Here is a 57671-nt window from a genome sequence, read left to right on the forward strand (position 1 = left end):
TTCGACCTAACATGTATTCCCGTCATATGTCCAAATATCGGTCGTATAAGGGCAAAGTCGGGGAAATAGCTCCCAACATCCTTAAACAGAAATTTAACGCGGTTCAGCCCCTCTCAGTGCTTCACACGGATGTCACTCAAGTACGATTGGCTAATCAAAAGTGGGCTTATATTTCAGCGATTATTGATGAAGCTAGTCGAAGCGTTTTGGCCGTTAAGATCAGTGCCCATCCGGATAAAAATCTTATCAAGGCGACGCTAAATTCTCTTAAGCCAAAGCTACCAGAGAATGTCTTTCCAATTCTCCATTCCGACCAGGGGTGGCAGTATCAAATGAAGAGTTACCGTCACAAGCTAAACAAGATGCATATTATTCAAAGTATGTCACGAAAAGGCAATTGTCATGATAATGCGCCAATTGAGAGCTGGTTCAACCTGTTAAAACGGGAATGTCTTTATCGTCATAATCTGAAGAACCTAACGTCTTTGAGAAGACTCGTTGCACAGTATGTTAAATGGTTCAACACGGAGCGCATCACTTTAATTCATGGTGGTTTAACCCCAGTCGAGTATTGTCAGAAGATGCTAGTTGCCTAGGTTAGAAAAGTGTCTAACATTTTGCTTGCACTTCAAAAACGCCGACTAACATCGTCGACACGGCCAGCTGCATCCCTGACCGCCTCCGGCTCCGGTTGTGCTCGTCCATTTCAAACGTTAAATTCCAACCGAGTGCTGCATTTAGCGTAAATCAATAATGTTTCTATAAGGCATTATCCACGTTATCTTAGAACAACCACGTCAGCTCATATCTGCCGGCCGGTAAGGCGATGGTTGAGCAACGTTGCCTAATTTTAGACCCAGTATCGTTGTGACAACAGTCATAATGAGTGTTTTGGAACTTTCAACTTTCAATCTTCAGCAGACAACAAAAAACTCACGGCCAGAACGACCGTGAGTTTTCAAAATCCATTTAAAGTTAAATTTATTGTTCTTCGTACCAAGTGTAGTGGAAGTTCCCATCGCGGTCGTTCCGTTCGTACGTGTGGGCACCGAAGTAGTCCCGTTGTGCTTGTAACAAGTTAGCAGGCAGAACTTCTGCGCGGAAGCTATCGTAGTAAGTGATAGCAGCAGACAAACTAGGAACGGGGATGCCGGCTTGAACAGCCATTGCAACCACGTCACGGATAGATTGTTGATACTTGCCAGCGATATCCTTGAAGTAGCTATCGAATAACAAGTTGGTCAACTTAGGATCCTTGTCGAAGGCATCAGTGATGTTTTGCAGGAATTGGGCACGGATAATGCAACCGCCACGCCAGATTTGTGCTAATTCACCGAACTGTAAGTCCCAGTCGTTGGCTTCGGAAGCGAAGCGAAGTTGTTCGAACCCTTGGGCGTAACTCATCAGTTTACCAAAGAAGAGGGCTTGACGAACTTCTTCAACGAACTTGTCCTTGTCAGCGATCTCGACATTGCCTTGCTTTTCAGCAGCTGGCAATACCTTAGAAGCTTTGACCCGTTCGTCCTTTAACATAGAAATGTAACGGGCGTAAACGGCTTCCGTAATTACAGATTGTGGAACTTGAACGTCGAGAGCATCTTCGGAACTCCACTTACCAGTCCCTTTGTTGTTCCCACGGTCCTTGATGGCATCAACGATTGGCAAGTTCTTGTCAGCGCCTAAGTCATCCTTCCGCGTCAAAATGTCAGCGGTGATTTCGACTAAGTAGCTGTCCAATTCACCCTTGTTCCATTCTTTAAAGATGTCAGCCATATCGTCAACTGAGATCCCGGCAACGTTACGCATGATGTTGTAGCTTTCGTCGATCAGCTCTTCATCACCATATTCGATACCGTTGTGGACCATCTTAACGTAGTGACCAGCACCGTTAGGGCCAATGTAAGTTACACATGACTTACCGTCTTGAGGTGCTTTAGCAGCAATCTTGGTCAAGATAGGTTCAACGAGATCGTAGGCTTCTTTTTGGCCACCTGGCATCAAAGAAGGACCTTGTAAGGCACCCAGTTCACCACCGGAAACCCCCATACCAATAAAGTTGATCCCGGACTTATCGAGTTCGGCGTTACGTGCCATCGTGTCGTGGAAGTTCGTGTTCCCACCATCGATCAGCACGTCACCCTTGTCGAGCAGAGGGAGCAGTTCGTGAATAACGGCATCGGTTGGCTTACCAGCCTTAACCATCAAAAGAATCCGTCGTGGCGTTTCCAATGACTTCACGAAGTCTTCAATCTTGTAACTAGGAATCAGTTTCTTTTCGCTGTGGTCTTTCATGACTTGTTCAGTCTTACTTGCGGACCGGTTGAAGATACCTACCGTGTAACCGCGACTTTCGATGTTCAGGGCTAAGTTCTTGCCCATAACAGCCATACCAACAACACCAATATTTGCTTTTTGATCTGCCATTAGTAACCTTCCTTTACGTTCAAAATTAGTAACGACGTTCCACTCATTAGTGTAGCATTGAACAATGTGAAAGAACAATCATTTGTCTTATTTTTTTGAAAATCGTTAAATTTTTTCACAGCGAGTGATCAAATTGCTTAATTACTGATCCCGTTGGTAGGATTTCATGTTGCGGGCAACCTTTGCCAATAACTCTTCCAGGAGTGCCTGTTCGCCAGCAGAAAGGTCCTGGGTACCAACGGCCAAGATTTGTTGTTCGTACTTCTCTAGAGCAGGATAGACGGCTTGCCCTTTTGCTGTTGCTTGCAGGGGGCGCCGCTTCTTATTGGCGGCGTCGGTTGACCGCGTTACATAGGCGTTAGCGATTAACTTGCGGACCGTACGTAAACAGGTCGAAGGATCGACGTGGAGCTGATCGGCCAATTCGGTTTGGGTAATGCCAGGGGTCTCGTTAATACGCATTAAGTAGATGAATTGGTTGTTCTGGAGGTCATCCGCCTGAAAAAGTTGGTTTCCCATAATGGCCGTGACCCGGGCGATTAGACCGATACTTCGAAATGAATTTGGCATATTTTCTCCTTTTATAGTTGCATTTGCAATTAAAATGAACGATACTAGATAACATATTATAACACAGAAAGAGGATAATAATATGATTGAATGGCGAGTTAGAACCTTTAATAGCCTAACCCCAGCTGAATTCTATGATGTTGCGTTTGAACGTATTCGAACCTTTGTCATTGCGCAGCAACGCATTTATCAGGAAATTGACAAGACGGATAAGGTGGCCAAACATATTCTGGGCTATCAGGATGGTCGATTGGTGGCTTATGCCCGGGTCTTTACTGAACAAGAACACGTCACGTTTGGTCGGGTACTAACGATTCCGGAGCTTCGCGGACAGGGATTAGGACGACAGCTGGTCGCTCAGATTGAGGCGGAGATTCACACTGAATTTGCCGGACTTCCAATCAGTATTGAAGCGCAGATCGATAAGCAGCAATTCTATGAAAAATTTGGTTACGAAGCGGCGGGGGATGTTTTTTTATTTAATAGTACGCCACACATTCAGATGAATAAGGCAGCATTATAGGAAGAACGCTGATATGACGGCGTTCTTTTTCTTTTGAGCGGTCTGTTTACCGGAATTCGGCTGATGGTTCTATCAGAATAAAATGACAGAAGGGTCAGCTTATAAATAATTTTGTCGCATTTTTTAAGCAAACTCCCTAATGCACAATTTAATTGCCTATACTGTTCCTCGTAAGCAACCCACACGAAAAAAGGTGGGTCACGAGTTGATTTCGGAGAAGGACAAACCACTAGGGGGAAAATAAAATGAACAAGCCAATGACAACGAAGACGCGTTACAAGATGTATAAAAAAGGTAAAAGCTGGATAATTGCTGGGATTGTAAGCGGTGCCATCGTTATGGCCGGCGGAAATGTTACGGCACAAGCTGATGAAATACCCGTTACCGCAGCGTCAATGACCACCGTCACAAGTGAACAACCTACATTTGGTGAATTGGAAACAACCAGTCCAACCTTAGCGACCGACACGGTGACTGACGAGGCCCCGGTTGACGACCAAACTTCTGAGGAGACACCCGTAACGACGCCGGCAACGGATCAAATGTCAGTTGCAGGCCAAGCAGAATACAATGCGTCGGACGTCACGATTGATGCGACAGAAGCGAATGACAACCCTACAGACGAAACTGATGTAACGGACACGGCAGACGTAACAGACACAGCAGACGCAACGGACACAACAGACGCAACGGACACGGCAGACGTAACAGACACAGCAGACGCAACGGACACAACAGACGCAACGGACACAGCAGACGCAACGGACACAGCAGACGCAACGGACACAGCAGACGCAACGGACACAGCAGACGTAACAGACACAGCAGACGCAACGGACACAGCAGACGCAACGGACACAACAGATACAACTGGTTCAGTCGTAGACACAACGAACACGACACCAGCGGAATCGGCGACGGTCACCCCGGTAGTCGACAGTACTGAAGCACCAGTTGCAAGTGCAACAGAGGTTCCAGAAAATATGATTCCAGAAACGCGACCGGCCGAAATCGATGAGGTTCCGTCGACTATGAGTCAAGTCAACGCTGATCATACATTGACCGCGGTGCCATTGGTCCAGGGTCAATTGGCACAGGTGCCAGCTAAGGCGGCGGTCAACATTGCGACTGTTATGAATAGTAATATTGATCAATGGATGCCAAATAAGACACTGCAACTCGCTGTCTTAGCGGCACTGCAGGGCCTGATTAGTACCAACAAGACCTGGGATAGCGTTGCTGATATTACCCAGGAAGATATCGCGCTCTTAACGGGGCTCGATGTCAGTGGTGGTAAAGGATATGACACGTATATTGACGGCAAGACGGCCTTTTCACTGGAAGGTCTTCAATATGCAACGAGTTTAACTTGGCTCAGCATGGGGAGCAGTCTCAACATGTCACCGGGGGCTTATTTCGGAGATATTGTAGATGTTTCGCCACTGGCTAATTTACAGAATTTAGAAACATTGGATCTGCAACGCAATAAAATCACGGACATTTCACCGCTGGCTAATTTAAAAAACTTGCGGGACTTATATTTGGCTTATAACCATATTCGAGATTTTTCACCGCTGAAAGGATTCAAAGGAGAATTGACGTATACGGGCCAATTTGTCATGTTAGATCCACTCATGATCAATGAGAAGGATCGTAAAGGTCACATGCAGGTTCAATGCGTGACGATTGACGGGGAGGTCGTGCAACTATCAACAGGAATGGCAGTTGGGGAACCGGTATTCTGGGATCCGAATAGTGATGGGCCTCAGTACCACATGTACTTTACTGGTGGCAATCCAACACCAGATGGCAATGGTGGCATTTATTTTGACAATATTCAAGACCAGTTGCCTGGAACGACGGAATCACCATTTCCTGGATTTTCCTCGGACAACGTTGCAGTTATGCAGGATCACTACTTCTTAACGGGTAAATATGGGTCCGACTTTATCGTTATCCAGCCGTATGTGATTTCTCATGCAGCAGCGGACGTCACGGTTCACTATCAAGACGAAAATGGCCAATCTTTAGCCGACGACGTGGTATTACCCGGTGGACTCGTGGGCGAAGACTATACAACCACGGCGCCAGAGGTTCCAGGGTACGCCTTGCAAGCCAAACCGGATAATGCGACTGGAAAATTTGGGGATGAAGCAATTACGGTTACCTACGTTTACGTGAAGGATGAGGTTCAACCACCAGTGACGCCACCGACGACACCAAGTGAACAGACGACGGTAACGGTCCATCACCAAACGGCGGACGGGAAACTGGTCGCTGCTGACCAAGTTCTCACTGGGGAGTCGGGTGAGAGTTACACGACACAGGCGGCTACGCCAGAGGGATATGTGTTGGTGAGCACACCAGATAATGCGACTGGAACATTTGGCGCCGACAACGTTGAAGTGACCTATGTCTACGAACTGATTGAGACCGGTGGCGGTGACAATAGTGGCAATGGTGGCGACAACGGTAACGCCGGTAATGGTGGCGATAACAATAACAATGGTAATGACGGGGATAACGGTAATGGTGGTGAAGCGCCGGGGACCGGTAACCCAGGCGATGGTAATACTGGTGGCGAAAAGCCGGGAACTGGTAACCCAGGCGATGGTAATACTGGTGGCGAAAAGCCGGGAACCGGTAACCCAGGCGATGGTAATACTGGTGGTGAAAAGCCAGGGACCGGTAACCCAGGCGATGGTAATACTGGTGGCGAAAAGCCAGGAACTGGTAACCCAGGCGATGGTAATACTAGTGGCGAAAAGCCAGGAACCGGTAACAACGGCGATGGTAATACTAGTGGCGAAAAGCCAGGAACCGGTAACAACGGCAATAATAGCAATGGTGGTACACCGGGAACGAGTACACCAGGTGGTGATAATGGTAATACAGGCAGTACACCTGGTATCAACACACCGGGTAATGGGAGTGGAAATACTACAGGCAGTACGTCAGGGACCGGCACATCAGAGACTGGTCAAGGAACCGAAACAATCATTGGTGAGGTTGGCAACGCGGGCGACCTGATTACTGGCAGTACCGGCACACCAGTAGTCACAAGTCAGCCAGTGAAGCCCAGTCAAGTTAGTACGGCGGCAGTGGCTACCACACCGGCAACGGTGACCCTAAAGCCGGTGAAGGAAAGTGGCATGGGGGATAAGGGTCAACCAATCTCGGCAGCAACGTTACCCCAAACGGATGAAAAGCAGTCATCTACGGTCTGGGGACTTGTATTACTGACCGCAATGTGGGGGTTGTTAGGTCTACTAGGAATTAAGCGAAAGAGTCGCTAGGAGTAAGCGTAATGCGGACAGTTTAGCTGCCAACCTTCAGAGAAGACAAAAAAGCGTCTGGGATTTTCTTTCCCAGACGCTTTACATATAGAGAATTAAATTAATTGTTTAAACGGTAGATCCATTCACGGTGGTCGCGTTGAATAAGTTCTTCAGCAGCGGCTGGTCCCATGGAATGTGGTGTGTAGTTAGGGAATTGTGGTTCTTGTAAGTCCCAAACACGACGGATTTGATCCACGAACTTCCAAGCATAGGAAACTTCTGGCCAGCTAGAGAAGTTGGTCCCGTCACCCTTCAAGACGTCATGCAACAGACGTTCGTAAGGTTCTGGCGTTTCCTTAGACTTTTCAGCATCAACCAGGTAGTCCAACTTGATGGGTTCCGTTGAGAAACCAGCGTCGTTGGTCTTAGCATTCAATTGCAGAGAGAACCCGGCGTGTGGTTCAACGAAGATGGTCAAAACGTTGGCAGCCAGTGGCGTGTTTTGAGATTGTGGGAAGGCAAAGATATCAACCAGTGGGCGCTTGAAGACCACGTCGACCCGGGTGAATTTGTCAGCCAACATCTTCCCAGTCCGGACGTAGAATGGGGTGCCTGACCAGCGGTAGTTGTCAAATAGTAACTTGCCGGCAACGAACGTTTCAGTCGTGGAATCTTCTGGAACGTTATCTTCGTGACGGTAGTCGGGTTGGTCGTTGATCGAACCATATTGGCCACGAACAAAGTTGGTTGCGGCGTCGGCGACGTTGTAAACACGTAAGCTCCGTAAAGCCTTGACCTTTTCAGCCCGGATATCAGTATCCGTAAAGGCAACAGGTTGTTCCATGGCTAACAGGGAAACAATTTGCATGATATGGTTTTGGACCATGTCACGTAAGGCGCCACTGTTATCGTAGTAGGAAGCCCGTTCTTCGACCCCTAATTTTTCGGAAAGGGTAACTTGAATGTTGTCAATGTACCGGTTGTTCCAAAGGGATTCAACCAGCGTGTTACCAAAACGTAAGGCTTCGATGTTTTGAATCATTTCCTTACCTAAGTAGTGGTCGATCCGGAAAATCTGTTCTTCATCGAAGGACTTGCTTAAGGCATCGTTTAACTGCTTGGCGGAGTCGTAGTCGCGGCCAAATGGCTTTTCAATGACTAAGCGGTTGAAGGCGTCCTTGTTCGTGGACATCAGACCTTGGCTCTTCAAATCTTGAGCGATGGTGCCGAAGAATTGTGGCGCCATGGAAAGGTAGAAAATTCGGTTACCTTCCAGCTTGTACTTCTTGTCTAACTTTTCAGCGGCTTCCTTTAAAACGGAGTAGTGCGCCGTGTTGGTTACATCGTGAGCTTGGTAGTAGAAATGAGATGAGAAGTCTGAGACTTCCTTTGAGTCGGCACGGTTACCGCTGTCGGCCAAAGACTTACGAACGGCTGCACGGAACTTGTCGTCGTCCATTGCCTGACGGGAAGTTCCAATTACTGCGAAATGGGACCGCAAGTTACCTTTTTGATAGAGGTTAAACAGACTTGGGTAGAGTTTCCGGTAAGCCAAGTCACCAGTACCACCGAAGAACAAGAATAAAGCTTTACGTTCAGTTGCCACGAGATCGTCACTCCTTAAAGTTTAAGTACCTTAGTTATATGCATGGTGTCTACAAAAATGAGAATCCAACGATGCAATTCCGGCTAGCCAGAGATGGGGGCAACCATTCTGGGTCCGCGAGCGTCTAGCAAGTATGTCTAGACCACTTCGAAAGTTATTATACGCTACTTCTTCATGAAACGCGACCTTTTTAAAGCAAGAATTTAAATTTAGGACAACCGGTTGCAATACCTACAGAACAACGTTTTCACTAAAATGCTGTTTTCATGAAAGCATTTATATTTTCGGCAGTCGTGATGGAAGCACCTTTCTTTTGTCTGAAAAACTGAAATCGCTATCACGGCTAGTCTAACAAAAAAAGAGGATAAAGTAACGTCAAAGGAACTGTCCTGATTGAATTTGGTAAAGGACGTGCTCGGCCACGTAAAAACCCCGACCGGTATAGGTCCGTGGTCGGGGTTAGTGGAAAGAGTGAAAATCAGAATGTTTTGTTTAAAGGTTACTGCACACGTCACTTTGGTCCAGATTCGTTGCGATGAGAAAAAGTCCTTGTTGATCAGGTTGTGGGATTAGTGACGCTTAAAACGGGCGAGACCCAGGCCGCCAAGTAAGGCGAGGCAAGCGGTACCCAGGGCGGCTAACCAACCGGATGCGCTTTCATTTGTTTGGGGTAAGCTACTTTGTTGTGCTTGTTGGGAGGCTAGCCGATGAGTCGCCGTTGGCATCAGGGCCGCTGAACCGCTCCCTTGAGTATTACCACCTTGAGAACCGGTTCCACCGGGATTAATGATATCAGCGCCACCACCGGGCGTGACAACTCCGGGCGTAACGACTCCGGGACCGGGTTCACCGGGAATCTCGGGATCAACGGGACCAGGCTCGCCCGGAATTTCAGGGTCAACGGGACCAGGACCTGGTTCAGGATTGGGGTCACCAGGATTTCCAGGACCAGGATCAACGATTACGGGTGTTTTCTTGAAAGTCAGCGTGAGCGTCTGGGGGTCTTGGCCATAAGTCCCAGTCAGCTCATCACTTTTATCGGCAACGAAAGTGTAGCCTTTTTGTGTCGTGAGGTCGCTCACGTCAAAGGCGTCACCGATCAGTTTGCCATCGCGGGTAACGGTGTCCAGTTCTTTCCCGTCGGTCGTCATCAGCTTAATGGTTAGTTGGGGATGTGCCAACCAGTTGACCTTCCGGAAGATACGGACATCGTATTGTAGTTCAACATTGTTATCGTAGAAAACGTTAACGTACTTATCTTTTGGCCCACCAGCATAAACGAAACCATAGGGGCCATAAGTGATCCAATCATTGGCGGGGTCATTTTCGTAGATAAATGGTGTGTCGATCTGTAACTGACCATCACCGAGGTAGGTAATCGGTGCGTATTTCCCGTCTTCATTAGCGTTATAGGAATAGGGTGCCGTAAATTCTAAGGGTTCACCGAGGAAGCCCAAGGACTCAGTGGCTTTGAATGTCGCGGGTTGACCAATGACCACATTGATTGGGTCGTCGTTATCGTAGGACTGGCCCAATGCGGTAATCCAGGCGTCCTTTTCTGTGATGCCACTAAGCGAACTGAAGTCGGTTAAACAGTTGTTAGTAATGGTCAAATGGTTAAAACCGTAGTCACCATGACCGTTATTCATGATGGCGGTCAGCCAAGGTGCCAGCAAGGCAAGCTGCCGGTTGGTCATGCCATTTTTATTCTTCAAGTAGAGGCTGCCGGAACCGGAGAGACCAATCGATTGCATCTGGCTAGAATCAATCTGGGTGATGGCCAGGAGCGCCTCATCTGACATCTTACCGAGGTAATTGGATGTGATAGCTAGTTCCTGAAAGCGAAGCTCGGCCAGGGGTGAAAAATCAATGTTAGCTGCAATGTTCTGATCATCTGCGATGGTAACTAAGAAGACGATGGATTTCTTCTGCGGCAAGTATTTTAATGCGTCGATACCGGCAAAAGTCGTCACGGATTCCCCATTGCTAACTGAAACACGTAGGGGAACTTGAGAATCAAAACCGTTGGTGCCATAACGGCGGATGACGCCATAAGTTAACGGCTCGTCGTCTTTGAGGGAGAAACCCTTCCGAACAGCCTTTTCCAAGGCGGGGTCGGCAATCGTTACTAATTCGGAGTCAGCCGGATCGGTCTGCGGTGCAACCGTTGCGGCGGTCTTAGCTAACCCAGTCGGCGCTGCCTTGGTCGTTTTCCAGGCAACAGTCGTGTCTTTTTCAGATGTTGTTGGCGCGGTTGGTGTCTTTTCTTTGGGGGCCTGAGTTGTTGCTGATGCTTCTATAGGTTTAATTGCTTCTGTAGGTTTAGTTGTTTCTGTTGGTGTTGCTGGTTTTTCGATTGGTGCAGGCGATTCCGTTGTGGCTTCTGATGTTGTGTTTTCTGATGTAGGTGCTTCCACTGAAGAATCAGTGGTAGGCGGCGTTTCCACCGGCTGGACCGTTGACTCAGAAGTTGCGTCGGTGGTCGTGTCCGTGTCAGAGGCATCGGCCTCTGCTGGCATCGTATCTGATGTCTGAGTTGGTGTGAGGGTCACACTGGACTGATCAGTTAATGCCACACTTTTCTGCTTTTGGGTGGTCGTGGTGGCTGCCGGCTGATCGTCGGCGTGGGCTAACGTTTCGCCGCCGGCTAGAAAACCACCAGCAATGATGGCTAACACTAGGGGCGCACGCATTAGATCGTGAGTCATTATAAACTCCTCCTTCAGTTGATAGGATAAATTTCTCTCTACGTACACATTATATTCGTTGAACTAACTTAAAGCTTAGTTTATGTCCCGAAAAGTGTGGATTAAGACGATTAGTTTAAAAGTGACTAGTAGTTGCTGGTTTCCGGACGGTTTTAGGGACGCCGGTGCTGATGAGTTAAGCAGGGGGAACCGAAAAACGGGTATGGTAAATTTTAACTCGTAAAATGAGAAAACAATGATAAAATTAAAAAGACAACCGAAAAGAGGAAAAATGATGACACAAGATTGGAAGGCAACACCCATTACGACCGTGATGACGGGAACAGAATTAGCGGCTGATTTACGTGAACTCGGATTGACCGCCACGGATTCCTGTCTGGTCCATACGAGATTGAGCGCTTTTGGATTCATTCCGGGTGGGGAACAAACGGTGGTGCGGACACTGCAGACCGTGTTAAATCAGGGTAACATTGCGATGCCTGCGCAGAGTGCGGATTATTCGGACCCGCGTGGCTGGCTTTATCCACCCGTGCAAAAGGACCTGCAGGCCAAAGTGGTAGCTGGCTTGCCCGGGTATGACCCGCAGACAACACCGATACACTATATTGGCCTGACCCCGGAGTATTTTCGCAATCAGCCCGGCGTTCACCGCAGCGGTCATCCAACCTGCTCGTTAACCGCGTGGGGTCGCGACGCCAAGTTGATTTGCGAGACAACGACGTATGACTTGCCGTTTGGGGTGAACAGTCCCTTACAAAAGCTGTATGACTTGGACGCCAAGGTAGTGTGCCTGGGAACGGATTTTGAGAGTTGTACGGCCATTCACTTAGCGGAGTCTCAACTTGCGCGCCCTCGTTTTCAGGAGAGTGCACCGGTGCTAGTTGATGGACAGACGAAATGGGTCGATTACACTGCCGTTGAGCTGGAGCCTTACGACGACTTTAATGAAATGGGCACTAAGTTCATGGCGGCCAATCAGGATAAGATTCATGAGGTAACGCTGGCGAATGGAACGGTTCTACGTAGCTTTTCCTTGCGGGGAATCGTTGATTTTGCGCTGGCCTATTACCGGCAAAAGGATGCAGAAAAAGGCGGAATCCTTTACGAGTTGGCTTAAGAATCATCAACAATAATAGTGAGGCCAAGAACTATAAAAGTTCTTGGCCTCACTATTATTGTGCATGAAAATTGATTTAGATTATTTTTTTAAGCTAGACTTAGTATTTAAATTAGTAATTAATTGTGATAAATCACTAGATTTCATAGATCCCAAGGAAACTAGGGAACTAAGCGGCATAGTAAGTGCACTTTGTAAAATGGGTTCACATTGCTGGTCAATTTTTTTCTGATCACTGGTAGAACTTTCTTGATATTGTTTTGAGGTTACATGTAACACTTCACGTAATGTCTCAAGAACCACTTTCTTTCCAAGTGGATTCTTAACGACTTTTCCAATAGCGGTGAAGCTAGTATAGTGAATTGGAATTGGAACAGTGCTGGTAACTTGAATGTTAACGGACAGTGGAAGATTATGACTTGTAGGGCCAATAGAAAGTGTGTAAGAGTTACTTTCAACATGCCAGTTATGAATCTGGTCGTTATAGTATGCGAAGGTTTCTTTATCTAAAGTGAATGAGACACGTTTACATTCACCTGGTTGCAGTAGCACTTTAGTAAAGTTCTTCAATTCGCGCTGTGGCCGGAGTACGGCTGATTCACCGGGTTCAACGTAAAGCTGGACGACCTCTTGGCCAGTGTAATTGCCTTCGTTCTTTACCAAACAACTAATGGTTGCTTGATCGGTATCCTTAATAGTTGTGCTGCTAGTTTGCAGATTCGAATACGTAAAGTTTGTATATGAGAGACCACTGCCAAAGGGAAAAGCAACGGAGAGTTTCTTTTTGTCATAATATCTATAACCCACAAAGATATTTTCTCGGTAGTGAACAGTGCCTTCTTCACCAGGGAAGTTAAGGAAAGATGGAGAATCTTCAAGATGATATGGATATGTTTCAGAAAGGCGACCGCTAGGATTGTTTTCACCAAAAAGTAGTTTTCCAGTGGCACTACCGACCCCCTCACCTGCTAATCCCATATTCAAAATAGCTGCTACGTTGTTCTGCCAAGGCATTTCGACTGCTGATCCGGTATGAAGAACAACAACAGTATTGGGCTGGGCTTCGGTGACGGCCATAATTAGGGCATCTTGATTTTCAGGCATAGCCATTGATTGTCGATCGGCTCCTTCAGATTCGAATGACTCTGGCAATCCCGCAAAAATTATTGCAACATCCGACTTTTTGGCGAGAGAAACTGCTTCTTCAATCAGGGCTGAATTTGGCGTTATTTTATCTTGGTCATATCCTTGAGCGTAGTTGATATTTAGGTGCTGACTACGTGCCCAATTGAGCGCGGTATCTACGTGGTAGGAATTGACGTGGCTACTACCACCGCCCTGATACCGCGGCTTTTCGGCAAACTCACCGATAAAGGCGAGTTGTTTATCACGGTTTAAGGGTAATAGGTTATTGTTGTTTTTCATTAAGACAGCACTGTTAACTGCCAATTTAACTGCTATTTGATGGTCTTGGTCTAGATTTGTTGTGGCGTCCCGCTGTTGATTATTAATAGATTGATTGACAAAAGTTAAAATATTTAAGACGGCTTTATCGAGTATCATTTCGTCCAGTTTCCCTGAGCGTACAGCCTCAATAATATTCTTGTCTTGTGCACCGGAGCCACCGGGCATTTCTAAGTCGACACCAGCTAGTAGTCCCTTTACACGATTCTTTACGGCCCCCCAATCGGTTACAACCAAACCGTTAAAACCCCATCTGTCTCTTAAAATATCAGTTAACAAGGATTTGTTTTCTGAACAAAATGTGCCATTGAGGGCATTATAAGCACACATAATGGCGCGGGGATGGGCTTGCTTAACAACCTTTTCAAATGCTGCAAGGTAAATTTCATGGAGAGGGCGTTCCTCAATAATCGAATTGCCGCTCATTCGGTAAGTTTCTTGATTATTTCCAGCAAAATGTTTGGTACATGCAGCAACACCTTTTCCTTGTAACGCAGTGACATAACTGCTGGCAAGTTCGCCGGTAAGGTAAGGATCCTCGCTATAATACTCAAAATTACGACCGCCTAAGGGATTACGCTTGATGTTCATCCCGGGGCCAAGGAGCATGGATACGTTTTGAGCCTGACACTCAGAACCAAGCGTTTGACCAACCAATGCTAATGATTCACGACTAAATGAGTTAGCTAAGGTTGATGTGCTGGGAAAGCAAACAGTCTGAACGCTATCATAGAGACCAAGGTTATCTTCCATTTTGTTTTGTTTTCGTAAGCCGACTGGCCCGTCACACATGAGGATGGCCGGAATTTTTTTGTCCGCAATCGGTTGAGTATGCCAGTAGCCTTGACCGGAGCACAGACTAGCTTTTTCTTCTAAAGTTAGTTTAGAAATTACATCTTTAATCTGCATGAATAGTCCTTCTTTTCATTAGAGTGATTTTCTGAGGGTTCCATACCGCTAGTGTACTATTAGAAGAAGAATTTATAATGGTCAAAATTAGCTATAGAGGTTACTAATTAACGTTAGTTTTGTTAGAAAAATCAAGTTAAAATTTATCCTTCAAACTGAATATCACCCTAAAGAGAACTTCAATACCTGATAAAATTAATGTGAATTGGAAAAAGGCTATACGATGGAGGGATAGTTATGATAGCAAAATCTTTTAATTTTGATTGGCAAATCGTAGCCAATGAGCAACCTGGCATCATGGAATCAAGTGGAAAGAATGGTCCAAAGGTGACTCTACCATATGATGCTTTAATTGGTGAAAACAGAATAGCTGAATCGCCTGCTAAGGATAAAAAAGGTTATTTTCCAAATAAACAGGTGACATTAGTTAAGAAATTTAAAGTCCCTGACAGTTGGCAAGAGTTATGTGCAACTTTGATGTTTGAAGGCATTTACGCTAATAGCAAGGTGTACATTAATAATCAGTATGCAGGTGGTGAAGCAGCCGGATATACTTCCTTTAGCGTTAATCTTGATCATTTTTTGAAATATGGGGAAGAAAACGAATTGAAGGTCGTTGCAAGAGCTATGAACGATTCGAGATGGTACTCAGGGGCTGGCATCTATCGGGATGTACGCTTATTCTTGGGGAAGCCAGTTCACATTCCGCTAAATAAATATCGGATAACGACAGTTAGTGCAGATGATGAAGAAGCAACAGTGCGGTTTGACATGTCTGTAAAAAATGTAGAACACATGACGCATAAGCTATCGGTGGAAACACATTTATTTGATGGCGAAGGAAATCAAGTGGTTCAGGTAAGTAGTCCATTAACAATTTTTGGTGGTAATGAAGAGAAGCTACGTCAAAGGTTGATGGTTGATAGTCCTGAGCTTTGGAGTCCTAATTCGCCTAAACTCTATCAATTGATTTGTTACTTAAAAGAAAACGGTGAGGTAATCGATCAAGTTGAAACGCCCGTGGGGATTCGGATGCTAGAAATTAGTCACAGTAAGGGCCTGCAAATAAATCACCGGACGGTTAAATTACGGGGCGCTTGCATTCACCATGATAATGGTTTAATTGGTGCGGCAGATATTGGTGGTGCCGAAGAACGCAGAATTATTAAGCTGAAATCTGCTGGATTTAATGCGATTCGCTGTGCACATAATCAGGCTAGTCAGGCTTTGCTATCGGCTTGTGATCGACATGGCTTGTTAGTGATGGATGAATTGTCTGATATGTGGGATGAACCGAAAAATTCGGATGATGGCGCCACAAACTTTTCAATGAACTGGAAACGAATGACGCAATCATTAGTTGAATCAGCATACAATCATCCATCTGTAATTATTTATTCAATTGGGAATGAAATTACGACATTAAATAATCCACATGGTGCTAAGCGAGCTCGTCAAATTGGTAATTACTTACGTATGTTAGACGATACCCGTTATTTAACTAATGCAACTAATCTATTGATTACTCTGAATGATTATTTGGCATCACAAGCAAAAGAGAATGATGGAAAATCAATGGATATTAATGAACTTATGACTAATATGGATAAAGTTGTTAGCGAAGTTGTAAGTTCGGAGGTAACATCGGTATCGACGGAAGAAGCTTTTGATGCGGTCGATATTGCCGGATATAATTATGCGACGTCGCGTTATGAGCTTGATGAGAATCGGTTTCCACAACGAATTATTTGTGGAACTGAAACTTACCCGCGCCAAATCGATGATAATTGGGCGCTTATGCAGAAACATCCTTACTTAATCGGTGACTTTACATGGACCGGTTGGGATTATCTAGGTGAAGCCGGCCTTGGACAATTAAGATATGAGGGTGATCAGGTGGGGGCTTTTTATGGTGAGTATCCGTGGAAGGCAGCCTATTGTGGAGACTTTGATTTGTTGGGTAATCGGCGACCAGTGTCTTACTATCGAGAGATTGTTTTTGGCTTGCGTCAGAAACCGTATATTGCAGTACGTTTTCCCTGGATCAAAAAGAAAATTAGCACACAAATGTGGGGATTTATTGATGGCATAAGTAGTTGGACGTGGCATGGGTATGAAGATCAAACAATAACTGTCGAGGTATACGCGACTGGCGAAGAAGTCAGTCTTAGCTTAAATGACAAACTGTTAGACCGCCAACCAGTTAAACAGCATCGCGCAATTTTTGAAGTTCCATATGCGGTAGGAAATCTCACGGCGACTAGCTATCGTCAAGGAGAAGTTACTGGGGAAACGACACTAACAACGGCTGATGAACAAGTTCAAGTGCAGGCTCAGGCAGAGCGTCAAGCGATTGTTGCGAATGACAGTGACTTGGCCTATGTTAACTTAGAGTTAGTTGATCGAAATAAAGTTGTTAATGGTCAAGCTAATTGCGAGGTAAAAGTAACAGTTGATGGTCCCGGTGAATTGGTTGGATTAGGAAATGCTGATCCTAAGGGCGAAGAAAACTTTACAGATAGTACCTGTACTTTCTTCAATGGTAGGGCATTGGCAATAGTTAGGCCGACTGGCGCGGGTGAAATAATTGTTACAGTTCATGCTAAAGGACAAGAGAGTCAAATTATACAAATCAAATCTGCTGAAGCCTAGTAAGTAATTATAAAATATAGGAAGACAGGATCGGATTTGAGATAAAACTAAAAATAAGGATCAACGTAGAACCACCTCTTTTGGTTGTTCTGCGTTGATCCCTATTTGGTTCAATCTCTTATTTTAATTGTCGCAGCTGCTGGTCAAGATCATCTAAGATTTGTTCATTGATACCAGCAACAGCTCCATACTGGAGCATGAATGAGCGTAGCGGTTGGTCGTTTAAAGCTTCTGGAACTTGACGAATGCTAGGCATGATCTTCGTGATTTTTGCAGCAGCTGTTGAATCAGCCATAAGCTCACCGATTGTGCTGTTGGTACTAAGCTGGGAAAGTAAAGCTTGGTTAGTTTCATAAGTTAAGTCATATGTTCCGGCAGTCAACCAGCATGTATGATCATGATAATCGGCAAAGATTTTATTCGTTGATTTGATAATTGTATCGGGAAGAATAAAGGGAATTTGGATGTTGGCTTGACAGTTGAAGGGAACTGTTAATTGCAGCCGAACGTGCCAATTGTCTAAGATTTTCCAGCTAATGTGCCACTTTCCACTTGCAGAGTGATAAGTGGCGTTCGCGTGGCGTAATTTAGAATTAAGATGAGGTTGAAAACTGACGGTTTGAAAGCCGACGGAATTAGGTGACTGGTTTAGACCGGCTGCGTACCGCCAGATCCACTCAACAATAGAGCCATAGGAATAATGATTCAAACTAGACATGGAAGCAGTGATCTCACCGTTAGGATGAATGCTATCCCAACGCTCCCAGATGGTTGTGGCCCCCATCTTAACGGCATAGAGCCAACTGGGAAACTGTTCATTAAATAACAATTTATAGCTCAAACTAGAAAGGCCAATTTGCGTTAAGGTATCACCGAGAATAGATGTTCCTGTAAATCCAGTTTGAAGTAGGTCGTTATTCTGTGAGAATAAGATGCGCAATTGTTTAATAGTTTGCGGCCGATTCTTTGTGAGATTGTATTTGAGTGCTAGTAAGAGTCCTGTTTGGGTTTGAATGCAGCAACGTCCATTAGGCGAGAAAAATTCGTCTAGTATTCGCTGGTGAATTTTATTGGCTAAGTCTTCATAGTGTTTTTGACTAGGCAGTCCTAAAAGTTTGGCAGTTTTAGCAACGATTAGGGCACTTCCATAGTAATATATGTCGGCAATATATCCAGAATCGGTACCTCCAAAGACACTATTATCATCCTGATTAGGATTATCAAGGGCTAGCCAATCGCCCCAGTGAAAATGGCGTTCCCAAGCGTGGGAGTCGCCGTCGACACGCTGAATATAATCCACCCAATCGTGCATGAGAGGATAGTATCGTTGGAGTAAGGTGGAGTCGCCGTAGTATTGATAAAGTGTCCAAGGCAGAATACAAGCAGCATCTCCCCACACTGAAGAGGTATTATTATCGTGTTCTACATCAGGGATGACACTTGGAATCATTCCATGGTTTCTATTTTGCTCATAGCGCATATCTGCTAGATATTTCATGTAAAAACTGGCTGTATCACGGAAATAGGTGGCCGTAGGAGCAAAGACCTGAGCGTCACCGGTCCAACCCAGGCGTTCATCTCTTTGGGGACAATCGGTGGGTATATCCATAAAATTACTGCGCATTCCCCAATCAGTATTGTGAATAAGTTGATTGACTTTTTGATTGCCGGTTTCTAATTCACCAGAAATAGCCATATCGGAATACATAGCAAGTCCAACAAAGTCTGATTTTGAAATATTAGTGATTCCAGTTACTTTAACAAAGCGATAACCATAGTAAGTAAAGTGAGGTATTATTACATGATTCCGTCCGTCTGAGGTGTAAGCATATTCTTGTTTGGCGGTTCGTAAATTTTCACGGTAGAAGTTTCCTTTTTGCAAGGTTTCTCCGAATTGCAATTGAATATGAGTACCCCGAGGAATGTGAATGTTTAATCGGAAAATACCGGCAAAGTTCTGTCCCATGTCGAGGACCAGTTCTCCTTTTGGTGTAGATAGAATTGATTTAACGGGTACTTCTTCATGAATTGTAAGGGGGATACTTTGGCGTGCATGCAAGGACGCATGGGGGTGTGTACTGAGTTTAACCTCTAAAGTATCCTGATTTAAAGTGTCATCGCGTTTCTCACCATCATAAATACCAGAGCTAGTTATAGTACTTTGTTTAGCGGTCCAGGAGGTATCGGAGTTGATAACGCATTGACTACCATCCGTGAACTCAAGGTGAAGTTCGGCAATTAGATCCCAAGGATGATCATGAACTGGTTTGTTTAGTCCATAGCGGCCTTTGTACCAGCCATTGCCAAGAGTAATTTCAAGCTTATTTTCTTTCTGAATTGAATTGGTAACATCATAAGTCTGGTATTGCAGCCAATTTTCATAGCTATTACATCCGGGTGTTAGGTATTCATTACCTACTTTTTTGGAGTTGAGTTGGGCGACGTAAAGGCCTAATCCGCAAATGTAAAGACGGGCTTTTTGAACTGGTTTGGTGATATTAAATTTTTTTTCAAACATAGGATGCCGAGTGTCTTGTGCATCGCACGTGAGCCATTTTCCGGACCACATTTCGTTTTCTTTGGCGGTTTCAAACCAGTTTACGTCGCTTTCTAACACACTCTTAGAATCGGTTTTAGCAAAGACCTGCCAATAATATCGAGTTCTAATAGATAGCTTTAAAGGAATAGAGAAGCCTAACGGTGAAATGTCTTGGCGCCAGTGAGAATCAAAGACCTGATGGGACAAAGTCTTGTCTTTAGCAATAATTATACGAGCGGATGTTTGTACTTTTCCTGTAACCTGTTGATCGAATTGGTAGGAAAAGGTTAGTGTGTCCAAATGATACCCCAAGGGGTTAGAAAGGTGATTTATTTGGCAATTTATAATATGCATAGGACTCTTCCTTTCAACTAAATATATTGTCGGAGGTAGCATAGCATTAAAGAGGTTTACCCAGGCATTATAAATTAGCGAATGAAGATACTAATTGGCCAATATGAATAACACGAATTAATACCTATATTAGCCAATTAAGATACGAAAGCGCTTTCTTAACTCTGATATACTCGAACTATTAAGGAGGATGTCATGATGAGACAATATGAGATGTTTGAATTGAACTATGAGGCATCGGCGCCTGTGAAATCAGAGGTAGACGTGAATTTAACTGCGACATTCAAAATTAATGGTCATGAAACGAAAGTCTATGGTTTTTACGCCGGGAATCGACAGTATAAAATTCGTTTTTATCCGCGGAATATAGGGGAGTATTCATATACTGTTCAAGGAATTATTAAAGATTCTGGGGAAATTGACTGTAAACCAGCAGACGTAAGTAGTCACGGAATGGTTCGAGCTAAGGGAACCCACTTTCAAACCGATGATCAGAAGTGGTTTTATCCATTTGGAACGACGGTGTATGCTCTGGCACATCAGAAAGAGGAACTCATTGATCAGACCTTTGAGTCTTTAAAGGACGCCCCGTTTAATAAGATTCGGACATGTGTTTTTCCTAAGCATTATCAGTACAATCATAATGACCCACAGTGGTTTCCGTTTAAGAAACATCAGAATAAATGGGCAGTAAATCATCCTAACTGGCCGTTCTGGAATCACCTGGACCAAATCGTCGAGCACTTAGGTAAATTAGACATACAATGCGACCTAATTTTGTTACATCCATATGATTGTTGGGGATTTTCTAATTTGAGTAAGGAACAAGTGCTGACATATTTTAACTATGTTATGCGGCGTTATGCGGCCTATCCTAATATCTGGTGGAGCTTAGCTAATGAATATGATTTATTAAAATATACAAAGGACGATTGGCTAAGTTTTGCTAATTATGTCAGTCAACATGATCCTTACCACCACCTATTAAGTAATCATCAGATGGTAATTGCTTGGGATTTTGATAATCAAGAAACCACTCATATTTGTGTTCAAATTAAAGATGTGGATTTCATTAGTCGTGATATTGTCCGCTATAAAAAGCCAATGATGGTCGATGAATGTTGTTATGAGGGTAATCTACCTGACGAATGGGGTAATTTATCAGCGTTTGAAATGGTTGATAGGTTCTGGAAAGTTTGTTTGCAAGGCGGATATTGTACACATGGAGAAACATTCTTAGATCCAAATGATATTATCTGGTGGGCAAAGGGTGGAAAATTAAAAGGCCACAGTATCTCACGAATTGCATTTTTGAAACGGATTATTGATCAATTACCGGGGCCACTAACTTTTGCAGGAGAAGATTTTGATGAACAAAGCTTTCACGAGTTGCAAAAAAAGATGAGTACGGGTAAAGATGCGGTGAGTCCGTTTGTTCAGTTTTTGTGTTCTCTGTCGTGGTTAGATGCCCAGAAGTTAATTAATACAAATCGTCAGTTTATTGGTCGATGCAAAGATGATCAAGTAATTGTTCAATATTACTCTCGTCACTGTACTGCGCAAGGTACAATTAAATTACCAGCGGATAAGAAATATGCTATTGACGTAATTGACGTTTGGAAAAAAACGAGACGTCATGTTATTGATAATGTAAGCGGTGATGTTACGGTAGCCTTACCAGGAAAAGAAGGTATGGCTATCATCGCTACGCAAGAGGCAATTGAAGGTTAGCATGAATTAATGAGGTGATTCAAGATGAAAGAGCAAGAGTTACTCAGGTCTTTAAAAATATTTAGTCGTCAGATTCATTGTGCAACCGGAATGTCTAGTTGGCTGATTAATTCTGAAGAAAACAATTGTTTCCATGTGGGCAAGTATCAGAAAGACTTTTTTAATTATCTTGACTACAACGGAACGATAAATTCATTGTTTAATGACACTGATATTCAACGACCAATTGTGATGAGTGATCGGCTTGATCTGACTTGGGTTGCTGAATGGATCGTCTTAGATGGAGAAGCAAGGTATTTATTTGTGATGGGACCCGTATTTCTTAATCAGGTCTCCTTAGGTGAATTGGATATACAATTGCAGTATATGCATCAGTCAATCGAAGATATTAGTTCTGCTAATGAATTGCTTAAGTCGATTCCAATTGTTAATCGAGAAGTGCTTAATCAATATGCACAGATGCTAAATTTTTTGTTCACTGAAGAGTCAATTCAACCGAGCTCCTTTTGCTATCATAATGTTATCAAGTTAAAAAAAGAAAAAGTACAAGAGCAGAATGGACATACAACTGAAGATGATGCCGAATTAAGGATGCGAGGGGAACAGTTAATTTTAGGTGCTATCCGTCAGGGAAATATGAATTATCGACAAATTCTAGATGAACAGTGCCGGTTTTCTAATGGATTGTTGGTTTCATCTGGAACACCGCTCAGGGATGGCAAGGACACGTTACTTATTTTTTGTAGCTTATGTGTGCGGGCGGCAATGGAAGGAGGAATGCCTGCGGCGGTTGCACAGCAACTACAAGTAAATTATTTAGATGAAATTGAAGCAGCAACTATGTTGAGTGTGTTGACAACTATTAGTCAAAGAATGTTACAGGATTTAGTGACACGAATGCAAAAATATCGACAAAAGTCTGATATCTCGGCTAGCGTTATTAAGTGTTGTGATTATATACAGGTTAATGTTCAAGGTGAGCTTTCAATTTCAGATTTGGCAGAACAGTTTGGATATACAAAATATTATTTTGCGAAAAAGTTTTATAGTGAAACACATATTCATTTGAGTGATTATATTAACCAAGCGAGAGTCCAGCACGCCCAGGTGTTGTTAACAACGTCTAGACAAAGTATTCAAGATATCAGTGAAAAGTTGAATTTTGGAACTCGAAATTATTTCAGTAAAATTTTCCATCAAATTGTTGGGGTAACTCCTGTTGAATATCGGGATAGACAAGGACATTTAAACAATCGTTCGATTGAGAATGTGTAGTAAGAGTAGCCGTGCATTGAATGTACGGCTACTTTTGCTTCGAAACTGTAGATTTTATAGAGAAACTATTTGTTCTTTAATTAGAACCTCAAAACATGAATTCATAACCTTTTGGCGAATGAAGATTCTGTAGAATGAATTTGTTAGATAAATGAGGTGTTAATTGATGAATGAAAAAATTGAACGATTATTAGCAGGACAAATTGAAAATCATGTTGCGCCTTTCTTCTGGCAACATGGTGAATCTGAAGGGACTTTGCGTCACTATATGCAGGTGATTCAGGATTCAGGGTGCCAATCGGTTTGCATTGAAAGTCGGCCACACCCTGATTTTTGTGGACCGGGCTGGTGGCATGATTTGGACATTATTCTTGATGAGGCTCGGGCGCGGAAGATGAAAATCTGGATCTTGGATGATAGTCGTTTTCCAACAGGATTTGCTAATGGGGCTGTGTCAAAAGCGGTGCCAAGCTTATGCAGGCAAAGTGTATTTGCCAATCGGGTTGATGGGGCAGCAAATACGATGAATATTCACGTCAATGTAAGCGATTACATACGGCCGCCGAAGATTCATCTAAGTAAGCTGGCAGCAATTGCTAAAAAGCTTTCTCCAGAGCCACGACATTTTAATAATGATAAGCTGATTAGTGTTGTTGCCGTTAATACGGTTACTAACGATATAAAGCAATTAAACACTGACAATGGCGTTTTGGATTGGAAACGACCGAGCCAGCAATGGCAAGTTTATGTAACAGGACTAACGAATGATGCTGGTGCGCATAGAAATTATATTAACATGATGAATCAACAATCGGTAAAACTATTGCTGGATAATGTGTATGAGAAACACTATCAGCATTATCAGACTGACTTTGGTAAAACAATTGTTGGTTTCTTCTCAGATGAACCAGAGCTGGGGAATGGACAGTTATATGCTCAGAATAATCCACTGGGGACAGAGCAAGATTTACCATGGAGTGCGGAGTTAGAACAATTATTAACAATTAGAACGGGTGATAACTGGAAAAAGCTTTTGCCATTACTATGGACTAGTTTAGCTGACAAGCAAAAAGTTGCGGAGTTTAGAACGATTTATATGGATTGCGTAACAACTTTAGTACGAAAAGACTTTTCGAATCAGGTTGGAAATTGGTGTCATCAGCATGGTGTGAGATACATTGGTCACGTCATTGAGGACGAAGGACAACACACTAAGACAGGTCCCGGGCTAGGCCATTACTTCCGAGCAATGAATGGATTTGATATGGCTGGTATTGATGATATTGGTGGACAAGTTATGCCGGGAGGAGAAAGTGAGCCAAAAGTTGGTCCGATGGAGCGTGTGCGTGATGGTGAATTTTATCACTATGGGTTGGCGGCATTAGCGGCTTCAGAAGCAGCAATTAATCCGGAAAAACATGGCAATTCACTTTGCGAAATATTCGGTAACTATGGCTGGCAGGAAGGCGTTCACCTTGAAAAATATTTAGCAGATCACTTTTTAGTGAATGGCATAAACCACTTTGTTCCCCATGCTTTTGATCCTCATGAGTATCCGGATACGGATTGTCCACCGCATTTTTATGCGAATGGGCATAATCCGCAGTATCGACATTTTGGTCAGCTTATTCGGTATATGAATCGCAGTGCTAGTCTGATTAGTGGGGGGCATCCGGTTGTCAGTGTGGCCGTGCTCTACCATGCCGAAGCCGAATGGGCTGGTAAGAGTCAACCCTATCAAAAGATTATGCACGTATTAACAGACCGTCAGATTAATAGTCAGGTTATTCCAATCGATGTATTTACTGAACCAGAGAAGTATCGAACAGAGTTGGGACATCGATTAAAAGTCAATCAACAAGAATATCAAGCGTTAGTAGTCCCTTATGCAGAATACTTACCCGCAACGATCATTGAAGCAATTAATAAATTGCAGTCAGTTGGTTTTCCAGTCATTTTTGTTGATGGATTACCAGATGGTGTTAGCACCGGAAAGACACAGCTCAACCACGAATGCTTACAGGTGGTTTCACTTGACTCATTAGCGACTACATTAATTAATGAAGAAATCAACGAGTTATCTATTAGCCCGGCTGACAATCGATTAAGGATTCTACATTATCATGGTGACAATGAAATTTATATGTTTGTAAATGAAGGAAAAGCACCCTATGTGGGGAAAGTAGTAGTTCCGAATAATGGTAGCTGTTACGCCTATGATGCTTATAGCAATCAAGTGTTTCCTTTAAAAGCCAACAATAAAAGGGCTAATGAAACTGAAATTCAAATCAACATTACGCCGGGGAAGAGTCAGTTTATCATTTTTGATCAGATAGATACAACCGAACTCTCTAAGACGTTTAATACAAGTGGGGTAAGGGAAGTATTGCTTAATTGGCAGCGTAGCCAATGTCATGCAATTGATTATCCTGAATTCTATAAGCAAAAATCAGTTGTTTTACCAGACGATTTGGCCGTAGAACAGCCAAGCTTTTCCGGATATGCTGCCTATGATACAGAGATTGAAGCGCAAGCAAATGAGAAGATTAACTTAGTTATCACAAATGCCGCTGAAGGAGTTGAAGTCTTTGTTAATCATCAGAGTTTAGGTATTCAGTTAGTAGCGCCGTACGAGTATGACTTAACGTCAAAATTAGTTGATGGAGAAAATACATTGCGAATTGAAGTGGCGACTACTTTGGAACGGGAACGCTCACAAGATGATAACTTATTTGAAAAAGAATTGATGAACCATCAGCCGCTTTCAAAATCAGGAATTACTGGGAAGGTTATTCTATATCGCACAAAATAAAAGAAAGTGTGAAATATCATGGTTAAGAAGAATAAAAAAACAGAAAATCCGGGGCATGTAAGCCAGCGTGATATGTGGTTATGGCAGAGTCGAGATGTCTCACGATCAGTTGTTATTCTATTTGCGGGATTTATTATGTTGTACTGTACGGATACATTAAAGATGTCTGCAGCCATTGTAAGTGTCATTATGGTTGTCAGTAAGGTTTGTGATGGGGTAGCCAATGCCTTTGCTGGATGGATTGTTGATAATACACAGACTAAATGGGGCAAGGCCCGTCCATATGAAGTATTAATTATTGGTCTCTGGATTTCTAACTGGTTACTATTTTCGACACCGGCTTCGTTTAGTATGACAGCAAAAATTATTTGGGTATTTATCATGTACACATTGGTTAATGCGGTGTTCTATCCGATTCTTTATGCAAGTAATACGGTATATATTGCGCGAGCATTTAAAAAGGATCAGATTGCAACTATCCAATCAATTGGTGGAATCATTATTATGTTGGCGGCCGTTATTTTTAATATTGCATTTCCAATGATGATTAAAGTTGTGGCAAACGATGGTGCTGGTTGGAGTAAATTAGCTGCCATTTGGGCGGTACCAATGATGATTATTGGGGTTCTAAGAATGATTTTTATTCCGGAAAAATATGATATTGAAACTACAGCTAAGGAAAAGGAAAAATTGAATTGGAAAGAAGTCTGGGGGGTTCTTAAAAAGAATCGCTTTCTATGGATTTTGGGATTCTGTGGATTCCTGTTTAACTTCGTTACGAGCATGGGAGTACAAGCCTATTACTTTAAGTATATTGCGCATAACGTTGGGATGATGGGAATCGTTAGTGCAGCAAACATTATATCTTTACCGTTAGTATTTCTGTTTCCCCGCTGGATTAAAAAGTTTTCAACTTCAAAACTGATGGTGGTTGGATTCGTGATTTCAGCATTGGGCTATCTGGTGAACTTCGTAGCTGGTGCAAATGTTCTGCTCTTGATGATTGCTCAAGTATTGGTTGGAGCCGGGAATGTTCCATTTAGTATGCTACCTGTCCTGCTAGTTTTGGAATGTGCAGATTTCAATGAATATAAGGGCTTACGTCGGATGGAAGGAACTATGACTAGTTTTACTAATTTAACGAATATGATTGGAGCTGCGTTTGGTTCAGCTGGGTTGGGAGTATTTTTGTCAATGGCAGGCTATACGGGATCCACAGCAACTAACTCAAGTGCTTCGTTAATGGTAATCCGATTGTTATTCTCCTTGGTTCCAATGGTGTTATACCTCCTAGTCGCATTTAGTCTAATGGGCTACAACAAGCTGGATAAGCAAATGCCAACGATTCGTGAAGGGCTAAAGGCGCAAAAGGAAGAACTGGACGCTGCGAATGTGATGAAGTCTGAAGAGGAGTGAAAAAATGGTTAACCAAAAGTATCAAGATACATCGTTATCACCAGAAGAGCGGGCAGAAAATTTAATGTCGCAGATGAGTCTAGAAGAAAAATTGGGTCAAATTGAGTGCTTTAGTCGAGCACATTTAGTTGGAAAAGACCCTAAAAAACTATATCCTCAAGGATTTGGTCAGGTATCAAATCTATTGGCTACGGCTTTGCCAGATGAAGTAAGCGTTGCAGAAATGGTTAATACAGATCAAAAATTAGCGATGAGCTTAAGTGAACATCATATTCCAGCATTATTTCACATTGAGGCCTTATGTGGTGTCTTGATTGCTAAGGCAAAGAGTTTTCCGGCCGGAATTGGGCAGGCGTCAACTTGGAATCCCCAATTGCAGCATCAACTTGGCCTTCAAATTGGAGAACAAGCTCATGCGGTTGGTATGCGCCAAGTAGCCGCGCCGGTTTTAGATATCACACGGGACCCACGCTTTGGTCGATTAGGAGAGAGCTACGGTGAGGACCCTACCTTGGCATCAGCAATGGGAACAGCCTTCGTTAAAGGCCTACAGCATGATGGTGATCTGACAAAAGGAGTTTTAGCAACTAGTAAACATTTCCTTGGTTTTCAGCATGGTGAGGGTGGAATTCACTCCGCTCGAACACCGATTGTGCCGCGTGAACTGCGTGAAGTTTATGCGAAGCCATTCCAAGCGGCTATAACTGATGGTGGATTAGGTAGTGTTATGAACTCTTATGGCGAAATTGATGGTGACCCGGTCATCAGTTCGCGGAAGATTTTAACGGATCTGTTGCGAAAAGAAATGAAGTTTGATGGTTATGTGGTTTCAGATTACATGTCTATGGAGAGATTAAAAGATGTATTCCATACCGCATCTGACTATACCGTAGCCGGTGTTCAGTCGTTAGAAGCGGGAATGGATGCGGAGCTACCGGTTATCCACTGCTATGATCATAAGCTGATTGATTTAATCAAAAATGGTCAATTGAATCAAAAATACTTGGATCGGGCAGTTTTTGATACACTAGTTGTGAAATTTAAATTAGGCCTATTTGAACATCCTTTTGCATTACCAGTGGAGTCGCTTAAGAAGGTCTACCAATCGGCGACCACGACTAATAGTAGCCAAGCAGCGCAAGAGTCGTTAATCCTGTTAAAGAATGATGGCATTTTACCACTTAAACCGCAAAAGAAGACCATTGCTGTGATCGGCTGCCATGCTGATTCAGTACGAAGTTATTTTGGCGGCTATACTTATATGGCAATGAAGGAGTCGACAGTTGGCGTCAAAGTTACTATGGCAGGAATCGATGTAGATGATGATTCGCCGGTCAATTCCGATGCTACTAAGAGTAAGACGTATTCAGGAAGCATCGTCCATCGTCAAAACAGAGAAGTGGAAGCACTAACGCGGGACTGCTATCCACAGTCCAAGAGTTTAGTTGATGAATTGAAAGGCGATTGTCCGGATACTAAGATCACTTATGCCTATGGATATCCCTACGCGGGTAATGATCAATCGGGATTTGAGGAAGCATTGAACATTGCGCGACAAGCCGATACGGTTATTTTAACGTTGGGTGGTAAGTATGGCTGGAATATGGCGTCGACCACCGGAGAGGGTATTGACGCAATGAGCATTAATCTGCCAGAATGCCAAGAAGAATTCTTGACCAAGGTAGCAGAACTCAATAAGCCAATGATTGGAATTCATTTTGATGGCCGACCAATCTCTAGTGATGCCGCGGATAAATATTTGAATGCCATTATCGAGGCATGGGCGCCAGGAGAATTTGGTGGACCAGCTATTGTTGATACATTACTTGGCAAAAAGAATCCGTCCGGGAAACTACCTGTGACGGTAGCGAGAACATCGGGTCAGCTTCCCGTTTACTATAATCATGACAACGGTAGTGGGATTGATGCTGGCCCAAGTATGGCCTTCAATTCTTATGTAGATGGGACCCGAACACCACGATATCCATTTGGTTTTGGACTCTCCTACACGAACTTCAACCTGGGTAACTTACAAGTTGTGGGACAAGAAGTTAGTCCAGATCAGTCGATTGAATTACAAGCTGATGTGACTAACACAGGTTCGGTTCCTGGGGATGAAGTTGTTCAGCTTTATTACAGAGACCAGGTGGCCAGTGTTGTTCGACCAGTCAAACAGCTAGCTGGTTTTCAAAAAGTTTCGTTAGCGGCGGGGGAGAAAACTACGGTAAAGTTTGTGATTCAACCAAGCCTAATGAGTTTTTTGGACTCTGATATGAACTGGAAAATCGAGGCGGGTAAATTTGAATTGATGTTGGGGACATCATCAACTGACCTGCCATTAAGCACTACTGTTACAGTATCTAAGGATAAATTAATTGATGGGACAAAACGTCAATTTGTTGCGACTAGTGAAGCTGACTAGCAAGAATAGAGGAGAACATCGAAATTAATAAGTTTTAGGGAGGTAGCGATGAATAGAACATTAAGTCAAGCTGGGCTGGTAACCTTCTTAGGAAGGGCTGCTTCGGTTCTGTCAATCTGTATGTATGTTGCGTATGTACCACAGATAATTGATAATTTGAATGGACAACAAGGGAATCCCCTACAACCGTTGGTAACAGGCGTAAATTGTATTTTGTGGGTCTCGTACTCTTTTTTAAAGAAAGATAGAGACTGGCCAATTATTATCGCGAACACGCCAGGAATTTTTCTGGGTATTGCTACATTTCTGACAGCACTTTAAACCGTAGCTGATAAATCAAAAAAGGTTTGGAATTATTTTCCAAACCTTTTTGATTTAGGATAATGGCTTTAAACCAACTGCTCCTCAACATACTGCCGGTACAGCGGGTGCGTCGCAATCAAGCTCTGGTGCGTGCCAGAACCGGTGACGGCGCCTTTTTCGATGAAGAAGATGGTGTCAGCGTTCTTGACCGTAGCGAGGCGGTGGGCAACGATAATGATGGTCTTGGTCTGTTGTAGGCGTTCGATGGCATCTTCAATCGACTGTTCCGACGCACTGTCTAGGCTGGCCGTGGCCTCATCGAGAATGATGATCGGCGCTGGTCGTAGGAAGGCCCGGGCAATCATCAATCGCTGGATTTGACCACCAGACAAGTTTTGGGCCTGTTCGGCGAGTTCTGTGTCCAAACCGGCGGGCAAATCGTTGACGAAATCCAAGGCCGCGGCGGATGCCAGTGCCTGGTTGATCGTGTCATCGTCCGGGGTGGACGTCAGCCCGAAGACCAGGTTGTCACGAATCGTGCCAAATAGCATTGACGTTTCCTGTGAGACATAGGAGATGGACGCGCGCCACTGTGGCAAGGGAATGTCTTGCACGTTGCGGCCGGCGTAGGTGATGGTCCCGCTGTCCAAATGGTAAAAGCGCTCAATCAGGCTAAGAATCGTGGATTTTCCACCACCACTGGGGCCAACGAACGCGGTCGTTTTCCGCGGTGCAATCGTCAGAGATAAGTCGTTGATGGTCGGGTCATTGCCAGTCTGGTAGCTAAAGTTCACGTGGTCGAAGGTGATGGCCGATGAGGTCGCGGGCACGTCGGCACTGAGCGTAGTGGTTGCTTCACCGGATTCATCGAGCAGTTCGGTCAGCGTTTGGGCCGCACCGTTAGCAGCTCTGAATTCGGTTAGCGTCGTGCCCACGTTAGCAATCGGGGTGAGAATTTGGAAAACGTAGATGAGAAATGAGGTCAAGGTACCAATCGTGATGGCTCCACGCGAGACCATAGCCCCACCGGCGATAAAGACGAAGAAGATCGTCCCCATGAGAATGGTGAATTCAATAGGGTCAATCAAGGCGTTGAGCAACGTAATGCGAAGATTAGTCCGATATAACTGGTGAATCCGTTGCGTCAGGATTTTGATCATTGCGGGTTCGGCGTCAGAGGTTTTAATAAGTCGAATCTCGGCGATACTTTGTTGTAAGTCGGCATTGTATTTACCGAGTTGATTTTGGGTTTTATGGTATAGGCTAACCTGTTTCTTAGAAATAGGCGCAATGACCGCGCCCATCAAGCCTAAGGCCCCAATAATAATTGCCGTTAGGAGGGGACTGATGGTAAATAGAATGATCACCGATCCAACCGTTAGAAGCAGGCCGGAAACCAGCGTGCTAACGTTGCCACTGATCAGGTCATTGATTTTTTCTGTGTCACTGCTCACGTGGCTAGCGACTTCGGCGGACCGGTGACTGTCGAAAAAGGGAATCGGTAGCGTGACGATGTGCGCCGAAACGTTACTTCGGAGCTGACTAACGATGCGTTGACCAGCCACGCCCAAGACATAGCCGCCACCCATGTCAAAGACGGTGGAGCCAATCAGCATGGCGACGATCAAAATAACGCTATGCGCCGAAAAATGTGTCTTAAAACTATCGACAAACGTCCGGACTTCCAGCGGGAGGATTAGTGAGAAGGCTACCCCACAAATCGTGAGTAAGATACCACCGAAAAATAAGAATTTAGGGAAATCAATTTGATCAAATAGGGTCATGACGTTACTGCGTCGTTTTGCCTGAGTCATCAGCATCGCGCTCCTTATGTGTTGCTAATAAGTGTAGCACTTTGCAAAAAAATCTGTCATTAAATTTTAATGTTTGTACGTTGAATATTAAAATCCTCACATCAATTCACTCTTAGAACTAGTTGACCCAATTACTAATTGAAGATTAAGACTAGTTTAAGGGTGGTTAAAAAACCCTAAACTCTTGTTCGATTATGTAACGATTTTGTAAAAAATCTGTTATACTACAAGTCAGTTTAAAAAATATGCCGGTGGGTCACTGCCGGTAGACTAAGGGGTCAGAATATAATGAAGAAATTTATGGTTGCTTTGACTGGGTTAGTCACGTTGGCCACTGTCGGCGCAACGGTCCCAGCTACTGCAGTTACGCCCACGACGGCACACGCGGCAACGAAGTCAACTTACGTTAGTCCAAGCCTGAAGGTTAACGCCATTTACACGACGTCAACGACGATTTCAGGGACTGCCACGAAGGGGTCTAAGATTACGGTCAAGGCCACGAAGAATGCTAAGAAGAACTTGGCCAGTGGCACGGCTTCCAAGACGACTGGGAAATATACCATTAAGTTGTCCAATAAGCTAAAGAAGGACGCTAACGTCTACGTTTACGCAACGAATGCGAAGACTAAGGCTTACTTCTACCGGATCATCCGTGTACAAGCTGCTTCAACGAAGGCCGCAACGACCACGAAGACGACCGCAGCTAAGACAACAACTACGACCACGAAGACGACCGCAACCAAGACTTCTACTAAGAAGAGCACGGCTGCTAGCTTCTCCGTTAAGACACCAACTGGGACTTGGGCTTCTAACACGGCCAACAAGTATTCCCAAAAGTTTGTCTTCAGTCAAAAGACTGGTTTTAACCAAACGCTCTATAAGAATGGTAAGAAGGTTAAGACTTTAGTTTCTTACGCCAAGTACAGCGTAGATGCTAAGACCCCTACTTTCTGGAAGATTACTTACACGCCTAAGGGTTCTAAGACGTCCGAAACCTTCTACATGCGTTTTACTTCCGCAAAGAAGTTCAAGATTGTTAACAGCAAGAACCAAGTGATCTCAACTAAGGCCGGCGTTGCGCCAGCTACTAAGTGGACTTTCACGAAGGCTTAAGCATAAAAATTTAAATAAACCGTGATGGCGACTATTGGTCGTTGAAACGGAAAATGGCTCGTGAAATCTGGATGGATTTCGCGGGCTATTTTTGTCGTGAAATGATTCTGATAAAAAGGCAAATTAGCTCGGAAGGAATGAACTGGGATGAGGTTCAAGCAAAATGATTGACTACTACGGTAATATCGCATACGATATTACCGTAGTAGAAGGGAACTATGATGGCTAACGAAATAATTGAATTTATTTATACCGATGAGTTTAAGAAGCAATGGCGAGCGTTGAACCTGACTAAGAAGCAACTGGATGACTTTGAAATGGGGATAGTTAATTATCATCGGAACTTGCCGGATAATAATTATGGGAAGAGGTTTCCTGGCAGCATCATCAAAGGTACAGGTGGTGCATATAAGTATAGGTATTCTGATCCTGATAGTAGTCAAGGCAAAAGTGGCAGTTATCGAACTATTTATTTTGTGGCCCAAGCTAGTCAACTTTGGTTTTTGGAAATCTAGAAGAAAAATCAAAAGGAATCCCTCTCGAATCAAGAAAAATCTGACTTGCGAGAATTTTCTAGACAGTTAGGTATGAAAGGAAGGAAAGAAAGTAAAAATGACTGATAAAACAACTGCATTACAAAGAAGCATTCGTCAAGCCACTGCTGCATTAAATGGTGATTCATCAATGGTCACCGTGCATGAAGTGTCGATAAAGCCGGCACCGCAGTACAATGCAGCTGAGATTAAAGCGATTCGTTCAGAAGTTAATGTGACACAACGAGTCTTAGCAAACGTTCTTTCCGTTTCCCCACGGACGGTTGAAGCTTGGGAGAGTGGCAAGTCGCGACCGAGTCGTAGTGCCAGTCGGCTGTTGCAGCTTATTCAGAAACAGCCGCAGATTCTTGACTTAATTATGAGTTAGTTTGATTTGACCTTCCAAAAGATTACTTCCGCAAAGAAGTTCAAGATCGTTAACAGCAAGAACCAAGTGATCTCAACGAAGGCCGGCGTTGCGCCAGCTACTAAGTGGACTTTCACGAAGGCTTAAGCATAAAAATTTAAATAAACCGTGATGGCGACTATTGGTCGTTGAAACGGGAAATTGCTCGTGAAATCTGGATGGATTTCGCGGGCTATTTTTGTCAGGACAATTAAACTAATTTAAGTGAGGAGCGTGCCAGCTGGATGAGCGCGTCTATCGAGGCAGTTGTTCTGGTGTGGTTCCGGCTACTCAGAAGTTAAGCCAACCAACTTTAATTACACTCAGAATTTGCGGCGATTAAGTTGTGCTTAAACCGGATGGGTTGTATTCTGCCAGTGGAACGGTCATTTGACGGCGGTTCCACACACTAAAATTAAAAATGAAAGCAGGAAATGCGATATGCGTGACGTTAGTTTTGCCAGCCATTTGGCGATGGTTGCGGCCTCAGAAATGAAGGGAAGATCCAGATATAGGCAACAAATGAATCGGGGTTTATTTGATTATGGAAAATGTTTTAGAGGTCCAGCATCTTAGCAAGACCTTTGTAACGCACAAGGACAGTTTTCACGCGGTCACTGACGTTTCTTTTAGCATTCAGCCGGGTGAAGTCGTCTCCTTGTTAGGACCTAACGGCGCGGGCAAAACGACCATCGTGTCCATGGTGGGCGGATATCTCCTGCCAACTAGCGGGACCGTTTTGATCAATGGCGTCGACCGCTACAAGACGCATGAAAAGCCCAAGGTTGGCGTGGTGTTGGGCGGTGACTTGGGATTCTACGGTCGTGCGAGTGCGCAAGCCAACCTGTTGTTTTTCGCGGACCTGGCACGGATTCCACGGCGCGAGCAACGCCAGGAAGTTCAGCGCGTCTTACAGGTCGTGGACTTGGCAAATGTGGCGGAGAAGAAGGTGCAGTTCTTCTCTAAGGGGATGCGCCAACGCTTACACATTGCCCGGGCACTCTTGGGGAACCCACCGTTATTATTATTGGATGAACCAACGAGTGGGTTAGATGTTGAGATTGCCAATGAGATTCACCAGACAATTCGGCAGTTGGCGGACGCCGGCGTGGCGGTACTCCTGACCAGTCACACCATGAGCGAGATTGAAATGCTGGCCGACCGGGTGCTCCTGTTTGGGGCCGGAAAAATCTTTACGACGGGAACGGTTGCCGAAATTGTTGCCCAATCAAAGGTTCATCATATTGACCGAGCGGCAACTTTAGAGGAATCTTACCTGGCACTGGCCCCCATGCTAAGGAGGCCCTAACCATGCGGTTTCTTCGCTTGTTTTGGTTTCATTTGAAGCTCTACGCGTCCAACCAATACTTCTTCTGGTTAACACTCTCGAGTACGGCGTCAATTTTTCTCTTACAGTACGTCATGGCCTACGCGACGCACAATTTGAGTGATCCCAACCTGTGGGTCCGTAGTGGTGTCTTTGGTCTGTGGTCCTCGGCGACCACGGCGGCGGGGGCCATCGGTTTTCAACGGTATCAGGGGACGCTCCGTTATATCACGAACACCCGTATTGATAATCGCCTCTCGCTGGCCGCACTCCTATTACCGGCGGCTAGCTTTGGCTTACTGGCCTTTCCCGTGGCTTACGGTCTGGCCGTGATTTTAAGAACGGGTCACAGCAACCTTTCCTGGCATTTGGTGGTGATCATGGGATTGCTGTGGTTAGCGGCGGCACTGATGGATCAGTTGATTGCCTCATTTTTCGTGTTAACGGTCAATGCAATCGTTTACGAGGAGTTGGTCACGATTCCACTGCTCTTATTGTCAGGACTGTTTGGGTCGTCACCAGTAGTGCGGCCGCTGTTAAATGTGGGCGAGTGGGTCATCCCGATTGCGGTGCCCGTGAATCGGTTATTAAATGAGCAGGTCACCGTCAACTGGGTAGGTTTCCTGTGCAGCTTGGTGTTGTGGACGATATTGACCCTGGTATTGTCTGGCCGAATTTTACGGATTGCCAAGCGCACTGGCAGCGTGGGGGTGATGTAAGATGTGGCTACAATTTACGTCATTACCTTATTTGCAAAATTGGCGAACGGCATTTGTCAATTTCATGCTGATTCCCTTTATTAACCTGGCCTTGCTGGTGCTGATCGATTCGCAGTATACGAACGCCTTCAACTGGTCGGTGGCCGTGGCCGCCATTGTGATTGCCAGCGGCGGACTAGCAATGGAAAACATGACGGGGCTGTTCGTCATGGATCGTGACTTGGGAATTGATCGCGAATTGGTGGTTCAACGACCGTTTTCATTCGCCTATTGGGGTGGCAAGGTTGCGGCTGCGGCCGTCACTAGTCTACTCTCAATCAGCGTGAACCTTTTGGTCTTACTCGCGTTTGGTGCTCCGGTTCAGCTATTACTGCGGGCAATCGCAATGACACCACTGATGATTTTTTCGGGCGTGGTGTTGGGCTTTTTCTGTGGCGTGGCAGCCTGGAAGAATAGTAATCCCTATTTTTACTTGAATCTGATTGGGGCGCTAACGACCATTGTGTCGGGCGCACTGGTCGTCATCACCAAGTATCCGGTATGGTTGCGGTTGTTTAGTCGACTATTTCCGTTCTCACAGACGATTGGCTTTGTCATCACGGGAAAATCGCCATGGTATTTAGACTTGGAAATCGATATCTTGTGGGGCATCGCGGGTGGCCTGATCTACCTGATTCAACTGCGCGCAACGTTAAAGAATGCGGTGCATGTGTGGTAGGAAAGTGGGCTTAAGGTAGTTGCACTGCGGCTGCCAAGGATTCCGCCTGGTGTGGGGACGCTCCGGACTGAGAAGCGGTCCTCTGACTTGATTTGAAGCCGTGAAGAACACGCGTCTCCAAAGGCGGTCGTGGTGTACGCTGGCTGAGGCATCAACTAACATGCTGCCAGAAGACATCAACGTAAGCCGCGAGGGCGTCAGATATGAGCTCAGGCGTATCTTCTTCCATCAGCTTGGTCCGCACCTTTTTCTAGCCCATATCTGACGGTCGGTAAGGCAATGCAAAAAACAAGGAGTCTGGGAAAAAACCCCAGACTCCTTTGCTATCTCCAAATTAACGTTGCCGAAACGTGGGACAAGTTAGTTCAATTTGAGAAACGATTTAGTTCGTCGCCAACTGTTGGGCAACTGGCTTGGGACTCTTAGCAATGCTGGGATGGTATCCAATCAGACGCATCGCATTGAAGATGACGATCAGGATGGAAGCCTCGTGGACGAACATCCCGCTGGCCATGTAGATGTAACCGTAGACCAGGCCAATCAGTAGGAAGATAACGACGCCAATGGCAATCGTGATGTTTTCCTTGGTGTTGGCAGAGGTCTTCTTGGCAAGGCCGACCGCGTGATTCAAGGCGGTAAAGCTGGATTGCATCAGGACCACGTCGGCCGTTTCGATGGCGACGTCGGTCCCACCACCCATGGCGATACCAACGCTGGCAGTGGCTAGGGAAGGACTATCGTTAATGCCATCGCCAACGAAGGCGACTTTGCGACCCATGTCTTGGAACTTTTTAACGAAGGTAACCTTGTCGGCTGGCAGTAAGTCAGCGTGAACTTCATCGATGCCCAGCGATTCCGCAACCGCTTGGGCAGTGGCCTGGTTATCACCAGTTAACATAACGAGGTGCTTGATACCTTGGCGTTTCAAGGCAGCTAAGGCGCCCGGAACTTCTGGCCGAACCGTATCTGCAACACCTAGGATGAAGGCTAAGGCACCTTGGTACCCAACGAGGACGGTGGATTGACCTTCGTCTTGCATGTGATGCAGGTCAGTGAGCTGTTCGGCGGTCAAATTGATGCCGTTATCTTGCAGCAAAGCCGCGTTGCCGACGTAGAGGTCGTGATCGGCCCATTTGCCGACCATGCCGCGGCCCTTGATGGTTTCCGTCTCAATGGTAGCGGCGTCGTCCTTGATGTGGGCGGCAAGATTGGTAGTGATGGCTTGTGCTAAGGGATGATCGGAAGTCTTTTCAATTTGAGCAACACCGGCCAATAAACTTTGGTCATCGGTGTAAGTCTGCATGTCAGCGACGGTCATTTTACCCGTGGTCAACGTCCCGGTCTTGTCGAAGACGATGGTGTCGACCTTGGCGAGACTTTCGACCACGTCGCCACCCTTGATCAGGATGCCGTTCTTGGCGCCGTTACCGATACCGGCAACGTTAGAGACGGGAGCACCAATAACCAGGGCTCCAGGGCAACCAAGAACCAGGACGGTGATGGCCAAACGGAGGTCGCGGGAGAAAACGAAGACTAGAATGGCGATGATTAGGACGGCTGGCGTGTAGTATTGGGCAAATTTATCAATAAATTTTTCGGCGGGGGACTTGGTATCTTGGGCTTCTTCGACCAGTTCGATAATCTTAGAGAAGGTCGTTTCGTCCCCGACTTGGGTGGCTTCAATCTGTAAGGTGCCACTTTCGACCATGGCACCGGAGAAAACACCGTCGCCGTCAGCCTTGTTGACGGGACGCGATTCACCGGTAATGGAGGCTTCGTTGACGTAACCAGTACCGTCGATGACTTTACCGTCGACAGGAACTTGACCACCGGCCTTGACTAAGACCACGTTGCCTTCTTCCAGATCGTCCACGTCGACTTCTTCGGTCGTACCATCGTCCCCGACGAGGAGGGCGGTTGTTGGGGCCATTTCGGTTAGGGATTGGATAGCGCCCCGCGTCTTAGCGAGCGTCTTTTGTTCAAGGTAAGAACCGAAGAGAAAGAGGAAGGTCACAATGGCAGATTCTTCAAATTCCCCGATAGCAAACGCCCCGATAACGGCGATACCAACTAACAATTCGATACTGAAAACTTTCGCTTTGAGCGCGCTGATGGCCCGAAGAATGATGGGGGCAGCGGCGATGACGGAAGCGATGATCCAGGCCACGTCGGTAACATAAGAAATGTGGGTGAACCAGGTGTTAAGGAAGCCGACGATGATGAGACCGGCTGACCAGAAGGTGATTGGATTTGTATGTGCGTAGATATAACGTTGAAGTGCCATATGATGTACGTTCCTTTCTATACTGTTCTTTGGCTATGAGTTCTTGTGTCCTTGTTTATGTTCCCATTATGCCTTGGGCCAGCAGAAATTAACTTGATGCGAATCAAGTTGGCGAAATTAACGTTATTTTTTTACAAGTTAGTGCAGAGAGTCGGCAACCACGGCCGGTTAAAGACGGCTGCTGGTGAGAACGACATGCTATGGCGATATCGCCACAGTTTGCTTGGCTACAACACTAATCTATGAATAAGACCTATCTATCAATGATCAAAGCTCCTTAGACTCGTAGGTTACCAGCCGAATTTTCGGAGTAGTGGTCTATGATGACTGAGGATGAAAATTAGACTGTATTTATATTCGAATTAAAGTTCTTTTTGATTCATATCTGAGTATATTTGTAGTAGTATAATGATACTTGGAGGTGGAAGGTTATGGAAGCTAAGGAGCATGCTAAGAAGAAAGTTCAAATTAATATCGACAGAGAATTAGCTGATGAAGCTGAAACGGTTTTTGAAGATATCGGGCTAAATCAAACAAGTGCATTGACTGCTTTTTATAAAAAGGTTGTAGCAGAGGGAGGAATGCCGTTTGATTTAAAGCAAACACCAGAGCAACGCGCAAATCGTCGACTACGCGGAGCTTTGAAAGGTATTCCTGTCCAAAAGTTAGAGAATCGCAAACAAGTGGAAGCGTGGTTTGAAGATGAATCCCAGGACTATTAAATCGCGAGACAGTATTAGTGTTTATATTAGTTTTATTGTTGGTCGTGAGGGTAAGCGACGGCCAATTTTGGTACTCTCCGTTCACGGAGAAGAGCTCTATTTTTATCAGCTAACGAGTCAGTACAAAAGTAAATCAAAAAAAATCAAAAGTCAGTATTACCCCTTGAAAAATTGGCAGGAAGTCGGTTTAAAAAAAAAAACCTATGTTGATATCGGACTTATTAGAAGTGTGAATAGGTTGGATTTGGATAAAATTACCCGGATTGGCCATTTAACGGTGACTGATCAAGATGGATTGGCCGACTTTATTTTGAGATTTAAAATGAATATGTAGACTAACAGGACGTACCAAAATTTACAAGGCTGCTGAAAAAGTTTGCAGTTTTAGAAAGAAAGCCTAAATAGTCAGGAGCATGGGTCCTTACCGATGTTGCTGACTACTTGAGCAGCCAGTGGGAATTTATTGAAATGACCATTTCGCTTTTCAGCAATCTCGAATTTACAGGTGGGCCTTTTAGGATGCTACTGTGCAAGACTTGGTAATCTATTTGTTTGATTATTTTCTACATAGAAGCGACATATTATATGCCCTGGCGTGACGTTGTTTAAAGAGCTTAATTGCCTTTTTCTTGCGTACTTGGCTTCAGTGAAATTTAGCATAATCCGTTGGCGCATGAGAACTAACAGGTATATTTTATCGAGATTTCTTTGAAGTTTGACCAAAACGGCAATAAACCGTGTTTTTTTTAAAATATTGGAAGCTTTGTCACCCGTCGTTCATTGTATGAATGGTCAATTCATGCTATTCTAGCCTCAATCAGAGAGGGAGAATATAAGATGAAAAAACCACTTAAACTTTTATTGACACTAGCCTTGGTTACTGTCGGGGCAGTCGCATTACCAGTCACGGCGCAAGCCAAAACGACGTATCAGATCACTTCTAAGTTTGTTGACGACGTGCCTTATACGACGAATATGAAGACAGTGAAGTCCGGCGGCTATATCTGGAATGCGCGCCACACGAAGAAGCTGCACAATTTGAAAAATTATCCGTACACGCGATGGAACGTGACCAATATTGTCACGAAAAAGCAGAATGGGAAGGCCGTTAGCTATTATTACGAGCTGACCAGTAAGACCAATCCTAAGGTGAAGGGTATTGCCTGGAGCAAGTACTTCACGAAGATCATTGCCCAGAACCCGGCGTCGTTTAGTTCCGATGCGGCTTATCTGAAATACATTCAAACGGATCCGTCGCAACGCCTGACACGGGCGATTCTGAAGCTGTACCCGAATGTCACGGTGAGTGCAAAATTGTCGGCGTATGCGAATACGGGGGCTTATAGCTATATTCAGAAGCCGGTGGGGTTTAAGAACGTAATCAACATCAGCTATATTCAAAATTCCCAGCCGGCAATTGGCCTCTGGAGTACCATGGGTCAACCCGTGGCACCGCGTATCAAGACGATGACGGCACAATTAGATGCAATGGGGTATACGGCGGCTAAACGGGCATCGTTTACCGGAAATATTGGGATCTTTATCGCAGATGAAGCGAATGATGGGGACAATTCCCAGGACGGTCTGCCAACGCGCGACGAGTCAGAGGGGCAAATGACCAGTTATGGGATGGTGCTGGCGACGCCGACGAAGTAGCTGGCAGATGAAACCTAACTGGTGAGACGTGTTCGGCGTTATTTCGTGCGACTTGAAACGCATGTATGATTGGAAGAAAATGAGCCAGTTCCGCTGAATCCCAGCGATAGATCGTAAAGATGGCTAGGTCTGGTACCGCTCCCGGGTTAAACATCTCTGTCGGAGAAACCTCGTGTTCGTAGGCAGTGTGGAGGTCAAATCGGGCGGAAATTTGACCCAGGGCGTCTGCCATTTGAAGAATAATGCCGGCGCCCCGAACGTCGACGGACAAATCAGTCGCAGTTGGGTTGTCGTCGTAGAAAGTGAGGACGGGTCGGCCATTAGCCTGAGGACTGAAGGAGAACAACTTGAAGATCAGATAATTCTGGAGTAGTTGGAAATCGAGCGTTGGCATGGGCAGCCGTCCTTTCGCTAAAGCGTTATTCTTAATACCATACCAAACGGATGTAAAAATCCCGTAAAGACAGCGTTAATTTTCACTGCCTTTACGGGATTTTTTAATTGCTGGTTAAACTGTTAAAGAACTTGCTTAATTAATATCTAAGCGTGGTAACTCTGGCTAGCCGCATCGTAAGTCAACGTGACGGACTTGGCTGGCAGGTCGACTGTAATCGTCTGGTAGACCGGCTTGAAGCCACTATGAGTCAAGGTGACAGTAGCGTCACCATCTTTCACAGTGACCAAGTAGCGGTTGAACTCACCATCTTCGTAGTTGAAGTCACTGCCATTGTCTTGGTAGTGTTCGTAGCTGGCGTTTTGACCAAATGCCTTGAAGGTCATGGTCGTGTCAGGCGTGTCGGCAACGTGGCTGACTTCCTGTCCCCATGGTAATAAGGTATCCTTCTTGATAAACAGTGGCAATTTCGCCAATGGTGCGTCGACAAGGATGTCTTGGTTGCCAGGATATTCGCGGTTGTTCCAGAAGTCGATCCAGTTACCAGCTGGCAAGTAAACGGTCCGGTTGACCTTGGACTTTTGCACGATGGGGGCGACTAAGACGTTGTCACCAACCATGAATTCGTCGTCAAGATCCCGCACACGAGCGTCCTCTGGGTAGTTTAAAACCAAGGGCCGCATGATTGGCAGGCCGTTCATCGATTCTTGCGCGAACAGATCGTAGAGGTAAGGAATGAAGCGGTAACGCAACTTCAGATACTTCCGGTAAATGGACAACGTGGGTTCGCCGAAACTCCATGGCTCCTGATGACGCGTCCCCATAGCCGCGTGATTCCGTAGCAAGGGACTGAAGATAGCGGCTTCGATCCAACGGGTCAAGAGTTCAGCTGAGGTATCGGAAGCAAATCCGCCGATGTCGGTCCCAACGAAGCTAAAGCCACTCAGACCGAGGTTGCAAAGTTGTGGAATCATCATTTGAATGTGGGGCCACATGCTACGGTTATCCCCAGTCCAAACGGTCGAATACTTTTGGGTACCAGCGTAGGCTGCCCGGGTGATGACGTAGGGCCGTTTGCCTTGTTGCTCTTTCAGTCCCGTATAGGTTGCCTTAGCCATGTTGTGGCCGTAGACGTTGTGCATCTTCTTGTGCGTTGATGGGGTGTCTTGGTCGTTGAAGACCACGTCGTCTGGGATCTCACCCTCAAACGTGGCGGGTTCATTCATATCGATCCAGACACCACCGACGCCCATATCGGTCAAAAACTTGTTGTTATTGGCCCACCATTTGCGGACGTCGGGCCGACCGAAGTCAGGGAAGGCGGAGTCACCGGGCCAAACTTTGTTGATGTAGACCTTACCGGCTGGCGTTTTGACAAAGTAGTTATTCTTGATGCCTTCGGCGTACTTGTCGTAGTCGGGGTCCTGCTTAACACCGGGGTCGATGATCGGAATGACCTTGATGCCTTGGCCCTTTAAGCTGCTGACAAATTTCTTAGGATCGGCGTACTTAGCCTTGTCCCAGGTGAAGACACGGTAGCCGCGCATGTAATCGACGTCAAAGTGAATGGCGTCACAGGGAAGGTCGTTTTTCTTCATGGTGTCGGCAATCTCTTGGACTTCATCTTCGCTGGCACTGTAGCCCCAACGAGATTGTTGGTAACCCAACGTCCACTTTTGCGGCAACGGCGTGCGGCCGGTCAGGTAGGTGTAGTTGGTGACCACGTCCTTCAACGTTTGACCGCCAATGATGTAGTAGTCGAGGTTCCCGTCCACGGCGGAGTAGAAGTAATAGTGGTCGCTTTCCTTACCCATGTCGAAGTGGCTCTTGTAGGTGTTATCGAAGAACAGACCATAGGGATGACCGTTCTTCAAGCCCAGCATGACGGGGATGGACTTGTAAATGTTGGGTAGAATTTCCAACTGGGGAGACGGATTATCCACGTTCCAGTTGTCGTATTCGAAGCCCCGTTTGTCGAGGTAGCCGGTCTTGTCACCCAGGCCGTAGAGGTGTTCGTCGGCTGCTAGGGTCTTAACGACTTCATAGTAGCTGGAGTTGGCCTTGACGGTGGACTTAGTGACACTATGGCCTTCAGCTTCGACTAACCGTTCGTGAACCTTGTCGACCCCTTTGTCGAGGAGGGCCCGTTCGCCACGGAAATCAGTGACCAGAGCATTGCCGTTGGCGTCGTAAACGTCGATGTGGCGTTCTGCGTCAAGGTTAATGGTCAACGCACTAGTGGTTAATTCGTAGTGATCGCCGGCATCGGTCAGTTTGAAATCGGTCGCGGTCTGTTTGTTGCCTTCGATGGCGTAGGAATTTCCGTCGTTACCGCGGTATTCGAACACTCGGACGATGGCAGGCGTCAGGACGGTCAACTGGAGATCGTGGTCGGGATAGTGAAACGTAACGGTTTGATCTTTTTGTTGATAAGTTGGTAAAGCAGTCATAACAAGGTATCTCCTTTTTCTCTTACTCTTCTCTATTATAGAACTAGTTTGAAATTTTGTTTTTGGTGCCGGTAGTCGGTTCTGTCGTTTTATCGGTCGACAGGTATGGGCTGGTAAGCTGGGGGCGAAACTTGAAACCGCGCAAGTGCCGAGTCTTCAAGCCTGGCCTTCCGCTGAGCTAGAGCGCGACCGTTTTTAAGCAATACAACTAGGCAGCAGCCTTATCAGATAAGTCCTTTTGTGGCTTGTCGGCTTTGATCACACTGATGGCAACGACGGCGATCAACATGGAGATACCGGCAACTAACATCATGCCGGGCATGGACTTGCCGACCATCCGGAACACCAGGAAGCTGGCAACGGAAGCGATAATTTGTGGCAAGCAGATGGTCCCATTGAAGATTCCGATGTAAGAACCTTCATTTGACCCGTCCAGAGATGACGTGAAGATGTTGAAGGGTTCCACGTGAACCGTGAAGAAGCCGATACCGATCAGACAGAATGGCAGAATCAATAGGTATTGATTGTGGATGAAGAAGACCCAAATTAAGCCAACGGCGAAGCACGCAATTCCGAAGCGGTACCAGAATTTCCGCTTGAGTGGGTTGGTATGTGACAAGACCAAGAAGCCATAAAGTACGGCGGCCATGGACTGGATGAAGGTTAAGATCCCATACCAGTTACCGGCAGCTTGATAGCCAGCGGAAGCGGCATTAGCCGTGTGCCAAACGTTTTGAGCGATGGCTCCGGTCGTGTAGGTCCACATGTATTGAATCCCAATCCAAGCGAACATTTGAACAACGGCGACTTCCCATAAGGCTTTAGGTGCTTCCTTGATCAATTTCCAAAGTGGCTTGGTATTCTTGTGTGCTTGAGGGTCAATGTGGTGATAGAGCGCGTAAGTGTCGGGGTCGTATTCCTTGACCGTGTGAATGGTGTAGGCGGAAATACCTAACAGAATAGCCGCACCAATATAGAAGGCTAAGCGAACGGACAAAGGAACGACACCTTTTTTAGCGGTGTTGGCGACACCGAAGAAAGTCAGGATGAATGGTAACAAGGTAGCGAGGACACCACCAAGATTACTGAAGGCTTGTTGCCATGACCAGGCTTTATCCTTTTGCTTTTCGTTGACCATGTCCCCGATAATCATCCGGAAGGGTTGCATACAGATATTGCTGGACAGGTCCATGAAGAGAATGGCGATGGCCCCGAAGACCAAGGCCGCCATGGAGGCGTAACCGAAGCCAAATGAGCCGGCGTTAGGCAGCAAGATCATGACTAAAGCGGCAACGGGTGCACTGAATAACAGGTAAGGCATCCGGCGGCCAAAACGGTTCCAGGTCCGGTCGGAATATTTCCCAACTAACGGTTGAACGATCAAGCCGGCCAGTGGGGGAAGAATGAAGAACAGTCCCAGATTGGTTGGGTTAGCACCGATGGTCTGGAAGATTCGACTCATCTGTGAGGATTGCAGTGAGAAAGCCATGTTGACCCCACAGAAACCGAACGTAATGGCAAATAGTGTTTTCAATGGTAAATTAGGCAGGGAGTTCGCAAGTTGCTTGGTCTTAGATGGGGCGGCCGCAGTGACTTTGTGATTTCCCAGCGAGTTCGTTGCTGGTTGATTCATGATAAGGACATCTCCTTGAATTTAAATAATTGCGATTTCTTTCAACACCATCATACTAGCACGTTACGTAAACGTTTACAATGCCTATTTCAAAGGAGTGTAAACGTTTACGTTTTTAGTTAGGAAAATCGGGGCATTAAGGCTATAATGAGATTATATTGAAGTTAGGTGGGGGACGTATGAAACCAACCATTAAGGATATTGCCGCCGAATCGGGCGTATCAATTGCCACCGTTTCACGAGTGCTGAGCCATAAAACGGGAACGTATAGTGAAAAAACACAGGCTAAAATTTTAGCCGTGGCCAAGCGGCTGGGCTACCGAAAAAATTCAACCGCCGTGGAATTGGTTAAGAAAAAAGCGGCGGTTATTGCGCTGATCATCAACGCAACGCCAACCAACTTCTCCACACAGATCATCGACGGAATTCAGCGCCGCGCCAGTGAATTGGGGCAAGGCGTGATTATTTTGTATGCGGGCAATCGTAATGCTGAACTGCAGCACCAAGCAATCGTGACGGCGCTGGAGCGGGCGGTGTCGGGAATCTTACTGGCAGCGATTGAGCCGGATACGGAAGACTTGACGCTACTAAAGGAATCGCACGTACCGTTCTGCTTCGTCTCAGTTTATTTGGGTACCGATAAGGTCCTATCCGTCAGTTCGGATAACGAAAAGTTGGCGGCGACCACGACGGACTACCTACTCGATCGCGGCCACACGCACATTGGCCTCGCGGGGGTCGACACCTACCATACGGGGAGTCAGCGAATTATCGGCTACCGGCGGGCGTTGGCAGCGCACGGAATTCAGGAAACGACGATCAAATACGGCGATTACAGTTACGAATCAGGTCGTCAGTTGTTAGCAGAATTTCTGCCATTAAAAGTGACGGCCATCATTGCGGCCAGTGACATGGTTGCGGCCGGCCTACTGAATGCAGCGCAGGAGGCAGGTATCGCGGTACCAGAGCAGCTGTCGTTGATCAGCATCGATGGAACCGACATTTGTCGCATCACCACGCCAGCGCTAACCAGTCTGACACAAGACTTCTATCAGATTGGTGCGCAGAGTGTGGACCGGGTGATGGGCGAAAAGGCAGCGACGTTTGTGCCGGTTAAGCTGGTGGCGCGTGGCAGTGTCAAAAGACTGTGATAAAAGGCGATTAGCCGGTGAGTATTAAGGCTGTTAAGCGGAGCTAGTTGCCTTTTAGCACCACGTTTCGGCCATTTAAAATGAGAACTAAAACACAAAGGACCGCGACAATTCCGCCGCGGTCCCTTGTTGTGTAAAGATTGTAAAGGGTAAGTATAGATTCAGTTTTCTCGAACATCCGTTTGCTTTTGCATGCTAAACTAAGAAAACAGCAAAATAGAAATAAGTATCATTGCCGGGTCACTTGTCGTCAGGTGTCTTCCGATTGAAAATTAAAACGATGGCACTGACAAAGAAAACGCCAGCCAAAACGTAAAGCAGAAGCGTATACGCTGGTAGAAAATTGGCGGCCACGGTGGCTAGCAATAATGAAAAAACAAATAAACAGCCGACTCCGATTCGGCGAAGTTGTGTATTCATTGAAATCACCCCTAAATTTAGTATAGGGGATATGAAAAGGGAACGCCAGCACCTCGCAGTGCGCTGACGTTCCCTCAAAGTTAAAGATTAGTCCTCGTCATCATCGTCTTCTTCGTCCAGACCGTCGCGGGCATCGTTGCCCAAGACAGCTTGGAGTTCACGGATGATGTGATTGTTTGTGCCCCGCAGGCCAACCAAGAAGCTGGCTAAGGCTGGACGGTCTTCCTTTTCGGCGAGCTTGATGGCCCGGTCGATAAAGAGATTGTGCGTATCTGCATCACGAACCAACTCGCTGATTTGGTCTTCGGCGCTGAGGTACTTCTTGTCGCCGCCTTCTTGCAGCATAGTGTAGTCGTGGAATTCCTTAGTGGTTGTGGAGACCGTTTCGCCCTCGTCCAAGAGGTGTTCACCCAAGGCGTCGAATTGATCGCGGTAAGTGTCAATGTAGTCGCTGAGTAAGCTGCGCACGCTCAAGGCTAAGGGGCCTTTGACGGACCAGCAAACCTGGTGGAACTTCACGATGGAAATGTGTAGGTTGGCCAGAATGTGGTTGGTCATGGCACCGGCTGTTGGGACGTGGTGGTCGTGTTCAGTCTGGGCTTGTTCAGCAGCATAACGGTCTTCAATAGTAGCGGTAGTTGTAGTCATTGGATGAACTTCCTTTCAGGTCTTAAGCGGCTTAGAGGGCTTTAACTTTAGAACTCTTAACGGTGTAGCCGAGGTCAGTGACCGTGTCGGCTAAGCTTTCGGCAGTGACAGTTGCGTCATCGAATTCGGCTTTGATCTTGCTGGCGTTGAACAGAACCTTAACGTCCTTCACACCATCTTTTTTACTGAGCGCTCCCTCAATCTTGGTCATGCAAGATGGGCAGGTCAGATCGTCTAATTTCATGGTTACTTTACTCATAATTAAAACCTCCTCAGGTTTTGCGTTTGTCTTGATTACAAGACCTAGTATACGGGTCAGCTCTCGAAAAGAACTTGACTCAAATCAAGTCGGGTAAAATTTTTTACTTTTTATTGAAATAATTATGAGAAGTTGCCCATAAATGCCGTTTTAACAGCCTTTTTAATGACTTAACCGTTTCGGATTTTTCTAGAATATGCGACAATGAGGGGTGGAATCTAGAAAAAGTGAGGGACAGTAAATGTGGAAGACCAGAAAGGAAGTCAGTTTAGCGGGGATTCTCTCGGCAACGTTGCTACTTAACGCCGCTGCCGCGTGCATGTGGCCGCTAACGACTGTTTATATGCATAATCAGCTTCATCAAACGTTGGCGTTAGCCGGGGTGGCCCTGTTGGGGATGTCGCTCTGTATGATCCTGGGAAATTGGCTGGGGGGCGTCTTATTTGATAAATGGTCGCCGTTTATGTCGGGGGTCGTGGGAACACTCTGTTCCTTTATTCCGATGGTCTTGCTGATTTTCTTTCATGGTTGGCCGATATTTGGTATTATGCTACTCTTTATTGGGTTGGGTGACGGCATTGTCATGACCGTGGTGAACTCGTTTGCGGCGAATGTGACCCAGATCAGTAGTCGCCGGGTATTCAACTGGCTTTACATTGGCATGAATTTAGGGGTCGTCGTGGGAACACTGATGGTCGGTTACTTGATGGATCACGGTGTGCAACTGGTCTTCATTGCGGCCAGCATCTGCTACGCGGTACTGTTGATTATCTTCATCGCCGATTTCCGAATGGAGATTGTGCGGGAGACCACTCACCGCGAAAAAGGGCCGGCCAAGCCAGCTCAGTTAAACTTAATTTGGCTGATAGCGCTATTGGTATTTTGCATGTACCTCAGTTACTCGCTATGGGAAAGTGTGATTTCGGTCCACATGACCAACTTAGGCATTTCCTTTGAGCACTACAGCTTGCTCTGGACATTGAACGGGTTATTGATCGTGTTCGGCCAACCGTTGGCTAATCGTATCGGGACTTATTTTAAGATGAGTTCGCAGATTGCAGTGGGATCGCTGATTTTTATGCTATCTTTTTTGCTGTTGGTATTTGCCAAGAGTTACGCGATGTTTGTGGTGACGATGATTATTCTGACGGTCGGTGAAATGACCGGTTTCCCAGGCATTCCAGCGTGGATCGATTCGCTGGCGGGCGACAACGATAAGGGGAAATTCCAGGGAATTTATAATATGGCGATTTCCTTTGGCCGAGCGGTCGGACCGTTGTACGGTGGGCTGATTATTGAATACGGCAACTACCAGTCATTGTTCTGGTCGGTCACGGCATTTATGTTACTGGCACTGGCGGCGGTGATGATTCGGAATCGATTGAACTTGGCTAAATCAAATAAGTGATAAATGGGGAGCGGAACTGGTTGCCCTTTGGCGTACGTTTCGGCCATATAAACTTGAATAATAAATGAGCCTGGAAGTTTGTTCCAGGCCCTTTTTCGGTAGTTAGCTAAAGGTTGAAAACCAAAATGGTCACCTTAAGCTTATGAGTCCAAGAATTGTCGCCGCTAAGTTAGGGGCAATGGTCGTACGCCGACTGCCAGAAGTTGGGAAACGCCTCCAGTCAAAGGACGGTTTCCGGCTCACCCGAAGGCCGCAAAAGAGTAGGCGTTTCTCGGATCGCCCCACAATGTAAGCCGGAAAGAACGTCGACTAATACCGGCGACACGGCTATGGTCAAATACGGAAGGATTATTAATCCCGTTATAGCTGATTTCCCTGAATCGAATGCAAGTAGTTGTGAATCGGCACAACTGGCGTAACATTCGAAAGTACATAAGGGAGGTTTTCATCATGCTAATTGATTTTACGTTGACTAATTTTCGTTCGTTTAAGGATTCCGCGACACTTTCGCTGACGGCGACGGGTGGGACGTTACAGCGGCCGCAAAAGACACTCACCGTAGATAATCAATTAAGCCTGTTGAAATGTGCAGCTATTTTCGGTGCTGCAGGTGCCGGAAAGAGCACACTCTTAGCTGGGTTGGCAGTTCTTCAGCGGTTAGTGGTCACCCCAACTGAACAGATTGCCGACAACCTGCCCTTTGACCCATTTCGATTTGATGAGGGCTCTAAAAATGGGCAGACGGATTTCGTTGTTAACTTTACGCGGGGGAATCGTCGCTATCGGTACGTTCTCAGCTATGACGCAACTCACGTGATCAACGAATCCCTTGCGCAAACGATTGGCACAGACTATGAAGTTCTTTTTGTCCGTGAAAATGGTGAAATTACACAATTTCCAGCCGATCAAGCGGTCGCAGTGGCCAATACGCGGCCCAATATGCTCCTGTTGTACACGCTTCAGAACTGGAATTACGGACCAGCTATTGCTGCTTTTCGCTGGTTTAATGAAGATCTGTTGGTACTGGAAAAGCGACCGAACGCCAGCTTAGTGGTTGACGATTGGGTGATTAGCCAACTGATGCAGTATCTTCAGGCCGTGGACAGCGAAGTTGCAGGAATCGCGCAACACCAGGTGGCAGTCCAGTTTTTAGATGGTTCGGCATTTACTCGACCCGATTTATATCTCATTTATGAAAAATACAATGAGGAGGGGGAAGTCATCGGTACGGATGAACTGCCTCTCCAGCAGGCTTCCTTAGGCATTCAAGAATTGGTGACGTTGGGACTAACCATGATTGCAGTACAGCGGGCACCGTATCCGCAAACAGTATTGGCCGATGAATTCGCTCTTGCCGTACAGCCTATCGTGGTCGAAGCCCTACTGGAATTGTTGAACTCGACGGCTAATCGCAGCCAACTGATTCTGGTATCCAACCAGCCACTCTTAATTGAAGAAACATTGAGTTCCGACCAAATTTTTTTGGCCGAAAAGAATTATCGTGGTGAGAGTCAGTTACTGCCACTGACGACGGTTACGGAGATGCCATTGACCCGGCCGGTAGATGTGACGGGGTTACAAGTGGCCTTGGATCCCTATCTACTCCAAAATAAAAAGGCGTCGGTCAGCCCATTTCAGGGTTAATGCACGCCTAACTAGTCGACTAAAAATCCTTGATGTTGTAAAGCCGTTAGAATGGCGGCTCGTTGTTGCGGGTCACGGCTCATTTCGCTGATAATGTGGTGGGTAAATGTCTCATCGCGTTGATGACTGTTTCGTGCGTGATAGTAATCCGAGATGAGGTGGTCGTAAGCCACTAACGACGGATCATTGTTAGTCAATCGCTGGTAGCCATTGTTGAAATGCATGAGCGCTTGGGGTAATCGTGGCTTTTGTTCTGGCTGTTCAGCAGGATGGCCGATAGCGAGACCTAAGACGGGGAAGGTCAGTGGTGGTAGGCCCAACAGGTCGATTACTCGCTGCGCACCGTTGAGAATGCTCCCCATAATGGTGCTGCCAAGGCCCATGCTCTCGCCAGCCGTCACGATAGCTTCCGTCGCGATAGTGGCGTCAAAAATACCAGCCAGTAGCTTGTCGAGGCTGTGTAGGTTAGCTGTGGTCGTAGCGGTCACCGGTGTCAGTTGTTGATTACGATATTGGTCAGCGACCATGACAAAGTAATGGCCAGCCTGCACCAACCACTGATGACCGGTAATGTCAGCTAATATGGCCAATTTCGTCGGATCGGTCACACTGATAATACTGTACTGTTGAGAGAAGGTGCTAGTAGCGGCATGCTGAGCGGCGGTGACGAGCGTGTCGACCTCCGTTGCTGTCAGCAGTTGGTTGGTAAACTGACGAATACTACGGTGAGCCATGAGTGTGGTCAACGTGGAATTCATGCCTGCGCCACTTCCTTAGCGCGTGCGACTAGGGCATCATAAACGCGTGTCTCGTCACGGGGAACACCGCGTAATTCATAATTGGCGACGAAGGGGACGTTGAACTGTTGTGCATAGCGTTTCGCGGTTAGGCAGTATTGTTCGTTGAAATTACGGTTACCACTACCGACAACGCCGAGAAGCTGACGCGCGTTGTTATCATAAGCGATATATTCGCCCATAACGTTAGTCATCAGTTCCTTTACACCATTGTCGATGCCATTCCCACCGTCGAGGTAGGTCGGTACAAAGCAAAAGTAAGGCCGCGTTTCATCTGAAAAATCACTAGCTTCACTGATTTCCTTAGATTCAATCTCAGGAAGGTCGGCATCGACGGCATGCTGTTTGGCAGCGTAAGCGGTCAGATGTTCAACAAAGCTCCGAGTATTGCCCTCAATCGAAATAAATAATAGTCGTAAAGGTTGCATGTTTTTTCCTCCGTTTTCGCCAGATTCTTTAGTCCTAGTGTACACGGATTTTAGTGGGAATGCTCTTAAGATTTTAAGGATGGTTGGTGGAAGGTGGATTCGCGACTTGTCAATTTTTAAACGATATGCTATCCTGTAGCTACTTTAAGAAAGAACGAGGTATTCAGCCGATGCGTAACTAATTCAATCCACAAATGTTAGTCAGCTTCATCACCGTTAAGGGGTGGAGTGGGCCTGCAATTGGGATTGATGGGTTACGCCGACTGAGTTGCCAAAGCAACCAGTGGGCGCCATTTCCAAACGGAATGCGGCCACTTTTTTCATACTTAAAAATTGGTCGTTTAGACCCACAATCCCTGCTTACAAAAGGGGGACGACTTTTTGACACAATTAACTTTAACGAATTTAACGAAAACGATCGCGGGAGTCACATTATTTACTGTTGATCACTTAACGGCCCAAGCGGGGGACCATGTCGGTATCATTGGCGCCAATGGGACCGGGAAAACGACCTTGGCACGAATCATCAGCGGCCAAGATACGGACTTTAAAGGGCAACGCAACGTGACGGCGCCAGTGACCCTGGTGCCACAGATTGCGCCGACTGCAGGACGTTCCGGTGGACAGAGCATGTTAGACCGAATTCGTGCGGCGTTAGCACAACGACCGGAAATTTTGATTTTAGACGAACCGTCAGCCAATTTGGACGACGACCATCAGCGTTGGTTAACGGAACAACTGGGCCATTTCAATGGATTACTGATTGTGATTTCTCATGACCGGGACCTACTGACCAACGTGGCGACACAAATCTGGTCACTTGAAGAACACACCTACACCCAGTACAACGGCGGCTTTGCGAACTTTGAGGTCTATCGCGAGCAGCGCCGGCAGAACACGTTGTCACAGTATCAACATGAGCAGCGAGAACGCCGTGAGTTACAACAAGCGGTTCAGGCACGCCATGAAAAGGCTGCGCGAGTTCGTAAGGGCAGCAAGCGTATGAGCGCCATGGAACGTGCCAATAGCAAATCCGTGCGGGAACAGAATGCGGGTAAAATGGAGCGTGGTGCCCACGCACTGCAAGAACGGGCGGACCGACAGACAACGACGGTGAAACCACACGAAACGGCAGGGTTGAAGCTGGTGGCGACAGACTTACCACCGGTGACCGGAAAATATTTGGTCACGGTGGACGACCTGCATTTGACTCGTGGTAAGCACGACTTGCTGCACCACGTTAAGTTGCGGATCAAGCCGGGTGAGCGAGTTGCTTTAGCAGGGCCAAATGGGAGTGGTAAATCAACTTTGATCGACGCTATTTTAGCCCATGCGCCTCAGACTCGGTTGGCGCCGAGTGCGCGGGTTGGCTACTTCCATCAGGATATGACGGAATTGCCGCTGGATAAGACCGTGTGGCAGGTCATCCGGACCGCAACGGCATTGGACCAGAACCGGACGCGTCAAATTATGGGCGCGTTTGGTTTAACGGCTAAGTTTTACGACCGGCTAGTGGGTGACCTTAGCGGTGGTGAGCAGGTCAAACTCCAGTTACTGACAATTTTGGTCAGTGCCAGTAACTTACTGATTTTGGATGAACCGACGAACTACTTGGACTTGCCAGCTTTGCGGGCATTGGAGGACTTTCTTCAGGGCTACCCCGGCACGGTACTCTTTGTGGCGCATGATCAAACGTTTCGGCAACACGTGGCGACGCGGACACTGGAGCTTGCTGACCACCAATTAGCAGATCCAGAACAAACGCCAATTGGGACGCCAGTGACCGATCTGCCACGCTTACAGTTTGCGTACGATCAAGCGATGATGGCCCCAGAGTTAGATACGCAACGATTAAAGGAACTTCGTGAACAGATTGCGGCAATCAAATCGTCAAAATAGGGCATTGCGGGTGGATAGTTCACAAGAAAACGCTTACTTCTAAGTTTTTCTAAATTTACACTTACGAAAAGATTTTTTTTCTGGTAGAGTAATCCATTGTGTTTTGAAATGAAAGTGAGTGTGAAAACAAATGGATTCAGTACAAAGTAGCCAACCCGAAATGGCGAAAAAAGCGCGGGTACAAGTGGCCCATCCCATGCTTGCTATGATGGGAATGCTTATCGGGGGCTTTGTCGGCATGTTTTCCGAGACGTCCCTAAACATTGCTCTGCCCCAATTGATGGCGCAATTAAACGTGTCAACGGCTACGGTTCAGTGGTTGGTCACTGGGTATATGTTAATGGTGGGGATCGTTCTACCACTATCAAGTATTTTAACGAAATGGTTTACGACGCGACAGGTTATCTTGTTTGCGTTGGTTGATTTTACGGTCGGTGCGATTATTTCGGCTTCTGCGCCCGGTTTTGGCGTGTTGCTCTTCGGTCGAATGGTCCAAGGAATTGCGACCGGACTGATTTTGCCACTGATGTTTACGGTTGCCATGCAGATTTTCCCACCTTACAAGTTGGGGGCTGCGATGGGGATGGTCGGTTTGGTCATTATGTTCGCTCCAGCTGTGGGGCCAACCTTAGCCGGTATCGTCTTGGGCGTCGCTTCTTGGCGGTGGATTTTCTGGCTATTTGTGCCATTCTTGGTCATTGCCTTTGTATTTGCCGTTACGTCACTGAAGAATATTGCTAAAGTGACGCGGCCAAAGGTCGATTTCTTATCCATCATCCTGTCCACGATTGGGTTTGGCAGCTTGGTTCTCGGTGTTAGCATGGCTAGTGACCGAGGCTGGGGTTCTGCTATCGTGATTGGTGCTTTGATCGTTGGCATTCTGGTCTTAGCTTGGTACACCCACCGTCAATTGACGATGGAGAAACCAATCTTGAATCTACGCGCCTTTGCCATTCCGGGATTCCGGATTGGAGCCGTTTTGGTTATGATCAACTTCGGCATTATTCTGTCTGCTATGTACCTGTTACCCATGTACATTCAAAAGGGATTACTGGTACCGGTTGCTTTGACCGGGGTGATCATGTTCCCCGGTGGTGTGATGAACGCCGTGGTCTCCGCCGTTTCTGGTCGGTTGTATGACCAAGTGGGGGCCCAGATGCCTGCTCGGATTGGCTTTATTATTTCAATGGTTGGGGCCTTGATGTTGGCCTTAACGTCATCGGCGACGGCTATTTGGTACATTATTTTAGCTCACGTCATTTTGATGATTGGGGCACCGCTTGCGATGTCACCATCGCAAACACATGGGTTGAACGCACTGACTGGTCCAATAGCGGCTGATGGGAGTGCCATCATGAACACGTTGCAACAAATCGTGGGAGCCATTTCCACAGCGATTGCCACGAGTCTGTTGGGAATTGGTCAAGCAGTGTACATTGCGACCGGCGCGAACCATGCGGCTGGTGCGTTCGTTAACGGAACGCATTACGGTTTCTACTTCACGTTCGTCTTGGCATTAGCCGGGTTCTTACTGGCGCTGCGGTTACCAAAGGCTGAAAAATAAAATAAATGATGTCTGCACCTGAACTATGTAGGGTGTATGAAAGACGGTATCACCAGGATCTCAATGAGAACTGGTGATACCGTCTTTTTAGGCCATAAGTACTATTTCAAAATTGATAAAATCAAGTTGGGAGCATCAACGCGATTTCACGGTTGCCAACCTAATGACCAATGAATGATGCGGGCCGTTGCGTCCCATAGTCGTAAGTCGCATCGATCGTCATTCTTTTTGGTGTAAAGACGCCAACCCTGTGCCCCCGTTTTTCATAGGTCTTGAGAACGCGGTAACGGTGACCCTTGATAGTTTGGTGGCCAATCCACATTTGTGGTAGTTTGTCATAGTAGTGCTGGGCAGTGTTAAGCTGATAACTCGGTTGTGCATGTGGGTGATTGAAACGCTTGACGACGATCCGGTGATAGCCTTTAGATTTGAAAGTAAAAACTGCGGGTTTACCCCCAAAGCGTTTACCATTTTTTTCTAAGTGGTAGCTAATGCTGTGTGGTTTAATTTGAACGACCGTATAGATTTTCTCTGACGGATGGTACTGTGTCCAAGTTCCCCGTAGTGCTGTCGGAACTGCAGTGGCTGTTTGTTTGGCCAGGGCAGTCGAGCCACCGGTGATGACGAGTAGCATGGCAACGGCCCCTAATAGTAGATTGAGTTTAAGCTTCATAAATGGAATCACCCCTTTAGCACAATTATACAGTTAAATAGCAACTAAACAACCCTATAAAAAAAGTCGTCATTATACTATTTATAATTAGCGATAGTTACGGGTGAGGACCGGTCGATTTCAAATAAAATGCGTCAAATATTGAAGTATAGCTGAGCTTTTAGCTTGCCAATCAAGGAACCAAATCATCATCAGATCAGATTACTCAGCGTAAAAATTAACGGGATGGTGACTAGGCAAAGAATCGTTGATAGGCTCATCAGTGTGACAGCAGGACTTGTGTCGCCATGTGCTTGCAAAGTAAAGAGAACTACGTTGCCAGCAACCGGACAAGCGCCCATCAATACCGTGGTGTAGAGCGGGATACCCTGAACACCGAATAATCTTAGGATTAGGAGCATGATGATGGGAAAGAGTAAATTTCGGAGCAAAAGTGGTCCCCACAGCCTGTGGTCAAGCGTGTGACGATTTAATTTAACCGCGGCCAAGCTATTCCCGATGACAATCATGGACAACGGCGTGTTGATTGAGCTGACGTAGGTGATGGTCTGATTGAGCAGACTGGGGAGGTGAAGGCCACTGACGAAGATGAGCAGGCCAACCGCGATGGCCACGATGTTGGGATTCAAAAGAATCTGGTGCCAGTTAATGCGCCGGTCGCCGGTTTTATGCGGTGTGAACAGAGTAATGCCGTGAGTCCAGCAGAAAATGTTGAAGCCGGCTAGTGAAGCGACCGCAAAGAAAACACCGTTGCTGCCAAAAAGAGCACTGGCAAGGGGAACGCCCATGAACCCCGCGTTGGAGTAGACGGAGCCGAAGCGCATGATGCGTTGCAAATTAGTGTCGGCAACGTGCTTAAAAACAAGATGGGTTACGATGACCATAACGCCGTATGTGAGGAGAATACC

General features: G+C 46.1%; 42 protein-coding genes (1 of these 42 running past the window's edge). 25 read left to right on the forward strand and 17 right to left on the reverse strand.

Annotated elements, in window-relative coordinates; all coding sequences use genetic code 11:
* Positions 1-596, forward strand: a 596-nt coding sequence (locus EKM89_RS06335; protein ID WP_125686790.1) for an IS3 family transposase, incomplete at its 5' end; no start/stop codon positions are given.
* Between the two features lie 385 nt (positions 597-981).
* Here EKM89_RS06335 and gndA read toward each other — a convergent pair.
* A complete protein-coding gene (gndA, locus tag EKM89_RS06340; protein ID WP_125686792.1) occupies positions 982-2424 on the reverse strand; it encodes an NADP-dependent phosphogluconate dehydrogenase in 1443 nt (480 codons plus the stop codon).
* A 141-nt stretch (positions 2425-2565) separates the two neighbouring features.
* Complete coding sequence (locus EKM89_RS06345) at positions 2566-2994, reverse strand: MarR family winged helix-turn-helix transcriptional regulator (protein WP_125686794.1); 429 nt, start codon at positions 2992-2994, stop codon at positions 2566-2568.
* Between the two features lie 82 nt (positions 2995-3076).
* On the opposite strand from EKM89_RS06345, the gene EKM89_RS06350 reads away from it, so the two are divergent.
* Both EKM89_RS06350 and EKM89_RS06355 read left to right on the forward strand, forming a co-directional pair.
* Complete coding sequence (locus EKM89_RS06350; RefSeq protein WP_225421832.1) at positions 3077-3517, forward strand: GNAT family N-acetyltransferase; 441 nt, start codon at positions 3077-3079, stop codon at positions 3515-3517.
* Positions 3518-3762: 245 nt separating this feature from the next.
* Positions 3763-6813, forward strand: coding sequence for a MucBP domain-containing protein (locus EKM89_RS06355; RefSeq protein ID WP_125686795.1), 3051 nt, complete (start codon positions 3763-3765; stop codon positions 6811-6813).
* A 100-nt stretch (positions 6814-6913) separates the two neighbouring features.
* Here the strand turns inward: EKM89_RS06355 and zwf are convergent, their stop codons facing one another.
* Both zwf and EKM89_RS06365 read right to left on the reverse strand, forming a co-directional pair.
* Positions 6914-8401, reverse strand: a complete 1488-nt coding sequence (gene zwf / locus EKM89_RS06360; protein ID WP_125686798.1) for a glucose-6-phosphate dehydrogenase — start codon at positions 8399-8401, stop codon at positions 6914-6916.
* A gap of 569 nt (positions 8402-8970) precedes the next feature.
* On the reverse strand, positions 8971-11109 hold the full coding sequence (locus tag EKM89_RS06365) for a MucBP domain-containing protein (RefSeq protein ID WP_125686800.1): 2139 nt from the start codon (positions 11107-11109) through the stop codon (positions 8971-8973).
* 274 nt (positions 11110-11383) lie between these two features.
* On the opposite strand from EKM89_RS06365, the gene EKM89_RS06370 reads away from it, so the two are divergent.
* A complete protein-coding gene (locus EKM89_RS06370) occupies positions 11384-12226 on the forward strand; it encodes an aminoglycoside N(3)-acetyltransferase (protein ID WP_125686802.1) in 843 nt (280 codons plus the stop codon).
* Positions 12227-12307: 81 nt separating this feature from the next.
* On the opposite strand, the gene EKM89_RS06375 is transcribed toward EKM89_RS06370, so the two are convergent.
* Positions 12308-14599: a glycoside hydrolase family 3 C-terminal domain-containing protein gene (locus EKM89_RS06375; protein WP_125686804.1), complete on the reverse strand. Its 2292-nt coding sequence runs from the start codon at positions 14597-14599 to the stop codon at positions 12308-12310.
* 237 nt (positions 14600-14836) lie between these two features.
* Here EKM89_RS06375 and EKM89_RS06380 point away from each other — a divergent pair, with 237 nt between their 5' ends.
* Positions 14837-17251 (forward strand): glycoside hydrolase family 2 TIM barrel-domain containing protein, encoded by a 2415-nt coding sequence (locus EKM89_RS06380; protein ID WP_125686806.1) that lies wholly within the window; start codon positions 14837-14839, stop codon positions 17249-17251.
* Positions 17252-17369: 118 nt separating this feature from the next.
* Here EKM89_RS06380 and EKM89_RS06385 read toward each other — a convergent pair whose 3' ends face one another.
* Positions 17370-20144, reverse strand: a complete 2775-nt coding sequence (locus EKM89_RS06385) for an alpha-L-rhamnosidase (RefSeq protein ID WP_164510524.1) — start codon at positions 20142-20144, stop codon at positions 17370-17372.
* 195 nt (positions 20145-20339) lie between these two features.
* On the opposite strand from EKM89_RS06385, the gene EKM89_RS06390 reads away from it, so the two are divergent.
* The 6 genes from EKM89_RS06390 to EKM89_RS06415 all read left to right on the forward strand — a co-directional run bounded on the left by EKM89_RS06390 (position 20340) and on the right by EKM89_RS06415 (position 30121).
* Complete coding sequence (locus tag EKM89_RS06390; protein WP_125686811.1) at positions 20340-21875, forward strand: apiosidase-like domain-containing protein; 1536 nt, start codon at positions 20340-20342, stop codon at positions 21873-21875.
* Between the two features lie 24 nt (positions 21876-21899).
* Positions 21900-23150: a helix-turn-helix transcriptional regulator gene (locus tag EKM89_RS06395; RefSeq protein WP_125686813.1), complete on the forward strand. Its 1251-nt coding sequence runs from the start codon at positions 21900-21902 to the stop codon at positions 23148-23150.
* A gap of 166 nt (positions 23151-23316) precedes the next feature.
* The gene (locus tag EKM89_RS06400; protein WP_125686815.1) at positions 23317-25962 is read left to right on the forward strand and encodes a hypothetical protein; all 2646 of its coding nucleotides are present in this window, start codon (positions 23317-23319) and stop codon (positions 25960-25962) included.
* Between the two features lie 18 nt (positions 25963-25980).
* Positions 25981-27378, forward strand: a complete 1398-nt coding sequence (locus EKM89_RS06405; protein ID WP_225421833.1) for an MFS transporter — start codon at positions 25981-25983, stop codon at positions 27376-27378.
* Positions 27379-27382: 4 nt separating this feature from the next.
* Positions 27383-29800 carry a glycoside hydrolase family 3 N-terminal domain-containing protein gene (locus EKM89_RS06410; protein WP_125686817.1) on the forward strand — a complete coding sequence of 806 codons (2418 nt, stop codon included), beginning with the start codon at positions 27383-27385 and terminating at the stop codon, positions 29798-29800.
* A 48-nt stretch (positions 29801-29848) separates the two neighbouring features.
* Complete coding sequence (locus tag EKM89_RS06415; RefSeq protein ID WP_125686819.1) at positions 29849-30121, forward strand: SemiSWEET family transporter; 273 nt, start codon at positions 29849-29851, stop codon at positions 30119-30121.
* Between the two features lie 68 nt (positions 30122-30189).
* On the opposite strand, the gene EKM89_RS06420 is transcribed toward EKM89_RS06415, so the two are convergent.
* Positions 30190-31917, reverse strand: coding sequence for an ABC transporter ATP-binding protein (locus EKM89_RS06420; protein WP_164510525.1), 1728 nt, complete (start codon positions 31915-31917; stop codon positions 30190-30192).
* Between the two features lie 288 nt (positions 31918-32205).
* Here EKM89_RS06420 and EKM89_RS06425 point away from each other — a divergent pair, with 288 nt between their 5' ends.
* The 6 genes from EKM89_RS06425 (at position 32206) to EKM89_RS06450 (ending at position 36733) form a co-directional block, all read left to right on the forward strand.
* A complete protein-coding gene (locus EKM89_RS06425) occupies positions 32206-33030 on the forward strand; it encodes an Ig-like domain-containing protein (protein ID WP_125686823.1) in 825 nt (274 codons plus the stop codon).
* Positions 33031-33248: 218 nt separating this feature from the next.
* A complete protein-coding gene (locus tag EKM89_RS06430; RefSeq protein ID WP_164510526.1) occupies positions 33249-33545 on the forward strand; it encodes a hypothetical protein in 297 nt (98 codons plus the stop codon).
* Between the two features lie 97 nt (positions 33546-33642).
* Positions 33643-33951, forward strand: a complete 309-nt coding sequence (locus EKM89_RS06435) for a helix-turn-helix domain-containing protein (protein ID WP_125686826.1) — start codon at positions 33643-33645, stop codon at positions 33949-33951.
* A 562-nt stretch (positions 33952-34513) separates the two neighbouring features.
* A complete protein-coding gene (locus EKM89_RS06440) occupies positions 34514-35278 on the forward strand; it encodes an ABC transporter ATP-binding protein (RefSeq protein WP_125686828.1) in 765 nt (254 codons plus the stop codon).
* A gap of 2 nt (positions 35279-35280) precedes the next feature.
* Entirely contained in the window at positions 35281-36015 is a 735-nt protein-coding gene (locus EKM89_RS06445; protein WP_125686830.1) for a multidrug ABC transporter permease, read from the forward strand.
* Between the two features lies 1 nt (position 36016).
* Positions 36017-36733, forward strand: coding sequence for an ABC transporter permease (locus tag EKM89_RS06450; RefSeq protein WP_125686833.1), 717 nt, complete (start codon positions 36017-36019; stop codon positions 36731-36733).
* Between the two features lie 382 nt (positions 36734-37115).
* On the opposite strand, the gene EKM89_RS06455 is transcribed toward EKM89_RS06450, so the two are convergent.
* On the reverse strand, positions 37116-39017 hold the full coding sequence (locus EKM89_RS06455) for a heavy metal translocating P-type ATPase (protein WP_125686834.1): 1902 nt from the start codon (positions 39015-39017) through the stop codon (positions 37116-37118).
* 431 nt (positions 39018-39448) lie between these two features.
* Between EKM89_RS06455 and EKM89_RS06460 the strand changes: the two genes are divergently transcribed.
* The 3 genes from EKM89_RS06460 (at position 39449) to EKM89_RS06470 (ending at position 41395) form a co-directional block, all read left to right on the forward strand.
* Positions 39449-39739 (forward strand): type II toxin-antitoxin system RelB/DinJ family antitoxin, encoded by a 291-nt coding sequence (locus EKM89_RS06460; protein WP_125686836.1) that lies wholly within the window; start codon positions 39449-39451, stop codon positions 39737-39739.
* The gene (locus EKM89_RS06465) at positions 39714-40073 is read left to right on the forward strand and encodes a MazF family toxin-antitoxin system (RefSeq protein WP_125686838.1); all 360 of its coding nucleotides are present in this window, start codon (positions 39714-39716) and stop codon (positions 40071-40073) included. Before EKM89_RS06460 ends, EKM89_RS06465 begins: the two co-directional genes overlap by 26 nt.
* A gap of 503 nt (positions 40074-40576) precedes the next feature.
* A complete protein-coding gene (locus EKM89_RS06470; protein ID WP_125686840.1) occupies positions 40577-41395 on the forward strand; it encodes a hypothetical protein in 819 nt (272 codons plus the stop codon).
* Between the two features lie 540 nt (positions 41396-41935).
* Here the strand turns inward: EKM89_RS06470 and EKM89_RS06475 are convergent.
* Positions 41936-44239, reverse strand: a complete 2304-nt coding sequence (locus tag EKM89_RS06475) for a glycoside hydrolase family 31 protein (protein WP_125686842.1) — start codon at positions 44237-44239, stop codon at positions 41936-41938.
* A gap of 208 nt (positions 44240-44447) precedes the next feature.
* Complete coding sequence (locus EKM89_RS06480; protein ID WP_125686844.1) at positions 44448-45872, reverse strand: SLC45 family MFS transporter; 1425 nt, start codon at positions 45870-45872, stop codon at positions 44448-44450.
* Positions 45873-46051: 179 nt separating this feature from the next.
* On the opposite strand from EKM89_RS06480, the gene EKM89_RS06485 reads away from it, so the two are divergent.
* Positions 46052-47023, forward strand: a complete 972-nt coding sequence (locus EKM89_RS06485) for a LacI family DNA-binding transcriptional regulator (protein WP_125686846.1) — start codon at positions 46052-46054, stop codon at positions 47021-47023.
* Positions 47024-47263: 240 nt separating this feature from the next.
* Here the strand turns inward: EKM89_RS06485 and EKM89_RS06490 are convergent, their stop codons facing one another.
* The 3 genes from EKM89_RS06490 to EKM89_RS06500 all read right to left on the reverse strand — a co-directional run bounded on the left by EKM89_RS06490 (position 47264) and on the right by EKM89_RS06500 (position 48350).
* The gene (locus tag EKM89_RS06490) at positions 47264-47443 is read right to left on the reverse strand and encodes a hypothetical protein (protein WP_125686848.1); all 180 of its coding nucleotides are present in this window, start codon (positions 47441-47443) and stop codon (positions 47264-47266) included.
* Positions 47444-47530: 87 nt separating this feature from the next.
* A complete protein-coding gene (locus EKM89_RS06495) occupies positions 47531-48091 on the reverse strand; it encodes a Dps family protein (RefSeq protein ID WP_125686850.1) in 561 nt (186 codons plus the stop codon).
* 31 nt (positions 48092-48122) lie between these two features.
* A complete protein-coding gene (locus tag EKM89_RS06500; RefSeq protein WP_048733911.1) occupies positions 48123-48350 on the reverse strand; it encodes a heavy-metal-associated domain-containing protein in 228 nt (75 codons plus the stop codon).
* Positions 48351-48591: 241 nt separating this feature from the next.
* Here EKM89_RS06500 and EKM89_RS06505 point away from each other — a divergent pair, with 241 nt between their 5' ends.
* Together EKM89_RS06505 and EKM89_RS06510 are read left to right on the forward strand one after the other, a co-directional pair.
* A complete protein-coding gene (locus EKM89_RS06505) occupies positions 48592-49758 on the forward strand; it encodes an MDR family MFS transporter (protein WP_125686852.1) in 1167 nt (388 codons plus the stop codon).
* A 450-nt stretch (positions 49759-50208) separates the two neighbouring features.
* Positions 50209-51402, forward strand: a complete 1194-nt coding sequence (locus EKM89_RS06510; RefSeq protein WP_164510527.1) for an AAA family ATPase — start codon at positions 50209-50211, stop codon at positions 51400-51402.
* Between the two features lie 11 nt (positions 51403-51413).
* On the opposite strand, the gene EKM89_RS06515 is transcribed toward EKM89_RS06510, so the two are convergent.
* Positions 51414-52160: an NADPH-dependent oxidoreductase gene (locus EKM89_RS06515; RefSeq protein ID WP_125686856.1), complete on the reverse strand. Its 747-nt coding sequence runs from the start codon at positions 52158-52160 to the stop codon at positions 51414-51416.
* Positions 52157-52627, reverse strand: coding sequence for a class Ib ribonucleoside-diphosphate reductase assembly flavoprotein NrdI (nrdI, locus tag EKM89_RS06520; RefSeq protein WP_125686858.1), 471 nt, complete (start codon positions 52625-52627; stop codon positions 52157-52159). The genes EKM89_RS06515 and nrdI overlap by 4 nt, the downstream gene beginning before the upstream one ends.
* Before the next feature lie 381 nt (positions 52628-53008).
* On the opposite strand from nrdI, the gene EKM89_RS06525 reads away from it, so the two are divergent.
* Entirely contained in the window at positions 53009-54526 is a 1518-nt protein-coding gene (locus tag EKM89_RS06525; RefSeq protein ID WP_125686860.1) for an ABC-F family ATP-binding cassette domain-containing protein, read from the forward strand.
* A gap of 130 nt (positions 54527-54656) precedes the next feature.
* Positions 54657-56090 (forward strand): DHA2 family efflux MFS transporter permease subunit, encoded by a 1434-nt coding sequence (locus EKM89_RS06530; RefSeq protein WP_125686862.1) that lies wholly within the window; start codon positions 54657-54659, stop codon positions 56088-56090.
* A 160-nt stretch (positions 56091-56250) separates the two neighbouring features.
* On the opposite strand, the gene EKM89_RS06535 is transcribed toward EKM89_RS06530, so the two are convergent.
* Together EKM89_RS06535 and EKM89_RS06540 are read right to left on the reverse strand one after the other, a co-directional pair.
* Positions 56251-56763 carry a hypothetical protein gene (locus EKM89_RS06535; protein ID WP_125686865.1) on the reverse strand — a complete coding sequence of 171 codons (513 nt, stop codon included), beginning with the start codon at positions 56761-56763 and terminating at the stop codon, positions 56251-56253.
* 191 nt (positions 56764-56954) lie between these two features.
* A protein-coding gene (locus EKM89_RS06540) for an AEC family transporter (RefSeq protein WP_125686867.1) crosses the window boundary here: on the reverse strand, positions 56955-57671 show its 3' portion. It continues 213 nt past the right edge of the window; only the last 717 of its 930 coding nucleotides appear in the window; its start codon lies off the right edge, out of view; the stop codon is at positions 56955-56957.

The sequence above is a fragment of the Levilactobacillus fujinensis genome (assembly GCF_003946335.1).
Taxonomy (GTDB): Bacteria; Bacillota; Bacilli; order Lactobacillales; family Lactobacillaceae; genus Levilactobacillus; species Levilactobacillus fujinensis.

What these genes read in the sequence shown, in the direction of transcription:
- gndA (WP_125686792.1), bottom strand. Translation starts at nt 2,424, where the DNA reads ATGGCAGATCAAAAAGCAAATATTGGTGTTGTTGGTATGGCTGTTATG.
- EKM89_RS06345 (WP_125686794.1), bottom strand. Translation starts at nt 2,994, where the DNA reads ATGCCAAATTCATTTCGAAGTATCGGTCTAATCGCCCGGGTCACGGCC.
- EKM89_RS06350 (WP_225421832.1), top strand. Translation starts at nt 3,077, where the DNA reads ATGATTGAATGGCGAGTTAGAACCTTTAATAGCCTAACCCCAGCTGAA.
- EKM89_RS06355 (WP_125686795.1), top strand. Translation starts at nt 3,763, where the DNA reads ATGAACAAGCCAATGACAACGAAGACGCGTTACAAGATGTATAAAAAA.
- EKM89_RS06365 (WP_125686800.1), bottom strand. Translation starts at nt 11,109, where the DNA reads ATGACTCACGATCTAATGCGTGCGCCCCTAGTGTTAGCCATCATTGCT.
- EKM89_RS06370 (WP_125686802.1), top strand. Translation starts at nt 11,384, where the DNA reads ATGACACAAGATTGGAAGGCAACACCCATTACGACCGTGATGACGGGA.
- EKM89_RS06375 (WP_125686804.1), bottom strand. Translation starts at nt 14,599, where the DNA reads ATGCAGATTAAAGATGTAATTTCTAAACTAACTTTAGAAGAAAAAGCT.
- EKM89_RS06380 (WP_125686806.1), top strand. Translation starts at nt 14,837, where the DNA reads ATGATAGCAAAATCTTTTAATTTTGATTGGCAAATCGTAGCCAATGAG.
- EKM89_RS06385 (WP_164510524.1), bottom strand. Translation starts at nt 20,144, where the DNA reads ATGCATATTATAAATTGCCAAATAAATCACCTTTCTAACCCCTTGGGG.
- EKM89_RS06390 (WP_125686811.1), top strand. Translation starts at nt 20,340, where the DNA reads ATGATGAGACAATATGAGATGTTTGAATTGAACTATGAGGCATCGGCG.
- EKM89_RS06395 (WP_125686813.1), top strand. Translation starts at nt 21,900, where the DNA reads ATGAAAGAGCAAGAGTTACTCAGGTCTTTAAAAATATTTAGTCGTCAG.
- EKM89_RS06400 (WP_125686815.1), top strand. Translation starts at nt 23,317, where the DNA reads ATGAATGAAAAAATTGAACGATTATTAGCAGGACAAATTGAAAATCAT.
- EKM89_RS06405 (WP_225421833.1), top strand. Translation starts at nt 25,981, where the DNA reads ATGGTTAAGAAGAATAAAAAAACAGAAAATCCGGGGCATGTAAGCCAG.
- EKM89_RS06410 (WP_125686817.1), top strand. Translation starts at nt 27,383, where the DNA reads ATGGTTAACCAAAAGTATCAAGATACATCGTTATCACCAGAAGAGCGG.
- EKM89_RS06415 (WP_125686819.1), top strand. Translation starts at nt 29,849, where the DNA reads ATGAATAGAACATTAAGTCAAGCTGGGCTGGTAACCTTCTTAGGAAGG.
- EKM89_RS06420 (WP_164510525.1), bottom strand. Translation starts at nt 31,917, where the DNA reads ATGACTCAGGCAAAACGACGCAGTAACGTCATGACCCTATTTGATCAA.
- EKM89_RS06425 (WP_125686823.1), top strand. Translation starts at nt 32,206, where the DNA reads ATGAAGAAATTTATGGTTGCTTTGACTGGGTTAGTCACGTTGGCCACT.
- EKM89_RS06430 (WP_164510526.1), top strand. Translation starts at nt 33,249, where the DNA reads ATGATGGCTAACGAAATAATTGAATTTATTTATACCGATGAGTTTAAG.
- EKM89_RS06435 (WP_125686826.1), top strand. Translation starts at nt 33,643, where the DNA reads ATGACTGATAAAACAACTGCATTACAAAGAAGCATTCGTCAAGCCACT.
- EKM89_RS06440 (WP_125686828.1), top strand. Translation starts at nt 34,514, where the DNA reads ATGGAAAATGTTTTAGAGGTCCAGCATCTTAGCAAGACCTTTGTAACG.
- EKM89_RS06445 (WP_125686830.1), top strand. Translation starts at nt 35,281, where the DNA reads ATGCGGTTTCTTCGCTTGTTTTGGTTTCATTTGAAGCTCTACGCGTCC.
- EKM89_RS06450 (WP_125686833.1), top strand. Translation starts at nt 36,017, where the DNA reads ATGTGGCTACAATTTACGTCATTACCTTATTTGCAAAATTGGCGAACG.
- EKM89_RS06455 (WP_125686834.1), bottom strand. Translation starts at nt 39,017, where the DNA reads ATGGCACTTCAACGTTATATCTACGCACATACAAATCCAATCACCTTC.
- EKM89_RS06460 (WP_125686836.1), top strand. Translation starts at nt 39,449, where the DNA reads ATGGAAGCTAAGGAGCATGCTAAGAAGAAAGTTCAAATTAATATCGAC.
- EKM89_RS06470 (WP_125686840.1), top strand. Translation starts at nt 40,577, where the DNA reads ATGAAAAAACCACTTAAACTTTTATTGACACTAGCCTTGGTTACTGTC.
- EKM89_RS06475 (WP_125686842.1), bottom strand. Translation starts at nt 44,239, where the DNA reads ATGACTGCTTTACCAACTTATCAACAAAAAGATCAAACCGTTACGTTT.
- EKM89_RS06480 (WP_125686844.1), bottom strand. Translation starts at nt 45,872, where the DNA reads ATGAATCAACCAGCAACGAACTCGCTGGGAAATCACAAAGTCACTGCG.
- EKM89_RS06485 (WP_125686846.1), top strand. Translation starts at nt 46,052, where the DNA reads ATGAAACCAACCATTAAGGATATTGCCGCCGAATCGGGCGTATCAATT.
- EKM89_RS06490 (WP_125686848.1), bottom strand. Translation starts at nt 47,443, where the DNA reads ATGAATACACAACTTCGCCGAATCGGAGTCGGCTGTTTATTTGTTTTT.
- EKM89_RS06495 (WP_125686850.1), bottom strand. Translation starts at nt 48,091, where the DNA reads ATGACTACAACTACCGCTACTATTGAAGACCGTTATGCTGCTGAACAA.
- EKM89_RS06500 (WP_048733911.1), bottom strand. Translation starts at nt 48,350, where the DNA reads ATGAGTAAAGTAACCATGAAATTAGACGATCTGACCTGCCCATCTTGC.
- EKM89_RS06505 (WP_125686852.1), top strand. Translation starts at nt 48,592, where the DNA reads ATGTGGAAGACCAGAAAGGAAGTCAGTTTAGCGGGGATTCTCTCGGCA.
- EKM89_RS06510 (WP_164510527.1), top strand. Translation starts at nt 50,209, where the DNA reads ATGCTAATTGATTTTACGTTGACTAATTTTCGTTCGTTTAAGGATTCC.
- EKM89_RS06515 (WP_125686856.1), bottom strand. Translation starts at nt 52,160, where the DNA reads ATGAATTCCACGTTGACCACACTCATGGCTCACCGTAGTATTCGTCAG.
- nrdI (WP_125686858.1), bottom strand. Translation starts at nt 52,627, where the DNA reads ATGCAACCTTTACGACTATTATTTATTTCGATTGAGGGCAATACTCGG.
- EKM89_RS06530 (WP_125686862.1), top strand. Translation starts at nt 54,657, where the DNA reads ATGGATTCAGTACAAAGTAGCCAACCCGAAATGGCGAAAAAAGCGCGG.
- EKM89_RS06535 (WP_125686865.1), bottom strand. Translation starts at nt 56,763, where the DNA reads ATGAAGCTTAAACTCAATCTACTATTAGGGGCCGTTGCCATGCTACTC.